At 33.8% G+C, this 45,102-nt stretch carries 31 protein-coding genes and 1 pseudogene; 23 read left to right on the forward strand and 9 right to left on the reverse strand.

Annotated elements, in window-relative coordinates; translation table 11 throughout:
• Positions 1 to 87 precede the first annotated feature (87 nt).
• Together GMC_RS0100100 and gldJ are read right to left on the reverse strand one after the other, a co-directional pair.
• A complete protein-coding gene (locus GMC_RS0100100) occupies positions 88 to 1,371 on the reverse strand; it encodes a UDP-N-acetylmuramoyl-tripeptide--D-alanyl-D-alanine ligase (protein WP_010520217.1) in 1,284 nt (427 codons plus the stop codon).
• A 68-nt stretch (positions 1,372 to 1,439) separates the two neighbouring features.
• Positions 1,440 to 3,224 (reverse strand): gliding motility lipoprotein GldJ, encoded by a 1,785-nt coding sequence (gene gldJ / locus GMC_RS0100105; RefSeq protein WP_010520218.1) that lies wholly within the window; start codon positions 3,222 to 3,224, stop codon positions 1,440 to 1,442.
• Between the two features lie 180 nt (positions 3,225 to 3,404).
• Between gldJ and porU the strand changes: the two genes are divergently transcribed.
• The 4 genes from porU (at position 3,405) to GMC_RS0100125 (ending at position 11,379) form a co-directional block, all read left to right on the forward strand.
• Positions 3,405 to 7,238: a type IX secretion system sortase PorU gene (gene porU, locus GMC_RS0100110; RefSeq protein WP_010520219.1), complete on the forward strand. Its 3,834-nt coding sequence runs from the start codon at positions 3,405 to 3,407 to the stop codon at positions 7,236 to 7,238.
• A gap of 44 nt (positions 7,239 to 7,282) precedes the next feature.
• On the forward strand, positions 7,283 to 8,458 hold the full coding sequence (gene porV, locus GMC_RS0100115) for a type IX secretion system outer membrane channel protein PorV (protein WP_010520220.1): 1,176 nt from the start codon (positions 7,283 to 7,285) through the stop codon (positions 8,456 to 8,458).
• Between the two features lie 296 nt (positions 8,459 to 8,754).
• The gene (pdhA, locus tag GMC_RS0100120; protein WP_010520221.1) at positions 8,755 to 9,753 is read left to right on the forward strand and encodes a pyruvate dehydrogenase (acetyl-transferring) E1 component subunit alpha; all 999 of its coding nucleotides are present in this window, start codon (positions 8,755 to 8,757) and stop codon (positions 9,751 to 9,753) included.
• Positions 9,754 to 9,762: 9 nt separating this feature from the next.
• Positions 9,763 to 11,379, forward strand: a complete 1,617-nt coding sequence (locus GMC_RS0100125) for a dihydrolipoyl dehydrogenase family protein (protein ID WP_010520222.1) — start codon at positions 9,763 to 9,765, stop codon at positions 11,377 to 11,379.
• Positions 11,380 to 11,649: 270 nt separating this feature from the next.
• Here the strand turns inward: GMC_RS0100125 and GMC_RS0100130 are convergent, their stop codons facing one another.
• The gene (locus tag GMC_RS0100130; protein ID WP_138940520.1) at positions 11,650 to 12,816 is read right to left on the reverse strand and encodes a lytic transglycosylase domain-containing protein; all 1,167 of its coding nucleotides are present in this window, start codon (positions 12,814 to 12,816) and stop codon (positions 11,650 to 11,652) included.
• A 579-nt stretch (positions 12,817 to 13,395) separates the two neighbouring features.
• On the opposite strand from GMC_RS0100130, the gene GMC_RS0100135 reads away from it, so the two are divergent.
• The 3 genes from GMC_RS0100135 (at position 13,396) to GMC_RS0100145 (ending at position 16,304) form a co-directional block, all read left to right on the forward strand.
• Positions 13,396 to 14,079: an SDR family NAD(P)-dependent oxidoreductase gene (locus tag GMC_RS0100135; protein WP_010520224.1), complete on the forward strand. Its 684-nt coding sequence runs from the start codon at positions 13,396 to 13,398 to the stop codon at positions 14,077 to 14,079.
• Positions 14,080 to 14,082: 3 nt separating this feature from the next.
• Positions 14,083 to 14,676, forward strand: a complete 594-nt coding sequence (locus tag GMC_RS0100140) for a SprT-like domain-containing protein (RefSeq protein ID WP_010520225.1) — start codon at positions 14,083 to 14,085, stop codon at positions 14,674 to 14,676.
• 173 nt (positions 14,677 to 14,849) lie between these two features.
• Positions 14,850 to 16,304 carry a TIGR00341 family protein gene (locus tag GMC_RS0100145; RefSeq protein ID WP_010520226.1) on the forward strand — a complete coding sequence of 485 codons (1,455 nt, stop codon included), beginning with the start codon at positions 14,850 to 14,852 and terminating at the stop codon, positions 16,302 to 16,304.
• A gap of 11 nt (positions 16,305 to 16,315) precedes the next feature.
• On the opposite strand, the gene GMC_RS0100150 is transcribed toward GMC_RS0100145, so the two are convergent.
• Together GMC_RS0100150 and GMC_RS0100155 are read right to left on the reverse strand one after the other, a co-directional pair.
• On the reverse strand, positions 16,316 to 17,080 hold the full coding sequence (locus GMC_RS0100150) for an ABC transporter ATP-binding protein (RefSeq protein WP_010520227.1): 765 nt from the start codon (positions 17,078 to 17,080) through the stop codon (positions 16,316 to 16,318).
• Positions 17,080 to 17,817: an MlaE family ABC transporter permease gene (locus tag GMC_RS0100155; protein WP_010520228.1), complete on the reverse strand. Its 738-nt coding sequence runs from the start codon at positions 17,815 to 17,817 to the stop codon at positions 17,080 to 17,082. The genes GMC_RS0100150 and GMC_RS0100155 overlap by 1 nt, the downstream gene beginning before the upstream one ends.
• A gap of 89 nt (positions 17,818 to 17,906) precedes the next feature.
• On the opposite strand from GMC_RS0100155, the gene pafA reads away from it, so the two are divergent.
• The 3 genes from pafA to GMC_RS0100170 all read left to right on the forward strand — a co-directional run bounded on the left by pafA (position 17,907) and on the right by GMC_RS0100170 (position 23,773).
• Entirely contained in the window at positions 17,907 to 19,421 is a 1,515-nt protein-coding gene (pafA, locus tag GMC_RS18420) for an alkaline phosphatase PafA (RefSeq protein WP_010520229.1), read from the forward strand.
• 156 nt (positions 19,422 to 19,577) lie between these two features.
• The gene (locus GMC_RS0100165) at positions 19,578 to 20,054 is read left to right on the forward strand and encodes a hypothetical protein (RefSeq protein ID WP_010520230.1); all 477 of its coding nucleotides are present in this window, start codon (positions 19,578 to 19,580) and stop codon (positions 20,052 to 20,054) included.
• Positions 20,055 to 20,641: 587 nt separating this feature from the next.
• Positions 20,642 to 23,773 (forward strand): carbohydrate-binding protein, encoded by a 3,132-nt coding sequence (locus tag GMC_RS0100170; protein ID WP_010520231.1) that lies wholly within the window; start codon positions 20,642 to 20,644, stop codon positions 23,771 to 23,773.
• Between the two features lie 190 nt (positions 23,774 to 23,963).
• Here GMC_RS0100170 and GMC_RS0100175 read toward each other — a convergent pair whose 3' ends face one another.
• Together GMC_RS0100175 and GMC_RS0100185 are read right to left on the reverse strand one after the other, a co-directional pair.
• Entirely contained in the window at positions 23,964 to 26,129 is a 2,166-nt protein-coding gene (locus GMC_RS0100175) for a S9 family peptidase (RefSeq protein WP_010520232.1), read from the reverse strand.
• Between the two features lie 953 nt (positions 26,130 to 27,082).
• Entirely contained in the window at positions 27,083 to 27,520 is a 438-nt protein-coding gene (locus GMC_RS0100185) for a DUF1569 domain-containing protein (protein ID WP_010520234.1), read from the reverse strand.
• Positions 27,521 to 27,618: 98 nt separating this feature from the next.
• Here GMC_RS0100185 and radC point away from each other — a divergent pair, with 98 nt between their 5' ends.
• The 4 genes from radC (at position 27,619) to GMC_RS20345 (ending at position 31,422) form a co-directional block, all read left to right on the forward strand.
• The gene (gene radC / locus GMC_RS0100190) at positions 27,619 to 28,311 is read left to right on the forward strand and encodes a RadC family protein (RefSeq protein ID WP_010520235.1); all 693 of its coding nucleotides are present in this window, start codon (positions 27,619 to 27,621) and stop codon (positions 28,309 to 28,311) included.
• A gap of 315 nt (positions 28,312 to 28,626) precedes the next feature.
• Entirely contained in the window at positions 28,627 to 29,142 is a 516-nt protein-coding gene (locus GMC_RS0100195; RefSeq protein WP_010520236.1) for an arsinothricin resistance N-acetyltransferase ArsN1 family B, read from the forward strand.
• Positions 29,143 to 29,230: 88 nt separating this feature from the next.
• Positions 29,231 to 30,529, forward strand: a complete 1,299-nt coding sequence (locus GMC_RS0100200; RefSeq protein ID WP_010520237.1) for a polysaccharide deacetylase family protein — start codon at positions 29,231 to 29,233, stop codon at positions 30,527 to 30,529.
• Between the two features lie 59 nt (positions 30,530 to 30,588).
• Positions 30,589 to 31,422: a hypothetical protein gene (locus tag GMC_RS20345; RefSeq protein ID WP_010520238.1), complete on the forward strand. Its 834-nt coding sequence runs from the start codon at positions 30,589 to 30,591 to the stop codon at positions 31,420 to 31,422.
• Here GMC_RS20345 and GMC_RS0100210 read toward each other — a convergent pair.
• Positions 31,419 to 32,693 carry a replication-associated recombination protein A gene (locus GMC_RS0100210; RefSeq protein ID WP_010520239.1) on the reverse strand — a complete coding sequence of 425 codons (1,275 nt, stop codon included), beginning with the start codon at positions 32,691 to 32,693 and terminating at the stop codon, positions 31,419 to 31,421. The two genes, GMC_RS20345 and GMC_RS0100210, sit on opposite strands and share 4 nt — an antisense overlap.
• Positions 32,694 to 33,050: 357 nt before the next feature.
• On the opposite strand from GMC_RS0100210, the gene GMC_RS0100215 reads away from it, so the two are divergent.
• The 8 genes and pseudogenes from GMC_RS0100215 to GMC_RS21940 all read left to right on the forward strand — a co-directional run.
• Positions 33,051 to 33,863: a rhomboid family intramembrane serine protease gene (locus tag GMC_RS0100215; protein WP_010520240.1), complete on the forward strand. Its 813-nt coding sequence runs from the start codon at positions 33,051 to 33,053 to the stop codon at positions 33,861 to 33,863.
• Between the two features lie 643 nt (positions 33,864 to 34,506).
• Positions 34,507 to 37,686 carry a SusC/RagA family TonB-linked outer membrane protein gene (locus GMC_RS0100220; RefSeq protein WP_010520241.1) on the forward strand — a complete coding sequence of 1,060 codons (3,180 nt, stop codon included), beginning with the start codon at positions 34,507 to 34,509 and terminating at the stop codon, positions 37,684 to 37,686.
• Positions 37,686 to 39,347, forward strand: coding sequence for a SusD/RagB family nutrient-binding outer membrane lipoprotein (locus GMC_RS0100225; RefSeq protein WP_010520242.1), 1,662 nt, complete (start codon positions 37,686 to 37,688; stop codon positions 39,345 to 39,347). Before GMC_RS0100220 ends, GMC_RS0100225 begins: the two co-directional genes overlap by 1 nt.
• A gap of 9 nt (positions 39,348 to 39,356) precedes the next feature.
• Entirely contained in the window at positions 39,357 to 40,277 is a 921-nt protein-coding gene (locus tag GMC_RS0100230; protein WP_010520243.1) for a hypothetical protein, read from the forward strand.
• Between the two features lie 616 nt (positions 40,278 to 40,893).
• Entirely contained in the window at positions 40,894 to 41,262 is a 369-nt protein-coding gene (locus GMC_RS0100235; protein ID WP_010520244.1) for a hypothetical protein, read from the forward strand.
• A gap of 112 nt (positions 41,263 to 41,374) precedes the next feature.
• Positions 41,375 to 41,950: a hypothetical protein gene (locus tag GMC_RS20350; RefSeq protein WP_010520245.1), complete on the forward strand. Its 576-nt coding sequence runs from the start codon at positions 41,375 to 41,377 to the stop codon at positions 41,948 to 41,950.
• Positions 41,951 to 42,030: 80 nt separating this feature from the next.
• Positions 42,031 to 43,551: a prolyl oligopeptidase family protein gene (locus GMC_RS18435; protein ID WP_238527887.1), complete on the forward strand. Its 1,521-nt coding sequence runs from the start codon at positions 42,031 to 42,033 to the stop codon at positions 43,549 to 43,551.
• A gap of 12 nt (positions 43,552 to 43,563) precedes the next feature.
• A pseudogene (locus GMC_RS21940) lies at positions 43,564 to 44,115 on the forward strand (prolyl oligopeptidase family serine peptidase); the annotation flags it as partial.
• Between the two features lie 41 nt (positions 44,116 to 44,156).
• On the opposite strand, the gene GMC_RS21590 reads toward GMC_RS21940, so the two are convergent.
• Positions 44,157 to 44,297, reverse strand: a complete 141-nt coding sequence (locus tag GMC_RS21590; protein ID WP_157998121.1) for a hypothetical protein — start codon at positions 44,295 to 44,297, stop codon at positions 44,157 to 44,159.
• A 611-nt stretch (positions 44,298 to 44,908) separates the two neighbouring features.
• Between GMC_RS21590 and GMC_RS20995 the strand changes: the two genes are divergently transcribed.
• Positions 44,909 to 45,102 (forward strand): transposase (locus GMC_RS20995; protein WP_138940522.1); only part of this gene is annotated, 194 nt, incomplete at its 3' end.

A 45,102-nucleotide genomic window follows, 5' to 3' on the forward strand; every position in this document is an offset into this window, starting at 1 on the left:
GTTGATAGTTTAGTTAGTTTTGCTCCCACTTGGTTTAAGTTAGTTGTACAAGTGGGAGTTTTTTATGTTTAAGTTTAAGAAATCTTATTACAAATATGCAGTGGTTTGTTCTAATTTCATACCTCGTGACCCTTTTATAAGTATGGAGGCATTCAGAATAGGTTTTGATTTAATGTGAAATATTAAATCTGCCGTATTTTCGAAAAAGCTAATTTTACTGGACGTTGTTTTGCATTCAAAAAAATGACTACCAGCAAGCAATACTTTATCAATTTTTGAATTTTCAAGATAGGTTATAATTTTTTGATGCTCTTTTTTAGCATATGGACCAAGTTCAAACATATCACCTAAAATAGCGATGTTTTTAGTTTTTTTAGTGTTCGTTTTTTCAAAATTTTGGATTGCTGCGAGCATGCTTGATGGATTAGCATTGTAAGCATCCAACACAAGTTTGTTCGTTTTTGTAGTAACTAATTGCGACCTGTTATTAGTAGGTGTATAGTGTTGAATAGCATGTTTAATTGCTTTTAAGTCAACGCCAAAATGCAAGCCTATTGCTATACTTGCAGCAATGTTTGTATAATTATAATCTCCAATTAAATTTGAGGCAATTTCAATATTAGCCGTAGTAACTTTTACAAAAGGATTGGCTTCAATAAATTCAATCTTATAATCGCTATTCTGAGTGTTTGAAAAATAAATAGCTTTACTGTTTTTTGACTTTTCTGAGAGTACAGGATCTTCAATATTTCCAAAAATTGTTCCTTCGGTTTTGTCTAAAAAACGATAGAGCTCTGTTTTGCCAATCAAAATATTTTCTTCGCTTCCAAATCCTTCTAAGTGAGCTTTTCCAATATTAGTAATGTAGCCAAAATTAGGTTGCGCAATTTCTGATAATAGGGCAATCTCATGTAAATGGTTGGCTCCCATTTCCACAACACCAATTTCAGTTTCTGCATTCATAGAAAGTAGCGTAATGGGAACGCCTATGTGATTGTTAAAGTTGCCGCTAGTAGCTTTGCAGTTGTATTTTGCGCTTAATACTAAATGAATAAGTTCTTTTGTGGTTGTTTTTCCGTTACTTCCCGTTAAGGAAATAATAGGAATATTCAGGTAATTTCGGTGAAAAGTTGCCAGTTTTTGAAGTGTTTCAAGGACATCATTAACTAAAATAGTTTGGTTGTGGCTTATACTTGGATCATCAATTACAGCATAGTTTGCGCCATTTTTTATGGCGTTTAGCGCATATTTATTACCGTCAAATGAATCACCTTTAAGTGCAAAAAATAGCTGTTTTTTTTTTAAATGCCTGGTGTCAGTGCAAACCCCATTGCTATTTAAAAAAACCCGATGTAATTCTTTTATATCCATTTCAAATTATTTGGAAAATAAAAAAGCCCTAACTAAAAGTTAGGGCAGTAAATTTATATGATTTCTTATTAGTTAGTAGGTCTTCTAGGTCCGCTAGATTTGCTACCAACACGAGATACTGCGTTACGGAAACCAATGTAATCTGTAGCCATATCCTGAGGGAAATATCTACGTTGCGCTGGATCTAACCAATATGCTCTATCTTTCCATGATCCGCCTTTGTATACTCTTGCCTTATCATCAACTTGAGTTCTTCTTTTAGTAGATGTATCATATTGTCTTTTAAGTTCGCCGTCTTCAGTAGTTACACTATGTGTTGGAGAATTATACATATCTTTAGTTGGATCACCTACAATTTCTTCAAAAGCTTCATAGTAACGAGATGATTGTTTATCACCATCTCTGTAATTACGGTTGTCACTTTCATCAAAGTTTGTTCTTAAGTAAGTTTCTTCTTCATCAATAGGAACTTGCTTAATTTGACCAGGTAATGTTCTTGCAATTACTTTACCGTTACTTAGTGTATCGTAAACCATTTCGCTCGCTCCCAGTACTACAACAGTACCATCACTTGAAATAGCATTTTTAGTATACACATTACCTCTGTAGTAATTAAAGTCATTAAATTCATCATCAACAATAGGTCTGTAAACATCTGCAACCCATTCAGCAACATTTCCAGCCATATCGTATAAACCGTAATCGTTGGGCGTAAAACTCATTACTTCAGCAGTAATATCTGCTTTGTCATCACTCCAACCAGCAATACCGCCATAATCACCTGAACCTTGTTTAAAGTTAGCTAATTGATCACCTAATTTGTTTTTTGTTCCTGATCTAGTGTATTGTCCTTTCCAAGGGTATTTTTTTCTACCACGGTAGATATTGTAGCTTCTTAATTCTCTTAGTCCAAGTGCTGCATATTCCCATTCTACTTCTGTTGGAAGTCTGAATTTAGGAGGAATAATACCTGAGTCTAATTGAGTAAATCTTCTTCCTGAATTAGAAGCTTCACCACCACCTTCACCTTCGGCAGCTACATCAGCAGCACCTTCGCCACCTTCTCCTCCGTCAGCGTCACCTTCGCTCGCTTTACTGCTTCTTGAAGCTCTTTTTCCAGCCTCATTATTCATTTGTTCAATACGTCTTTGTGATTCTTTACCGCCTAAACTTACTTCTTCATTACCACCGTAAACTTGACTTGGTGCTGTTAAATAGGTATCACGGTCAAAGTTGTTACCTGGTCCTGATTGTAAATCAGCATCTTCAGAAATTCTACCTTGCTCTCTTAAAATACGCTCAGCTACCATGTTAGTTCTCCATTCGCTAAACTCAACTGCTTGAATCCAACTCACACCTACTACAGGATAATTTCTGTAAGCAGGGTGACGTAAATAATTGTTAGTCATTACCTCATTAAACCCTAAACGATTTCTCCAAACTAACGTATCAGGAAGAATTCCTTTGTAGATATCTTCATAATTTTTGTCTTTTGGATCATACATACGTTTAGTCCATTCAAGGTATTCTAGGTACATAAGGTTGGTTACCTCAGTTTCATCCATGTAGAATGATTGTACATGCTGTTGCGTAGGGGAGTTGTTCCAGTCGTGCATAACATCATCCTGTACTCGCCCCATGGTAAATGTACCACCTTCAATAAATACGGTGCCTACAGGAGGTTCTTGTTCTTTGTAGTTCGTGTTAACTTTTTGTCCTCTACCGTCTCTGTCATTAAATTCAATACCAGTTCCACGAGATTTATTCGCAAAGTCATTTTTTGAATTACAGCTAATGACAAATAAGGCCAGTGTAGCCCAAAGAGTTACATTAAAAAGATTTTTTTTGTTCATAATAACAATCCTTTGATAGAAATAGGGTTTGCAATATAACAATTAACGTTCTAAATTCAATTTTATTTTAGATTTAATTGCAGTTGCGTAAATTTGTTCACTATTGTAAATTAAGATTATTCTAACGACATAATCAGTGGCTTAGTATACTTTTTGAATTTTTAATCCGTTTTTAGTTTTATGAAATATGCATTGTTTTATACGTTAATAATACTTTCAGTGTTTAATTGTTTTTCTCAAATTAAACAATTTGAAGTATTATGGAATGTGGATAGTCTATCATCTAATCAATTAGATGTTGATTATCCAACTGCTACAAATATGAATGCAGAATTACTTAACGGTGTTTTGCTGTTTAATTATACTTGGAAGTCAGCAGCTACCGTAGATGTTGCTCAAGTTTTAAACCCAGTATATAAAACGATATCAGAAAGCGAATTGGGGGATATTGACAAGTCAAAAATCAAAAGCACTTTAAAAATCACTAGTGTGAGCTCATTTGCAAGAGGCGTGTCTCTTCAAACAATAACTTTTAATCCTATTGTAAAATTTAACGGACAGTTTAAAAAAGTGACTTCGTTTTCTTTAAATTCTGTATTTAAACAATCCTCCGTAGCGGCAAAAATTAGTAGTCAATTTAATATTTCAAAAAACTCAGTGCTGTCACAAGGGGATTGGTTTAGGTTTGTGGTTGATACTACTGGAGTTTACAAAATAACACCTCAGTTTTTAAATAGTATTGGGGTTGATTTAAATGGGGTAGATGCAAATACGATAAAAATATATGGTAACGGAGGGTTGTCTTTGCCATTGTTAAATAGTGAGAATGAAATTTTTGATGTCCCAGAAAATCCAATAAAAATAGTAGGAGCTGAAGATGGTGTTTTTTCTGGGAATGATTATATCTTATTTTACGGGAGAGGGACTAGGGGGTTTGTGCAGGAAAATTTGTCGCACATCAATCCGTATGATGATAACGCATATTATTATGTAACTACGGGTGGCGCTGCTAGTAAAAAAATAACACCTTTAGTTGAGCCTACGGGAAATGTTGATCAGGTTTTTGATACCTATGACTATGAAACCTTTCATGAGGTAGATTTGGAAAACATCGGAGGATTGGGTAGGATTTGGCATGGTGAAAGTTTTGATGTAGAAACAGCGCGGTCCTTTTCATTTGTAATTCCTAATGTGGTAGCTTCAGTTCCAGTGAGTGCAAGGGTGAAATTTTCCGCAGTATATTTAGCAAATCCTTCCATCGATTTAAAATTTTTAAATGGTTCGCAAGAGTTAAATTCGCGATCGGCAAGTTTTAGTTCTTCTTTAGGAGATAGTTTGGCGTTTAGAAGTTTGGATATTACGACCAATGTAGAAGGATTTAATTCTGATGTTTTTAACGTGCAAATCAATTTCAATAAAGAAGGGGATCCAAGCAGCGAAGGTTTTCTGGATTTTATAAGTGTACAAGCTAAATCTAGATTACTGAATGACGAAAAGCAGTTTGGTTTTTTTAACAACAATACGCAATCATTAAATGGAATTGGGGCATATAATATTGGAAATGCGCAAACAGTTTCGGCAGTGTGGGATGTTACCAATCCTTACGCAATAGCAGAGAAAGTAAATGATGGTTCAAGTGAGTTGAGTTTCAAATTTAATTTAGGAGATTTAAAAAAATATGTTGCGGTAAATGAGTCTGATTTATATACGCCTAGCCAAGTAGCTAATTCAAAAATTGAAAATCAAGATTTAAAAGGGGGCTTTTGGACAGGAGAATCTTTGAACACTTTTAATGATATTGATTATTTAATTGTAACTAAGGAGTCGTATTTGCCCGCAGCTATTAAGTTGGCCAGATTTCGAACTAGTAACGATAATTTTAAAGTAAAGGTGGTTACAACAAAAAGTATTTATAATGAATTTAGTACTGGTAAGCAAGATGTTGCTGCCATCCGTAATTTTGTAAAATACATTTATGATAATGCAACCAGTCCTGAAAATAGGTTGCGTTTTTTATGTGTAATTGGTGATGGTTCTTATGATTATAAAGATGTAATCAGGAACAATACTAATGATGTGCCGCTTTTTCATTCAATTCGCAGTAATTCATTTATAAATAGTTTTTCAACAGATGATTTTTATGGATTTATGGATGAAAATGAAGGAGTGTTTCCAAGCAGAGATTTTTTAGATATTGCAGTGGGTAGAATGATTGCGCCAAATTTAGATACGGCAAATGACGTAGTGGATAAGGTAATTAAATTTTATGATAAAGAAGCTTTTGGCGATTGGAGAACCAGGCAGTTATATATTTCGGATGATATTGACGAAGAAATTGATTCCAAATTGCAGGACACCTTGAATAATATTGCTGATCGTTTAAAAAATAATGTGCCTAATATTAATGTAGAAAAACTATTTGCAGATGCATCTGTACAACAGGTTAGCTCAGGAGGAGAGCGTTATCCACAGGTAAGAAGGAGTATTTTAGATGCTTTTGAATCAGGTGTATCCTATGTGAATTATTTTGGTCATGGAGGAGAAGATGGAATATCGAGTGAAACAATTTTTACAGCACAAGATGCGAGAGAATTATTGAACGAAAGTCAATTGCCTATTTTTACAACATTTACTTGTGAACTGACCCGTTTTGACAACCCGAATAGATTAACTGCTGGTGAATTTATGTACTGGAATGAGAATGGGGGTGCTGCAGCGCTTTTGACAACAACAAGACAGTTGACATTTCCTACAGCTATCGACTTGAATATAAGTTTAGAAAATGTTTTTTCAACTCCTCAAGGGGTTGCTTTGACTGTTGGCGAAGCTATTAGGTTGGCTAAAGTAGATGCGGGAACTGGACAAAATAAACGCGCGGTTTTTTGCGTGGGTGATCCTGCTTTAGGGGTTCCTTTTCCTAAGCCAGGAGTTGAGTTGACCAAAATAAATGATATAGACATAGCTGATTTTAATGGAGAATTAAAAGCTTTGGATAGAGTGAAGTTAACGGGAAGAGTCTCCTCAGAAGGAGCGGTGGAAAAATTTAATGGAGCGATAAGTGTGATTCTTTTTGATAAAGAATTCGAGAGCGAAACCTTAGCTAATGATAATGTTAGGATTAATGGTCAATTAGTTAAAATTAAGTTTGATCAGTTGGGGGCTCGGGTTTTTCGAGGCCTTGCAACTGTAGCTGATGGAATGTTTGAAATAGAATTTATTCTTCCTAAAAGTGTCCAGTTGGAAGTTGGCGAGGGTAGAATGAGTTTTTATGCTCAAAATAATGTAAAGTTGGAAGATCGGTCTGGTTCTCAAAAAATGCGTATCGGAGGCTTAAATACGGATGCGCCAAACGATGTGCAAGCACCAACAGTGGAGTTGTTTTTAAATGATGAAAGCTTTGTTTCGGGTCAAAATGTAAACGATTCCCCTGTCCTAATTGCCAAATTTTTTGACGAAAATGGGATTAATACTGCTGGAGGTGTTGGGCATGATATTATTGTGATATTAGATGATGATGAAAAAAATCCAATTGTTTTAAATGATTATTACTCGACAGATTTGGATGATTTTACAAGGGGGAACTTAAGTTTTAGATTAAGGAATTTGTCCCCAGGGGATCATACACTTAAGGTAAGGGCGTCGGATGTTTATAATAATTCCGTTTTTGAAGAAATTAATTTTATAGTGAGTCAATCGGGAGATTTTAAAATAAATAGAGTGCTTAATTATCCGAATCCATTTGTGAGTTATACAGAATTTTGGTTCACTCACAACAGTGCAATAAACGATAATTTACAAGTTAGTTTGCAAATTTTAACGGTAACAGGTAAAATTGTTAGGACAATTAACAAAGATTTGACTGGTAGCGCCAGTTATACCGATCAAATAACTTGGGATGGAAAAGATGATTTTGGTGATAAAATAGGAAAAGGTGTATATGTATACAAGATTTCTGTTAAATCAGCGTTAACTAACAAGACTTCATCTAAATTTGAAAAACTTGTCATCTTGTAGGAAAAGTCAGAATAAAAATTATATTTGTCAAAATTTGAAATTTTATGAAAAATAAGTTTGTATGGCTAGCGCTTGTATTATCTGTGGCTTCCAATATTTTAAATGCACAGGAAGCGGATAGAAAAATAACAACTGCTTTGCCGTTTTTGCAAGTTGCAGCAGATGCTAGAGCAGGAGGGTTAGGAGATCAAGGGGTAGCAACTTCACCAGACGCTTTCTCGCAACAATGGAATTCGTCAAAATATGCTTTTGCAACAAAGGAAATTGGTGTAGCATTAAATGTAACACCATACTTAACAAGGTTGGTTAATGATATTATTTTAGCAAACTTAGTGGGTTATAAAAGATTGGATGAGCGTAGTGCAGTTTCAGCCAGTTTTAGATATTTTAGTTTAGGAGAAATCGAATTTAGAGATGGACCTAATCAAGAGGCAAACATTCAAAAGCCAAATGAATTGAGTTTTGATGTAGCCTACTCATTAAAATTGAATGATCGATTTTCAATGTCGGTAGCTGGTAGGTATTTGCGTTCGGATTTGCGTTTGCAAACCTCGGTACTTGCAGGTGATTCAAATGCAGGTAATGGTTTTGGTGTGGATATTACGGGGTACTACCAATCAGAAGAAATTCCATACAGTAACTTTGATGGGCGCTGGAGAGGTGGATTTGCAATTACTAATATTGGTCCAAAATTAAAATATAGCGAAGATCAAGAAAGCTTTATTCCAACAAATTTGCGTTTAGGTGGTGGTTTTGATTTCGGAATTGATCAGTATAATAAAGTAAGTGTAACAGCTGAAGTTTCAAAATTATTAGTGCCAACACCTCCAAATTTTGATACTAATGATGATGGGACTATTGATGATAATGAATTTGAAACCTTTGACGAGTTTGTCAATAGTAAAAGCGCTTTCGGTTCTATTTTTTCATCATTCAATGATGCGCCAGGTGGTTTTTCTGAAGAATTACAAGAATTTACGTATTCATTGAGTGCGGAGTATAATTACAATGATGTTTTTGCTTTGCGTGCTGGTTATTTTAACGAACATGAAAGTAAGGGGGCACGTAAGTTTTTTACTCTTGGAGCTGGGTTTAAGTATACTTCAATAGGTATTGATATGTCTTATTTATTTTCAACTTCCAATACGCCAAGTCCTTTGGATGGAACATTGCGTTTTGGACTTACATTCTCATTCGGTCAGGATTATAGAGAATTTTAATAAGTAAAAAAGTAGAATTAAAATGCTATTCTTTTTAAAGAATGGCATTTTTTTTTGCTTATTAATTCAGTATATATGGAGTTTTTCTTTGAATTTAGCAAATTCATTAACATTTATTTCATTCTGCTGCATTTTGTTAAATGGCGCTAAAATTTTAAAAGAATAAGAATGCTTATTTTTATAAACTAGTACTTCGTGTTTAATGTCGAATGTATTATTTTTGTCTATTGCTAAGAAAAAGGCGAAAGGTTATTTTTTAAATAATCTCAATTTATAATTGAAACTATTCAATTCCAATGAAAAAAATTACCAAAGGAGTGTACCTAAAATGGTACGAGGACATGCTTTTCTGGAGAAAGTTTGAAGACAAACTTGCTCAAGTATATATTCAACAAAAAGTAAGAGGGTTTTTGCATTTGTATAATGGGCAAGAGGCTGTTTTAGCTGGGGCGTTACATGCAATGGATCTTACTAAGGATAAAATGATTACGGCATATCGTAATCATGTACAGCCAATCGGTATGGGGGTAGACCCTAAAAAAGTAATGGCGGAATTGTACGGAAAGGAAACAGGTACTTCAAAAGGTATGGGAGGTTCCATGCATATTTTTTCAAAAGAGCATCGTTTTTACGGAGGTCATGGAATTGTAGGTGGACAGATTCCTTTAGGTGCTGGTTTGGCTTTTGCAGATAAATATTTTGACAGGGATGCTGTTACACTTACTTTTTTTGGTGATGGTGCAGCACGTCAAGGATCTTTGCATGAAGCATTTAATTTAGCCATGCTTTGGAATCTACCAGTGGTTTTTTGTGTTGAAAATAACGGATACGCAATGGGTACTTCGGTAGAGCGTACTGCAAATCATACCGATATTTGGAAGTTAGGTTTAGGATATGAAATGCCATGTAAGCCAGTAGATGCAATGAATCCAGTTTCTGTTGCAGAGGCTATGGATGAAGCTATAACCAGAGCACGTACAGGTGGAGGCCCAACATTTTTAGAGTTAAAAACGTACCGTTACCGCGGGCACTCCATGAGTGATGCTCAAAAATACCGTACCAAAGATGAAGTAGCTGAATATCAAAAAATAGATCCAATTACTCAGGTGTTGGATATTATTAAGGAGAAAAAATATGCTTCGGCAAAACAAATTGAGGAAATTGATCAGCGAGTGAAAGATAAAGTAGCTGAATGCCAAAAATTTGCTGAAGAATCGCCATTTCCAAAACCACAACAGATGTACGATATGGTGTATGAACAGAAAGATTATCCTTTTTTACCACATAAATTATAATAAAAAAATATGGCAACAGTAATTAACATGCCTCGTTTAAGTGATACTATGGAAGAAGGTACCGTAGCATCATGGTTAAAAAAAGTAGGAGATAAAGTAGCAGAAGGCGATATCCTTGCAGAAATTGAAACTGACAAAGCTACAATGGAGTTTGAATCTTTTTATGAAGGTACACTTTTACATGTAGGCGTATCCGAAGGCGAAACAGCTCCAGTGGATCAATTACTTTGTGTTATTGGTAATGAAGGTGAAGATATTAGTGGAATTTTGGCTGGCGGTGGTGATACTGCTGCGGAAGCAACCGAAGAAGCTACAGATTCAGGTGATGATGAAGGAAGTGCTGATGCTGCTGAAGTTCCTGAGGGAGTGGAAGTTATTACCATGCCTCGTTTAAGTGATACTATGGAGGAAGGTACCGTAGCATCATGGTTAAAAAAGGTGGGTGACAAGGTGGCTGAAGGTGATATCCTTGCTGAAATTGAAACTGATAAGGCTACCATGGAATTCGAATCCTTTTACGAAGGAACGTTATTGCATGTTGGTGTGCAGGAGGGTGAAACAGCGCCAGTAGAAAGTTTATTAGCAATTATAGGGCCTGAAGGAACTGATGTTTCAGCTTTAAAAGGTGGCGCTCCAACAAAAGCGAGTAAATCTCCAGAAGAACCTAAAGCAAAACAAGAAGAAAGTAAGGAAACAGCACCAAAAGAAACTAGCACTGCTAGTTCTGCTAATGACGGACGTATTTTTGCATCGCCGTTAGCAAAAAAAATAGCCTCTGATAAAGGAATTGATCTTGGATCAGTGACGGGAACAGGGGAAAATGGTAGAATTATCAAAAAGGACGTTGAAAACTTTAAATCAACTCCTAAGGTGGAAGCTTCTGCTCCAGCTGCAGCAACTAAAGCAAATGTTCCTGCCCCACAATTATACACTCCTGTTGGAGAAGAGGTATTTGAGGAAACTAAAAATTCTCAAATGCGTAAAGCTATCGCTAAAAGTTTAGGGAAGTCTAAATTTACAGCGCCACACTATTACCTTTCTATAGAAGTGGATATGGATAATGCAATTGCTTCGCGTAAGCAAATTAATGCTATACCAGATACTAAAGTTTCTTTTAATGATTTAGTGGTAAAGGCCTCTGCAATGGCATTGCGAAAGCATCCACAAATCAATACTCAATGGCAGGATGATGTAACACGTTTTGCAAAACACATCTCTATAGGTGTAGCTGTTGCTGTTGATGATGGTTTAGTAGTTCCTGTATTGCCTTTTACGGATCAAATGACTTTAACTCAAATAGGAGCCAATGTGCGTAATTTGGCAGGTAAGGCAAAAAGTAAAAAATTAACACCAGGCGAAATGAGCGGAAGCACGTTTACAGTGTCTAATTTGGGTATGTTTGGTATTACATCATTTACAAGTATCATTAATCAGCCAAACTCAGCAATTTTGTCAGTAGGTGCTATTGTGCAAAAACCAGTAGTTAAAAACGGAGAGATTGTTGTTGGAAATACTATGACACTAAATCTAGCTTGTGATCATAGAACTGTTGATGGCGCCACTGGAGCGGCATTTTTACAAACACTTAAAACATATTTAGAAAATCCAGTGACTATGTTAGCTTAGTCATTAAGTAGATTTTTAATATTACTAAAACCCTTGTTAATTAATGATTAACAAGGGTTTTTGGCTTTATAAATGGTAAATTTGGGTGTTTTTGTTAAAATTTAAAAAAAATTGCTCGCTCAATATTGTTTGTTATGTTAAACTTTGTTTAAAATAGGTTTTTTTGTTTGTTGCGTGGTTTTGTTTGTTTCTCTTTTTTTATGTTCAAACCAAAAAATATCTATGTTTGATCAAAAATTCTTCTCACACAACTTGAATATAGTATGTATTTCAATTTGCTCGACTCAAAAGGTTTGGTTTTGGATAAATGGTTATTGCTTGTCCTACTCTAAGTTTTGAACTTCGTAATTGATTCCAGGTTTTAATATCGGATACACTGACATCAAATTTTTGTCCAATTTTACTTAGGTAATCTCCCCTGCGAACGTGATAGGTGAATTTTTTACTTGTATCATAATTGTGATACATTGATTTTTCCCGTTGATCTTCCCTTATAGCGGCAATTTTATACAACTTTTGTTCGTATTCAATAAAGTTTTTCATTTTTTCAACAGGAAGTCTCAAACTGTAGCGGTTGCTTCTTGATTTAGGGATGATGTTAAGTTTGTAAGCAGGATTCAAAAATTGAAGTTCTTTATAGTCAATTTGAATTGCTTTGGCTATTTCCTTAAAAGTTACCTTAGTTTTAATTTTAACAGTATCCGTTTCAATACTTAAATATTCGGGTTTGTGTGGCGTTAAATTGTGTGCTTTCGCATTTTCAAAAATATACATATACGCTAAAAAGGCAGGTACATATCCAGCAGTTTCTCTTGGTAAATACCTTCTTATATTCCAGTAGTTTTTCTTGCCTCTAGCTCTTTTTAAAGCTTTTAAAACATTCCCGGGGCCTGAATTATAAGCTGCCAGCGCCAAATCCCAGTCTTCAAAAGTTTTGTATAAGCTTGATAAATATTCGCAAGCTGCTTTGGTGGATTTCATAGGATCCATACGTTCATCAACATAGGAGTTTATAACTAAACCCTGCATTTTTCCTGTTTGGTACATGAATTGCCACAAGCCAGTAGCTCCCATTGAGGACTTTATTTTGGGTCTTAATCCAGATTCAACAACGGCTAAGTATTTTAATTCTAGTGGTAAATCATACTGATCCAGTTCCTTTTCAAAAATAGGAAAGTAGTAATAACTTAATGAGATCATTTTTTCGAGTAATCCCCTTCGTTGCTTTAAGTTTTTTTTAATTAAATTTTCGAGTATTGGGTTGTATTCTACATTAAACGGAGTTTTGTTATCCAAAATCTCCAATCTATTTCTTAATGTTTCTGTAGGAAGTTCCTTGTAGGAAACGGGCGTGTCGGATTCCGTATTTTGAATAATATTCCGTATATCGTCATACAAATCTGACTTATATAGTTCCTGACGCCATATGGAATCCATTTTGTCAACATCCACTTTATTTTCGCTTACCTGAATTTGTTCTTGCTGTTGTTTACGTCTCTTTTTTTAAATTTTTTCTGGCTAAAGCCATAAAATACACATCCGAGGAGAAAAATAAGGGAGCAAAATTTAATTTTCATTGAAACAAGAATAAGTTTAGTATTGTAATCAACGTGTTTTTTGCAAAAAGATTATTTAAGTAAATTCCTACAAAATAATAGCTATTTTATTGTGTTTGCGGTTGATCAAATCACTTTTTTCCTTAAACAGAAAAATGAAGCATAGTTAATGGAGTGTAAAGAATTGTTAAACGACAAAATTTGTTGTTAAGTGTTGTTTGTCACTCAAATTCCTCTTAGGATTTACGGTCACTTTCTTTCTGAAATCAACAAAAAAATTAAGGGGTATTACATTATTTTCAGAAAAACAAGAGCAGAACTAAATGGTATGAAAGGTGAATTCAGCTGCAAATAATAGGAAAGATTTTGATAAGTTTTTATTTTGTGAAAAAGGGATGCATCGGTTTTCAAAATAACTTTTGACTTTCATCAGCATTTGAAATATCCGTATCTTTATTTCATGACAAAAAATGTTGTAATTACAGGGACTAGCAGGGGTATTGGATTTGAACTGGCAAAACAATTTATAGCTGCTGGGCATAGCGTGCTTGCACTTTCGAGAAATATGAAATCTATTGAAGCCTTGGCAACCAAAAAAATTCATGGATTTTCGTTTGATATAACAAAACAACGTGATATTGATAAAGTGGCGGCATACGTAAAAGCCGAATTTAAGCAAGTGGATATTTTGATTCATAATGCCGGAACCTTAGTGGCTAAACCTTTAGCGATGTTAGATGTTACTGATTTTGAATCGGTTTATAAAGTAAATGTTTTTGGAGTAGCAATGCTGACCAAAGCTTTAGTGAGTTATATGCCTAAAAAATCGCATGTGGTAACAATAAGTAGTGTTGGAGGAATACAGGGTAGTGTAAAATTCCCAGGATTAGCGGCTTACAGTTCTAGTAAAGGCGCTGTAATTACATTGAGTGAATTATTGGCTGAGGAGTATAAAGAAAAAGAAATAGCATTTAACGTTATGGCGCTTGGTGCAGTTCAAACTGAAATGTTGGCGGAAGCTTTTCCAGATTTTAAGGCAAACGTACAGCCTGATGAAATGGCTAGTCATATCATGCATTTTGCTTTAACAGGCCAACAGTTTTATAATGGAAAAGTCATTGAAGTTTCAAATTCTACCCCCTAACTGTTGAAATCAATTTTAAAAAAATACTTGCCGGAGCGTGCTGTTGATCCCGTTTTTGAATTGATCAAAGTAAATAATGTGTATTTAAAGATTGTAAATCAAAGGCAAACCAAGCACGGTGATTATCGGAAATTACCATCGGGAGAACATGTAATTACTATAAATAATACCTTAAATAAGTATCGTTTTTTAGTAACCTTGGTGCATGAAATAGCGCATTTGGTAGCTTTTACAAAATATGGACGTTTAATTAAACCACACGGAAAAGAATGGAAATACACATTTCAACAGTTGATGCTTCCTTTTATAAGGCCTGAAGTTTTTCCGACGGCTATACTACCGGTAGTGGCTAATCATTTTCGAAACCCAAAAGCAAGTTCGGATACCGATGCGCAATTTTCAATTGCTTTAAAACAATTTGATGAAAATGATGATTCCAAATGTTATGTCTATCAATTGTTGCCAGGTGCAGTATTCCGTTTTAGGGGAAGAACATTTAAAGTATTGTCAAAAAAAATTAAACGCTATGTATGCGCTGAAGTTGGTACGGGAAGAGAGTTTTTGTTTCAGCCCAATGCAGAAGTTGAAAAGCTTTAGTTTTTTTCAAACTCATTTCTAATACTATTTCTTATAATTTTAGTAGTTTCCCTTTTGAAAACAAAGGTAAGTTGCTTTTAATATTTTATAACTGGCTTTGATCGAGGTATTTATGTATATTGTTATAAGTGTTTGTTTAGTGAAAGTAACATTTTTATTTTTAAGTAACTATTATGGAAAAAAATGAAACCCCAAAAGGTATGAATGGTCAAAATGATCCTGCGGATGTAGCCTCACAAGAAAATATTAAAAATATTTGGGAGCAATTTAAGGAGTTTGTTCTAGGACTTTTGGATATAAGAAATGGAGCAGAACCCAAAATTACTATTGAGGGAATCAAAAAAGACATCCCATTTAAGGGACATACAGCTTGGATTTTGGTATTTTCAATTTTTATTGCATCTATTGGTTTAAATACTAATTCTACTGCGGTGGTCATTGGGGCCATGTTAATTTCTCCCCTAATGGGACCTATTTTAGGGATAGGACTTTCGGTAGGAATTAATGATATTGAAACCTTACGCCGCTCCTTCGTCAATTTTTTGGTAATGGTTTTTTTAAGTATCCTAACGGCATTTATTTATTTTAAATTTTCGCCGTTTCAAACAGCCTCTAATGAAATTTTAGGTCGGGTAGAGCCTACTTTTTTGGATGTTTTAATAGCATTTTCTGGTGGATTAGCAGGTATAGTTGCTGGTAGCCGAAAGGAAAAATCCAACGCAATACCAGGTGTAGCTATCGCCACGGCTTTAATGCCGCCTTTGTGTACTGCAGGTTTTGGTTTGGCTACGGGTAATTTAAGTTACTTTTTTGGGGCCATGTATTTGTTTATTATAAATACAATTTTTATTGCATTATCCACATTTTTGATTGTCAAATACCTGCGCTTTCCTATGGCGCGTTATGCAAATGCTGCTCGCAGAAAAAAGGTAAATCGAATTGTAATATCAGTAGCTTTATTGGTTATTATTCCTAGTGTATTTTCATTTATAAGTATCATGGAGCGCACATTTTATGAGCGTGATGCCTCATTATTTTTGAAAGAAACGGTTATTTTTCCTGGTTCCGAACAAATAAAGCATAACATTGACTTCGAAAAAAAAGAATTAGAAGTGTATATGATTGGAAATAATGTTCCGGTAACTGCTATTGAGGCTTGGCAAGCTAAAATAGGAGATTCAAAAAGGTTGACAGGGACAAAATTAAAGATTAGACAAGGTCATGACAAAACGGATGAGCTAACAAATACCTTATCAAATAAAGTTAAGGAAGGGGTTTTGCAGGATTTATATGCACAAAATAGTAAGGAGTTGAGTAACAAAGATGCTAAAATATTATTGTTAGAAAATGAATTACAACGGGTAACAGAAATGTATAAAAAAGACAAAGTGCCTTTGTTGGATTTAGCAAAAGAGGCCAAAATAAATTACGATGGACTGGAGGGTTTGTCCTTTGCAAAAGTGGTAAAAACCAACCTTAAAAAGGTGGAAGAAATCCCAGTAGCTTCGGCAATTTGGAGTAAAAAATTAAAAAAGAGTGTAGTTAATGAACAGTCAAAAAAACTTAGAAAATGGCTTCAATTTAAATTGGAATTGGATACGCTATTGATAAAACAGGACTACTATTAACAAATAGTTTTTTAAAGTCCTTTGAGTTGTGCTTCTCTAACTTTTTTAAATAAGTTGGAGGAGTATACAAAATCGGTCACGGCCTTATTTTCGGTTTTAAAAATTTGAGTTTTGTCACCTTCCCATTCCAAATAGCCTTGTTTCAGGAACACAATTTTTTCACCAATTTCCATCACGGAATTCATGTCATGGGTATTAATTATGGTGGTCATGTTAAACTCTTCCGTAATTTCTTTAATTAAATTATCAATAACGATGGAAGTTTTTGGATCAAGTCCAGAATTGGGTTCGTCACAAAACAAATATTTGGGATTGGTTACAATAGCACGTGCAATTGCTACTCGTTTTTGCATACCTCCACTAATTTCTGAAGGTAATTTTCCATCAGCATTTTCTAGGTTAACGCGCTCCAGCACCTCGCTTACGCGCAGGTTCATTTCCTTTTTCGATTTTTTTGTAAACATTTCTAGCGGAAAGCGTACATTTTCAGCAACAGTCATAGAGTCAAAAAGAGCACTACCTTGAAAAACCATTCCCATTTGTTCCTTTAAATCGCGCTTTTCTGATTCGTCCAAATCATCATAATCTGTATCGCCGTATATAATTTCACCTTCTTCAGGAGAAAAAAGCCCCAGCAAGCATTTTAAAAAAACAGTTTTACCACTCCCACTAGTACCAATGATTAAGTTTGTTTTTCCTTTTTCAAAAGTGGTGCTAATCCCTTTTAAAATTTCGGTGCCCCCAAATCCTTTATGTAAATTTTCAACACGTATCATTAGCTTAAAAGAATTTGAGTGATTAGATAATTAACAATAATGATGGCTACTGTTGTCCATACAAATGAAGTAGTACTTGCTTTTCCAACCTCAAGCGCGCCACCTTTCATATAAAAACCATGGAATGAAGGAATAGTGGCCAATAAAAAAGCAAAAATAAACGTTTTAAGGAAGGAGTAAATTAAATGAAACGGAATAAAATCCTCTCTAAGTCCCGTCATAAATTCTTCGGAGCTAACAAATCCTCCGTATACGCCTGCAATATAACCTCCTAAAATACCAAGAAACATAGCTATAGCAATTAAAAAAGGATATAAAAGCATCGCAATAATTTTAGGGAAAACTAAATAATTTAAGGCATTTATTCCCATAACCTCCAATGCATCAATTTGTTCAGTAACTCGCATAGTACCAATGCTGGAAGTAATAAATGAACCAACTTTACCAGCCATAATTACTGAAATAAATGTAGGAGCAAATTCTAAAATTACTGATTGCCGGGATGCAAAACCAATAAGTTCCCTGGGAATTATAGGGCTGGTTAAGTTTAGTGCGGTTTGAATAGCTACCACGGCACCAATAAAAAAGGAGATAAAGGCAACAATTCCCAATGAGTTTATAACTAAGTCATCAATTTCTTTAATTATTAATTTGCGTAATACCGATGACTTTGTCATGCGATTAAAAATTTCCTTTATCATCAGGAAATAAGCACCAATCTGTTGTAAATAAAACATACATATTTTCTATGTAGCTAAAATATAAAAATTACAATGTTTTAACGTTCGGTAAGCATTGAAAGTTTAATTTTATAAAAAAATTAAATATGCGTCTTTTTATTTTCATTTGTTTTTTGGGAGGTTCAATATTAGCTCAAAAACCAAAGTTAGTTGTAGGTATTGTTGTGGATCAAATGCGTTTTGACTATTTAACACGATTTGAAAAAAGATTTGGGAATGGAGGTTTTAAACGTTTAATAGCCAGTGGATATGAATGTAAAAATCATCACTATAATTACATGCCAACTTACACGGGGCCGGGTCATGCATCAATTTTTACGGGGACATCTCCCAATAATCATGGAATTATAGCTAACAATTGGTACGACAAGTTTAAAAAAACTACGGTGTATTGTGCGCAGGACAACAATGTAAAAGCTTTAGGGACAAGTAGTGTTAGTGAACAAATGTCGCCCAATAGAATGTTGAGTACTACTTTTGCAGACCAAAACAGATTACATACCCAGTTTAAGGGAAAAACTATTGGAGTGAGTATTAAGGATAGAGGCGCAATTTTACCTGCTGGGCATACTGCTAATCGTGCCTATTGGTTTCGCGGGAAAGAAGAAGGACAATGGGTTTCTTCCACATATTATGGGCCAAAATTGCCCAAATGGGTGGTTAATTATAATAAATCAGATCAAGTCAAAAAATATTTAACAACTTGGGAAACATTATATCCATTGGGAACCTACATTGCAAGTGGGCCTGACGACACAAATTTTGAAAATGGTTTTAAAGGAAAAGATCGACCAACATTTCCTTACGATTTAAAAAAATTGGCCACTTCCAATAATGGGTTCGATATTCTTAAAGTAACTCCCTATGGAAACACTTTGGTAACTGATTTTGCTTTAGCAGCTGTAGAAAATGAAGCCTTAGGTAAGGATGCATATACGGATGTACTAACGGTTAGTTATTCCAGTCCAGATTATATTGGCCATAATTTTGGAGCAAATTCTGTTGAAATAGAAGATACCTATTTAAAAATGGATCAGGAACTAAGCAGACTTTTAAAAGGGTTGGATCAAAAGGTAGGAAAAGATGCTTACACCGTTTTTTTAACAGCAGATCATGGAGCGGTGCACGTTCCATCTTATTTGAAAGCGCATAAAATTGCAGCAGGGTATTTTGATAAAATAGCTTTTACAGAAAAAGTGAATGTTTTTTTGGAAGCTAAGTTTGGAGCTGAAGGGATGGTGCAAAAAATCATGAATAATCAAATCTTTTTAAATTATGCGCTTATCGCAGAAGAAAAGTTGTCACTAAGTACGGTAACTTCAGAATTAGCACATTTTGTAAGGCAGCAAAAAAATGTACAATATGTGTTTACACGAGCACAATTAGAATCCGAAAGTATGACCTCACATATCGGAAGATTAATACAAAACGGCTTTCATCAGCGTTTAAGTGGTGATGTAGTTTTTGTTTTGGCGCCGTCAGTTATCGTTTATGGGCCTAAAGGTTCAACACACGGAAGCCCACAGAGTTATGATACCCATGTACCATTGCTGTTTTATGGTTATGGAATAAAAAAAGGAAAACATACAAAAAAACTTTAGTTACAGATATTGCACCAACAATTTCTGCGTTATTAGGCATAGCTATGCCTAACGCAACCACAGGAAAAGTGTTGGATTTTGTGTTTGAATAGCAAGTGGATTTAAGTAGTGTTGTAAGCTGCTTAATTAGTGGTTAACGAATAGAAAAATTGCGTTTTGAAAAATAATTTAATTTTAAAAGTGTCATTTTTTTTGATGCTTGCTGTTGCTAAAGGATATTCTCAAACAAACCAAGAAAAAAAACCAGCTGTTGGTGGATTGGGTAACCCTTGTCCAGTTGGCGTGGATTGCGAAGGGGATTTTATTAACCCCACACGCGTTAAAAAATCTAAACCTACAAAAGCAAAAGAGCAAGAAGTTGTAAAGACGAAGCCTGTTCAGGTGAAAAAGAAAAGAGTACGTCCTAAAAAAGAGAACGAAATTTTTGTAGACGTAATGCTTACAGCAGTTGAAATTAAAGCGATTCCTAAAAACACATATGGGCAATCAGCATCAGGCTCAGGCAATGCGCTTACTCCTGAAGAGGAACAGCTTAAAAACTTACCAGCAGGCTGGGATAAGCCACCAGTAGATCCAGGTTTTGTAGCGCCACGCGGAGGATATAATGTATCAACAACAAGGGTGGTAAATTAAGGGTATTTATTAGGGATTTTTTATTCCAAATTAAAAAAATATTCGAGTCCATTTGCAATACTTACCTGGTCTAAAGATTAGAAGAATCTTCTGTAGGAGGAGGCAACGCAGTGTTTGCTTTTCAAGTAATTTTATGTTGGAATAAATTTTCTAATCCATAATTCAAGTACCAAGAGCCTTTGTCTCTCTAATATAAAATTTTAAACAAACTGGATAATAGTATTAAGGCATCAATAACTTTAACCAAGCCTTGATTGTACTAGCTATTAATTAATAGTTGCTAAATGCTACTTTTGATACAGTTAAGCTTCAATTTTTTGCAATTTATCGAAAAAAAACAGTGAAAATCTTAACGGCTGCATTTTCTATTTAGTTTTGATTTACAGGTAATAATCATATTTCAAAATAATAATCCATCTTTTGGTATAGTGTGTTTATGTAAAAATGAACATAGAATTTAAAAAATTGATGGCATGTGAATGCATATTAGTTCAACATGTTATTCAACAATCAATATTATTTTTTTGATATAGTACGAATGTCACAACAATTAGCTTTTACTAAAAAAAATTAATCATTTGCTAAAGATGAAAATAAAACAAATTATTTATAGTACAGTATTTGTTTCGATGATACTTCCGGTAAGTATTCAAGCTCAGGAAACCAAAAAAGTAACTATTGATCTGGAAAATAAACGATTTATTGGGAATGTTTCCAATTTAAGTAGAGCCAGGTATTTTAATATGCATGAATCTTATTTGAGTGATGAGTTCAATTCAAATAATATTAGTGAAGAAATTTTAGACAAATTAAATGTAGAAAGAGCAAGAGCAGCAAGTGGTCCAGGTCGAAAAACTATACGTAAAAATGGAAAAGTCATCGCGTATCCTGAAGCATCAATTGGTACTAGTGGTGGTGTAAGTATCCGTAATGCCTGGAGGAATAGGGTTGGTATTGCTGATTTTAATAAAAGAAAAACTTCAGATGTAATTTTAGTTGATGCGCCAAATGATATTTTCCTTCCTAATGGGAATTATAAAAAAGCAGCAAAATTTGCTGAAAATTATATAAAATCAGCCTTTGATGGGGTAATTCCTAAATATTACGAAATAATGAATGAGCCTTTTGTGCATACAAAAGACTTTGGAAATAATACGGATAAAATCATAACGCAAATGTCTGAGTTGCATAAGGGGATGGCGGACCATTTGCACAAAACTATTCCTGAAATGTTAGTGGGTGGATACTCATCAGCATTCCCTCAAATGGAAGCAGGTAACCCTATGTTTAATCACTGGAATAAAAATCAGAAAAAGTTTATGGATATTACTAATAATACCATGGATTTTTATGCTACACACATTTATGATGGAGCCAACGTCGTTGGAAGTGATCAGCGTCGACAAGGAAGTAATATGGAAGCAATCCTTGATTTAATTGAAGCTTATAGTCAAGATAAATTTGGAGAGGTTAAACCGCATTTAATTTCTGAATTTGGTAGAACAGAAAGACCTTGGATTAGAAATAGTCAAGGACGTGTTTCGGCATATACCGAAGCTAGGGATGGTGAAATTATTCGGTCTATTAATGCCATGTTAATGCAGTTATTTGAAAAGCCTGACCGTTTGTTAAAGGCAGTGCCTTTTATTGTTGCAAAATCTAATTGGTTTTATAATTTGAGCCATAATCCAGATAATAATCCCTATCCTTGGGCTTTATTGAGAAGGTTAAATAATGGTAAATATACGTACACACATCTTCGTAAGTTTTATGAATTATGGAAAGATGTATCGGGTCACAGAGTGGTTGCTGAAACTAATGATCCTGACATTTTAGCTCAAGTTTTTGTGAATAACTCAAAGGCATATGTTGCTATCCATAATATGGATGGTGCAACAAGAAAAATCGAGTTGGACTTTGTTAAAAATTTAAATGTAAATTCAGTTACTACGCGTTCGTTTTTTACAACTAATAATGGCGTTCCTAAACTGAATATAAGTAATGGAGGGAGTTTGCCAAAAAGTATTTCAGTTCAAAAAGATGGAACAACTCTTCTAGTATTGAATTTGAAAAGCACACCTAAAACTAAAAATACAACACGTGAAAACGTATATTATCCTGCCAGAAAAGCAAATCAGTCTAATGTTTTAAAAGCTATTAATGCCAACCAAGAATATACCTATCGTTTCAACAATGTACAAAAAGACAACGGGGGGGGAACCTCTAAACTGAGGGTTAGTTTTGGAAGAGCAAAAAATGCTTCTAAAAATCCAAAAGTAACCATTAATGGGAAACTAATAGTAACTCCTAAAGATTGGATTGGAGATGATCAAAAACAAAGAGATCGTTGGTTTGGTATGGTTGAAATTCCTTTTGAAACAGCATTACTTAAAACAACGGATAATGTGGTAAAAGTTTCTTTCCCTGATAAAGGAGGAAAAATCAGTTCAGTAGTTTTAATCGGTCAAAGAACTACTAAAAATGCTACTTTTCCAGAAACTAAACCAATACCAAAACCGATACTTCCAGTAAAAAATCCATTACCAACTGAAAGCAATGGTAATTTAATTATTGAAGCTGAAGATTTTGTGAGTACAACAGGGGTGTTTGATAATACTATTGCAGGTGGAGCAGGACTAGGTGTACAAAGAGCAGGAAATGGAATTAATTATGTCAATGCAGGGGACTCAGCAGATTATAATTTATCTGTTAAAAGTTCTGGTGTTTATGAAATAACTTATAGAATAACGACTCCCTCTAACAACGCTCAAGTCCAATTGCTTTTAAATAATAATTTAATAGCAACGGATAATGTTTCAAATAACGGGAATTGGAATAACTATGTAAGTTTAAAATCAAAAAGTAACATCAATTTAAATGCAGGGAATCATAAAGTTAAACTTATAGCCTCGGGTTCAAATTCATGGCAATGGAATTTAGATAAAGTTATTTTGACTAAAATTGAAGACCTTTCTGATGTAACAAAAACTGTTAGTTTGTCACCTGTTCAAGATGCTTATTTACAAGGGGAAAGCACAAGGTTTAATGATCAAATTATTCGTATAGAGCCTAATAAAAGGGTAGGCTATCTAAAATTTAATTTATCATCAATTAAAGGTGTTATTGAAAAAGCTGAATTAAAGTTTACAGTTAATACAGATGCTGGTAATGGAAATTTAAATATCCATAAGGGAAGTACAAACTCTTGGACTGAAAGAAATCTTTCTTCAAACAACAAGCCTAAAGCGGCTCAATTGTTGGGGACAAGTAAAGGTAATTTTGGTATAGGAAATGTAAAAACAATTAAATTAAATGCTAATTTATTGTCAGGTAATAATGTTAGTTTATTGATTAGCTTAACTTCTGGTAATGATTTTGCTTTTGCTTCTAAAGAAAATAATTTAGCCAAAGGGGCAGAATTAGTGATTACCTACGAGTCATCAAATACAGGAAACAAGAGCATTTTAGAAAGTGAAGCTTCAAGTAGCGCATTAGTAGTTTATCCAAATCCAGTGCAAGATAGTTTATTCTTATTAGGGAATCATTTAGGAAAAGAAATCAAGGTATTTGATTTGCAAGGGAGGCAAGTATTGAAAATCGATGCTTATACTAACAATTTTATTGATGTTCGTGCTTTAAGTGCTGGGTGTTATATTATTTGTGTAACCAATTTGAATAACAATAACATATTTAAAAGTGCTTATTTCGTTAAGAAATAAAATAGCGTTTGTTTAAAATTGATTATAAATCTTCTAAGGGAACTGTATAATAGTTAGTTGCCTTAGAAGATTTTTTGATAACTAATAACCCGTAGAGATAATTGTATTATGAATTTCTAAGTGTAATAAATTTTTGATAGGAAATAAATTAAGCTGCCTTTCTTAAATTTAAGTTAGTGTAACCTAAGCATTACAAGCGTTCCAATAAAAAATCAGTCATTTTAGTATATAAATGTAATCTTGTATTTCCACCGTAAATACCATGATTTTTATCAGGGTATATGGCCATATCAAATTTTTTGTTGGCATTAGTAAATTCACTAGCCATTTGTAAGGTATTTTGCAAATGAACATTATCATCAGCTGAGCCATGTACAATCAATAAGTTTCCTTTTAGCTTTGCAGCGTGACTGAGAGGCGAGTTGTCATTATAACCAGAAGTGTTTTCCTGAGGAGTGGTTAAAAAACGTTCCGTATAAATGGTGTCGTAATATTTCCAATGGGTAACTGGGGCAACCGAAATAGCAGTTTTAAAAACATCGTTTCCTTTTAACACTGCGTTTAACGAGATGAAACCACCAAAGCTCCAACCCCAAATACCAATCCGAGATGCATCAACATAGGTTTGTTTGGCTAAGTATCTTCCAAATTCAATTTGATCCTCTGCTTCTAGCTTACCTAATTGTAATTGTGTTTGTTTTTTAAACTTTGCTCCTTTAAAACCAGTTCCTCGCCCGTCAATACAGGCAATGATATATCCTTTTTGGGCAAGTAATTGATGCCACAAATCATTGTAGCTTAGCCAAGAATTTTTAACCATTTGCGAACCCGGTCCTGAGTATTGAAACAGTAATACCGGGTATTTTTTGGTGGCATCAAAATAGGTAGGTTTGATAATGTAGGCATTCAAATTTTCGCCATTAATAGGGATAGTCTTAAATTCTTTTGCTGCAAATTTATAAGGATCAATAATTGATGCTAATTTTTTATTATCCCTAAGTAATTTGCTTTCTTTTGGCTTTGTTGTTTTTACTACGGAATAACGGTATGGGGTAGTTGTGTTAGAAAAAGTGTCAATAAAAAGACTGTAATCCGCACTAAAATTTGCATCATGATTCCCTTTAGTAGTGGTAAGTTGTTTTTTGTTTTTACCGTTTATTTGTACCGAAAATAGTTGTCGTTCAATAGTACTTCCTTCTGTACACTGGTAATACACCGTTTTTTCAGCAGCATCAATGCCGTAAAATTCGGTAACGTCCCAGTTTCCGTTGGTAATTTGCTTTATCAGTTTTCCTTTGCTGTCATAATGAAATAGGTGATTAAAGCCTTCTTTTTCGCTAGTCAATAAAAAGCTATTATCCTTTAAAAAACACAAATTGTTTGTAATTTCAATATAGGCAGCATCTGTTTCGGTATACAATTTTTTCACCTTTTTGTTTTTAGTATTTATGCTTAAAATACTAAGGTTGTTCTGGTGTCTGTTTAAGGTTTGAATGCATAATTGGTCTGGATTGTTGGTCCATTGCAGGCGTGGTATATAATAAGTTTCAAAATTAGAAAGATCAATTTGAGTGTTTTTTGCTGCAGAAATTGAGTATAAATGAACGCTCAATTTACTGTTGGCTTCACCAGCTTTGGGGTACTTAAAAGTTTCTGGTTCAGGATATTTGCCATTTTTGTATAGCATCATACTATATTCAGGAACGTTGGATTCGTCAAATTTAAAGTATGCCAGTTGATTGCTAGTGGCGTTCCAGGCAAAAGCTGTAACAATTTCAAACTCTTCTTCGTACACCCAATCCGACAAGCCATTAATAATTTTATTCTTTTCACCATCTGTGGATATTTGCGTTATTTTTTCTGTAATCAGGTCTTTGTAAAATAAATTATTATTTGAAACATAGGCTATTTTGGTTCCGTCCGGAGAAAAAACTGGCGAGATAATAGCACTATCGGAAATAACGGTGGCTTTTTTAGTGTTAAAATCATACACGTAGTAAATTCCTGAGCTTGAACGTCGGTATCTTTTTTTAATCTTAGTACCTAATAACACTTTACTTTCGTCTTTATTAAATTGATAAGTGTCAAAAGCAGGAATATTAATGGAGGTATTGGATATCAATGTGGTGCTTTTTGAAGCATTCAAATAGTCATGAACTTCAATTGAAGTTGCTTTAGTGCTTCGATTGTAGGATAGCGTACTATATTCTTTTCCGTTGTTTAAATGGTGAATTTCTTCCAAATATGTTGCTCTAAATTTACCACCCCAAATTTCTTCTAGCGTAAGCTGCTTTTGAGAAAAAGAGATAAATGAAACAAAAAAGAAAGTAATGAGTGTGAATAAATATTTAGGCATTTTGATCAATTAAATTTTAATAACAAATTAAAATAAGAATTTTTAAATCAAGTTGAGTCCTGCTAATATATTTAACATTTATTTTTGTTTCCTTGTTTGTTAAAATAAAGGTAGGGTTGATCTGTAATGCCGTTTCAACGTTAAATCACCCATTTAAAATGATTCCTTCCTGCTTGACATTTATAATAAAAAATGCCGTAGCCAGTGCTGTGCATCTGTTTTTTTAACGTCCAAACAAAAAAAATTAAATTTCATTTAAGCAATTCTAAATCAGGATGTAAAACCAAGCGATAAAACCATCAATTGCACAATGTTTAAGCAGTTGGTGGTTATTAATAAATTGCGAAATTTATTCACAATACGCTAGAGCCTACACATAAAGCATTCGTTTTGCCGATAGGCTATAGATGAATGCGATGTTGACTGACCCGGTGGTGGATTTATGGGGAAAGTGATGTGTGGTAATCTTCAATTCTAGAAAGTACAACCTCGTTTTTCACAAATTTCAAGGTTTGAAAATACGCTTTGACTATTGAAAAACGAATCTATTGGCATCGATTATAAGTTTTATATGGGGTTTAATCCAATTTTGAGCTATTACCTTTAAATTTGGACAATACTTGTCCCATCCCTATTATGGGATTTTTTTAAAATCTATGTAGTCTTTAGTTTTTCTATCCAGCGCTTTGGTGGACCTCGTAACCTATTTTTCAATACAAGAAAATCGAAGCTTTAAGGATAATGGTTATTCCTTAGGAGTTCGACCTGAATTAACATATGGTTTAAACAATTTTTTTTCAATAGTGCTAACAACCAGTCTTATTCGGGATTTTTTAAGAATCAATGCCCCCAAATCACAGGAGGATTTTTTTAAGGGGAATACATTTTTGTCGTTAGGTGTTGGAATTCGGGTTACATTATTTAAAGCAAAAAAATAATTAGAGTGTTAAAAATTAAACGCCAAATTGAGTTAAATGATGGTCAAGGTGTTTGTATTCTAAAATGCCCCATTGTTCTTGGGTAAACGTGCCAAAAAGCGGATGCGGGTTCCATTCAATTCTATTTTTAAGCTGATGCGTTTGCTCAATTAAGTCAAGTAATTCAGTTTTTTCAGAAGTAAAGTTTTTTTGTTCCAAAGCAATGAGTCGTTTATCAGTAGGGAGTTTTTTTTTGAATGGTTGATCGCTATAAAGTGTTTTTTTAAACAGCTTCATAAAAAATTTACCGTTACCTAGGTTTTCATTTTTTATTGCTATTTTTAAAGGAAATTGACAATGCCATAACATTTGTCCAGCATTCATTTTTCCCCATTGAGCATGAGAGTTTTCGGAAAGTTTATGAATACGATCTATAATTTCTTCCTTTGCTTTTGGATCAAAGATTGATTTCATTTTTGATGATTTTTGATTAGTATGCTAAAAGTACACTAAAAGAATAGGAAGTTAAAATTTAGCCTTCTGATTTAATAAAATTAATTAACTTGTTTGTCATGAGTGATTTTAATTTTCCAATTACGCAATGGAGTGAAGCTGATAAACCTAGGGAAAAGCTAGCCGAGCGTGGCAAAAAGGCATTGACGGACGCCGAGCTGTTAGGGATTCTTATAGGTTCAGGCAGCAGAAATGAATCAGCGGTAAATTTGTGTAAGCGTATTTTAGCAAGTGTTGATAACAATTTAAATGAACTTTCGCGATTATCGGTGGCGCAACTCACAAAATTTAAGGGAATTGGACAGGCCAAGGCAATAACTATAGTAGCTGGTTTAGAAATTGGTAGGAGGCAGCAATTGCAGGATGTTCCTTTGCAACCTGTAATTACTTGCAGCAATGATGTTTTTGTATTTATGCAACCTTTAATTGGCGATTTGCATCATGAAGAGTTTTGGGTTTTATTTTTAAACAATGCAAATAAAGTTATACATCGGAAAATGTTGAGTAGTGGTGGACAAACAGGCACATTAATTGATGTTCGCATGGTGTATAAATTAGCATTAGAAGTTTCAGCAGTGGCACTTATTTTAACACACAATCATCCCAGTGGTAAGCTAACACCAAGTCAAGCTGATTTAAAGCTCACGGATCAAATTAAAAATGCTGGTGTTACCTTAAATATTAAAGTATTGGATCATTTAATTGTTACTGAAAAGGCTTATTATAGTTTTGCTGATGAGGGAAGTTTGTAATACTAGTTCAAAGTTTAAAGGATTTTTATTAAGACTAGGTTTTTATGTTTGGAATAGAAAGAAAATATATGCCTAGCATCAACTACAGCGAGTTTTTTTATTTTGAAATACTAAGCGAGAACTAAACGTATTAGATGTGTGATTTTTGTTTAGAAATATTTCGTTATTAATTCCAATGCTCATTTAATAAAAAAGAGCTGCATTCCAGCAACCGTATAGGAAAAATTTTAATATAATTTTGGCTAAATTGTAGTTAAATAACTTAATTTAACAAACTATTATCTGAAAAATGATGAAGAATCAAAAAGATATTATATGGTTAGAAAAGCAAGTGTATCGCATGATGCTGCTGCAGTAGCAGAAATTTACAATTATTACATTTTAAATTCCGTAGTTACATTTGAGGAAACACCTATAGATGCAAACGAAATGAAACAGCGGATGGAATCTGTTGTTTCAGCATCCTATCCATGGCTGGTGTATGAAATTTCAGGGGAAGTTGTTGGCTATGCATATGCTACACGCTGGAAAGGACGTTGTGCTTATAAACATTCGGTGGAAAGTACTGTTTATTTGAAAAATGGTAAAAGTGCTCAAGGTATAGGAACGGCCTTGTATACCGAATTACTCAAACTATTAATGCAAAAAAATATTCATGCAATTATTGGTGGAGTAGCACTACCTAATGCTGCAAGCGTGTGTTTGCATGAAAAATTTGATTTTCAAAAAGTGGCGCATTTTAAAGAGGTAGGGTTTAAGTTTCAAAAGTGGATCGATGTTGCTTACTGGCAACTGACGCTGGATAACCGCAAAATATTAGAAAGTTTGTAAGTGTGTAATTGAAAGTATAAATTTGAATACAATCTAATACAATACTTTAAAATAACTGTGTTGGAACAAACTAAGTGGATAAAAATGTATGCTTTTAATTTATACTCAAAAAAGGAGTCCTCGGTTACGCTATATTGCCAAACAGTTATTTGAGCGTATTTTAGGCGTTTCAGTGGATTTTACCACAAAAATTGAAAACTTTGTTGCGCATAATGGTCCCAAATTTTCGTACGGAAAACAACCCTTAGGGAAAGAGCTTTTTTTTCAAAGCGTTTCTTTATTGTTTGAAAAAGGAATTTCAGAAGAAATAGTTACCGTAAAAAAATGGGATAATTTTGTATGTTTTTATACAGTTTCACATGCTGAAAGCGCATTGCCTTTTGATGTTTTTGCAGCCAGTTTTTATTTGTTAAGCAGGTATGAAGAATACTTACCGCAGGTAAAAGACAGCTTGGTCAGGTTTATGGCTAGTTCTAGCATAGCCTACGAACATCAATTTTTGCAACAGCCAATTGTGGATATTTGGGCTTATAAAGTAAAAGAAATCCTAATGACACGTTTTGAAGGCATTCAATTTTTTCCCACTAAATTTTCCACAGCAATAGTATGTGAGGTGAGTGAGGCATTGGCTTACAGGAAAAAAGGTTGGTTCAGGAGCTTTCAAAGCTTTAGCAAAAGCTTATTTGAGTTAAAGTTTAAACAAATTTATATTCAGGGTAAAGTAATTTTAGGATTGCAAAAAGATCCATATCATACTTATAATTACATTATTAACAAGGCGAAATCAGGGAATGCTCAGTTGTGTTTCTTTTTTGGATTAGGTAATTATTCCAACTATGAAAAAAGCAATAACCACCACAGTCAGACTTATCAAAAGCTTATAAAATCAATTGCCGATTACTGTACTATTGGAATGCGATTATCTTTTGATGCTCAAAAAGATTTAGTAGCACTCAAAAATGAAAAAAAGCGATTTGAAAAAATTACACACCGGAGCTTAAATCAAACCTTTTGTCAATACTCTAAGATTAATTTACCAACAACTTATCGTGATTTGATAGAGCAGGAAGTTGCTTGCGATTATTCAATGGGGTATCAGGATAATTCGGGTTTTAGAGCGGGTACGTGTACTCCGTTTTTATTTTATGATTTAGAATATGAAATTCAAACTCCTTTAATATTAATGCCCTATTGTTTGTCGGAAAACGCATTTGAAAAAATTACGGAGTCGGAAAATGCAATAAAACAAGCAAGCGTAATTGTGGATGCTGTAAAAAAAGTAAATGGAAATTTGATAATTCATATAAATAATCAATTATTTGATACTTCCAATCAGCGTTCGCGCTTTTGGAAGCTGGTATTTAATTATTTTGTGTCTATTTCTTAGTCATATTTCATTATTAATACTAAAACGAGTATTTTAGGAAATCAAAATAAGCATCTCTTATGATCAAAAAGCAATTATTTACAGCTATTCTATTGGTAATGTTCGGGTTTTTAGCTTCTGCGCAAGCATTAAATAGCTACAAATATGTAATGGTACCCACCCAGTTTCCTTTTCAGAAAGAAGATCATCAGTATAATTTTAATAGATTGACCAAATTTTTATTGGAAAAATACGACTTTGAAGCATTTATACAGGGAGAGGATTTGCCTGAAAATGTTAATGGTTGTGAGGCATTGGTAGCCAACGTAGTCAAAGGGAAAGGTTTTTTAAAAACGATACTTGCTTTGGAGCTAAAGGATTGTAAAGGTCAAGTGGTGTTTACTTCTGTAGAAGGGGTAAGTAGGGAAAAAGATTTTAAAAAGTCGTATCATGAGGCTATTCGAAATGCATTTAAAGATCCTAGATTGGTGCGACACCATTATACTAAGCCTTTAACAGCGGCAAAGGTTTCAAGTACGGGTGGGGTTATCGTTGGTAATAAATTACCTACTGCCAAGCCAAGAGTTATTGCCGAGCCCACTGTAGCAGTGCCTATTTCAAAACCGACACACGCGGATGCAAAGGCAAAAATTGCGTTGGCTTCAAAAGATTTACAATTGGAACTGTTGGGTAAGGAGTATGTGTTTAAAGCAACTCGAGCTGGTTATGGCATATATCAGAACGGTATAAAGCTTGGAGATGCTACTGTTAGCGAAAATCCTCAAAAATATATAGTAACAGCAGGCTCATTGAGTGGTACTGGATATTTTGATGATTTTGGAAATTTTGTATTACAACGTGTTAATCCAGCCAATAAAAAAACAATTACGGATACTTTGGCTCGTGTAAATTAGTAGCCGTATTTATTCCAAATTGTCTTTAAAAAGGTTCTAATACTACTTTCTTTATTATTATTACCTGGATCGTAAAGTACAGTGCCTGTAATTTCATTAGGTAAAAATTCCTGATCAACAAAATTGCCTTGGTAATTATGTGCGTACTTATAATCTTCACCATAACCGAGTTGTTTCATTAGTTTTGTTGGTGCGTTACGAAGGTGTAAGGGAATGGGTAAATCGCCAGTTTGCTTTACGAGCTGTTGGGCTTTGTTAATTGCCATGTAGGAGGCGTTACTTTTTGGAGATGTGGCAAGGTAAATAGTGCACTGACTTAATATTATACGAGCTTCGGGATAACCCACAGCTGTTGCTGAAGTAAAGCAGTTGTTAGCCATGACTAAAGCTGTCGGATTTGCTAAACCAATATCTTCTGAGGCCAGAATTATAAGTCTACGGGCTATAAATTTTAGATCCTCACCACCTTCGATCATGCGGGCAAGCCAATACACTGCCGCATTTGGGTCTGAACCTCTAACCGATTTAATAAAGGCGGAAATAATATCATAATGTTGTTCTCCAGTTTTATCGTAGCGTGCTGGATTTTGCTGTACCAATTGTGTTACAGTGGCATTTGTAATTACAATTGATTTTGTATTAAAACTAGCTACGACTAATTCAAAAATATTAAGCAATTTTCGGGCATCACCTCCGCTTAAGCGAATTAAGGCATCGGTTTCTTCAAGTTTTATCGTTTTTTTTGAAAGGAATTCGTCTTTTTCAGTAGCCCGTTTTAACAATTCTTCTAGCTCCTTTTTGTTAAAAGCATTAAGCGAGTACACTTGGCAGCGAGAAAGTAATGCGGGAATCACCTCAAAACTTGGGTTTTCGGTAGTAGCACCAATTAGGGTTACCCAACCTTTTTCAACAGCACCAAGTAATGAATCTTGTTGCGATTTACTAAAGCGGTGGATTTCATCAATAAATAGTATAGGGTTTTTACTCGTAAAAAGTCCATGATCTTTTTTGGCACGGTCAATAACTTCCCGTACATCCTTAACGCCACTATTGATGGCACTTAATGAGTAAAATGGGCGGTCAGATGTTTCAGCAATAATGTTAGCTAGTGTGGTTTTGCCTACGCCCGGAGGTCCCCATAGTATCAACGAAGGGATAATGCCTTTTGTAAGTTGAAAAGTTAATGCTCCTTTAGGGCCAACTAAATGTTGTTGGCTTAAATAGTCTTGCAGTGATTTTGGTCGTATGCGCTCAGCTAATGGAATTGTCATAAAGCAAAAATAGATTTATTTTTTAAAGTTGAAGTTTTGAGGTTGTTGGAGGGAAAGAAAAAAGAATATAAAGTATAGAAAAATGGACATAGATGCTTAAGATATAAAACAAAGAGTTTATTTTAAGGTATAAATATAGGGTTTGAAACAATAGAATATGGAGTATAGATTTCTTTAATTACTGAAAACGATCAATGCTATTTAGAGAACTTCAGGAATTTTTTTCAGAGAATCTGAAAAAAATTCCACAACCCACAACCCACAACCCACAACCCACAACCCACAACCCTTGAACCTGACAATATTTCATTAAAATACATTTTGGACAACTTGTTGACTATCTGATTAAAAAATTACATGAAGCAGCATCAAAATATATTGCCTTTTAAGCTAACCATGCTTTTGTATCCATTACTAATGGTTTTAGCCATATGGGTAGTTTTTTGGTTGGAAGTAAAATGGGATATTAGTTTCAATAAATTGGGTATTAGACCAAGACATTGGGAAGGGTTGAAAGGTATTTTCTTTTCGCCGTTTATACATGGCGATGCTTCTCATTTGTGGCATAATACGTTGCCCTTGTTTATATTAAGTGCAGCTTTGTGTTATTTTTATGAAAACGTATCAGTAAAAGTATTGCTGTTAGGTACTTTTTTTACGGGACTTGCAACGTGGATGATAGGGCGAGACTCTTATCATATTGGAGTAAGTGGAGTAATATATATGCTATTTGGATTTTTATTTTTAAAGGGGTTATTAACAAAGCAGTTCAGATTATTAGCGGTATCATTTTTTGTAGTATTTGTGTACGGAGGTATGATATGGTACGTAACACCAATAGATTTTAAAATTTCATGGGAAGGTCATTTAAGTGGACTTTTAGTGGGTTTTTTTTTAGCTACTTTTTTTAAAAGCAACATACATCAGGATACTACTAAGTTTCTTTGGGAAACAGAAAACTACGATCCTGAATTGGATGCTTTTATGCAATGTTTTGATGCGGATGGCAACTTTATACCGACACCTAAAATTGAAGAAGAAATGAAGCCAGACGAAGTTCAAATAGTTGGCGACAACACCACGGAATTTTTATCAGATAAAGGAATGCGACTTATTTATCATACTATAAAGAAAGGTAAAGGTAAAAAGCGAGTTTTTAGGTTGAGGTAGAAAATACGATGTCAGTCTTAAACTTATATATTCATAATTGTTAATTCGAATCAGATTATGGAGTTAATAGCTCAATAATGAAAAGCGTATTTAAAGTAAAAGTGGTAGCTGTGTAAATGATTATATCAAAGTGAAGCTGTTTTCCCTTCGAAAAAAGCTCCACTTCATTTAATTTAAAATTAAATTGGCGTTATATTTTAAGATTGTAATGTTAATTTAATTGCTTTTTTTGGTCATTAAGATCAATTTTTGACTTTTTCAACGCGAAAAAAGATATTTCTAACTTCTAAAACAGATGAATGTTGCATTAATTTGTAAGTTTTTTTGTTAAAAAAAGTGTTAAATTAATTGTGCACGCATAATAGTTAGAGATGTTAATATTTTAATAAAAAATAAGCTTTTGAAAATTTGAGCCACTTTGAGAGGTCTAAAGTCAACAATTTGAAGAAGTTTATAACTTATTTATGTCAATGTGAGTAATTGTTAATGATTTCTTATATATAACGATATAGTGTTAAAATTGTAGGAATTGGATGATTTTTTTTTGGGAGTATCGGAATAATTGAGTCTCTTTATATGGTCTAATTTTTATTCTTATATCATCATGCACAAAAAAACTACGAAGCTATTTTTTGGCTTATTCATGTTAGTTATCCAAGTTGCTTTAGCACAAAACCGAACAATAGCAGGGACAGTTACTGATGATGCAGGCTTACCGCTTCCAGGTGCAAATGTTTTAATTGAAAACAAACCAGGAGGTACAGTTACCGATTTTGACGGTAAATTTGTTATTGAAGTATCAAATGATGATACTATTGTTGTGAGTTACATTGGGTACGAAACACAAAGCATTTTAGTTGGCGACAAGTCAGCATTAACTTTTAAATTAATTGAAGACACTGAGTCTTTACAAGAGGTTGTAATTACCGCACAAGGTATCAAGCGGGAGAAGAAAGCAATCGGGTATGCAATTACAACTCTTGATCCGGAAGAAGTAGAGGATCGGCCTGAAGCAGACGTTGCCAGAGTGTTAAATGGAAAGGTTTCAGGTGTAAATGTTGTTGGAGTTGGAGGTGTTGCTGGTAGTGGTACCAATATCATTATTAGAGGACAATCATCAATTACTCAGAACAATCAAGCGTTGTTTGTTGTCAATGGAATACCATTTAATACGGCGACAAACAGTCAAGATACCGATGGTGCTTTTACCGATGGTACAGCAAATACATCCAGTAGATCTTTGGATATTGATCCAAATAATATAGCCAGTGTTAGTGTTTTGAAAGGATTGGCAGCTACAGTATTGTATGGAGAGCAAGGGAGGAATGGAGTTGTCTTAATAACGACAAAAGATGCCTCAGGAAGTGAAGTAGGAAAAAAAATGGAAATAACGCTTTCGCAATCAATATTTGCGAGTGAAATTTCTGGTTTACCTGATTACCAAAACACCTACGGTCAAGGGGGAGGAGGCGTTGCTAACGTTGGCTTTGTTGGAAACTGGGGACAACGTTTTGATGAAAATATAACGGTTAGAAATCATTTAAGACAATCTCAATTTGCAGATATATTTCCTGAATTGCAGGTAAATGTTCCTTATCAAGCTTTTGAGGATAATGTAAAAGATTTTTTTAGAACTGGTTTGGCAACAACAACATCTATAAGTGCCCGTAAATCTTCAGAAACAAATAGTTTTAGTGCCAGCTTTTCTCACACAGATGAAGATGGTTTTGTTCCAAATAATAGTTTAAGAAGAACTAATTTTAGTGTGGGTGGTAGCGCTAATCTAACTAATAATTTTACGATATCAGGAGCCTTTAATTTTGCAAGAACTGATTTTAGAACACCTCCAATTTCAGCAAATAACGCAGTTGATGGGGTGTCAATTTTTCAACGAACATTATTTATACCACGTAATCTTGATTTAACTGGATTGCCTTTTCAAAATCCTACGGATGGGTCTAATATTTATTATAGAACAGATCAAGAAAACCCACTCTGGTTGTTAGAAAACTCAGGATTTTCTCAAATTTCAGACCGTTTTTTTAATTCTCTTTCTACCAATTATAGTTTTACGGATAAATTATCTTTAACCTACAGAGTTGGTTTTGATACGTATACTGAAAGACAAGATTACTTTTTTAACAAAGGGGGAGTTTCGAGTCAACAATCAAGAGAAGGGTATTTAAGAACCACATCAGGAACCAATACAACTTGGGATCATAGTTTAATATTTAATGCTGCTAACATCAATTTAACAGATAATTTTCATTTAACAGCGGTTGCGGGATTAAATACAAGATCTGAAGTTTACGAACAGTTTGGTACAGTAAGTTCAAATCAAATATCATTTGGCTTTTTAAACCACTCTAATTTTGAAACGCAAAGTAGTAATGATCCACTTAGAGCAAATGGAAGTGTCGATTTTAAGGAACGCACAAATATAATTGGTCTATATGGACAAACAGAATTTGATTATAATAATTATTTATTTTTAACATTAGCGGCTCGTAATGATTGGGGATCTACAGTAGAAGAAGAAAATCAGTCATTATTTTATCCTAGTGTATCGTTAGCAGCGTTGCCAACTAGTTTTATACCAGGCTTAAAATCAGAAGGACTTAATTTTTTAAAGTTTAGATTTGGTTACGGAACATCAGCAGGTTTTCCTGATCCGTATTTAACAAGGCCTAACTTGGTTCAAACACCAGCAGCATTTGGTTCAAATGTTACCAATTCAATATCAAATAGATTACCTAATCCAGATTTAAAACCTGAAAGACATGAGGAAATAGAATTAGGGATGGATGCTAAACTTTGGAAAAATAGAATTGGTTTAGATGTAAGTGTGTATCGTCGAAATTCTACAGATCAAATAGTAGATAGGCCAACAGATGCTTCAACTGGAGGTACTGTGATTGCAACTAATATTGGTAAAATTGTTAATGATGGTATCGAGGTTGGATTAAATTTTTCTCCTTTTAAAGGTACTAAAGGGGTTCAGTGGGATATGCGAAACATTTTTACTGCTTATGAAACTACTACTGAAGAGCTAGCAGACGGTTTGGATGAAATACTAATTGATGGGTTTGCGGGATTAGGAAACGTAGCTAGAGTAGATGCACCATTGGGAGCTATTATTGGATCTTTTGCATTAAGAGATGAAGCAGGGAACTTAGTGGTAGATTCGTCAGATGGTACAATAATTGACAGTGCTGATCTTGGATTGAGAGCAAGAATAATAGGAGATCCAAATCCAGACTGGAAGTTGTCAACAATTCATACCATTTCGTATAAAGGCTTTAGTTTATCTGCTCAGTTAGAATATACTCATGGTGGAGATATTTTATCTAATACAATTGGAAATTTATTAAGAAGAGGTGTTACCAAGGATACCGAAGATAGAGAACGTACTTTTGTACTGCCTGGGGTTTCGGGATCAGTAGTTAATGGAGAATTAAATATTGCCAGAGATGCTGCAGGAAATGCACTGCCTAATACTTTTCAATTAGGTTCAAATGAAGTTTATTTTCTGAATTTTGCTGATGCAAATGATCAATTAATCTTTGATGCATCCGTATTGCGTTTACGTGAAGTTTCTTTAGGCTATTCCGTTCCTAAAAAATTCTTAGAGGGAACACCTTTTGGATCAATGTCTTTTACAGCAGTTGGTCAAAACTTATTCTTTTGGGCACCTAACGTACCTAAATATACTAATTTTGATCCTGAAACAATTAGTACGGGAGTTGGAAATGGTAGAGGTTTGGATTTTCAAACAGCGCCAAATGCAAGAAAGTTTGGGTTTAATTTTAAAACTACATTTTAATGAAAAATATATTTAATTATAAAATAAATACCGTAGTACGGTTACTTGCCCTTTCATTTTTATTAGCAGTGGGAGGTTGTGAAACACTAGACAGGGACGAAAGTTTACAAATTGATCCTAGTTTACTAGATCCATCAAGGGCTGATATTAACTTGATACTTAACAATGTACAAAATGAATTTGTAAAGGCTTTAGCCGAAAACAATGCTGGAGCTACGGGGGTGCATGTTCGTGCTGCTGAATTTGTGCGTATGCAACACTTATTTGGAACATATACTGGACCTTTTTCTTTGACACCTGCAAATATTAATGCACTTTGGACTGATTTTTATACTGAAACGTTGAACGACGCTAGGACATTAATAGCTATTGGAGAAGCACAGGGTAATAGAGGGCATGTTGGTATTGCAAAGTTGATAGAAGCTTACTCTTTTGTAGTTTTAGTAGATACTTTTGCTCGAGTACCTTTTAGCGAAGCACTAAAGGGGAGTGAAGGTAATTTTAATCCAGTAGCAGAGGATGGTAGTGTAATTTACGAAGCTATGTTTGCTTTAATTGAAGAAGCAAAAGCAGACATACTAGCTAGTAAAGCAGCAGGTAATTTCCCTGAAGATTTAATGTATGCTGGGGATGCTGATAAATGGGTGAAGTTGGCTAATACGCTAACTTTTAAAATGCTTATTCAAACTAGGTTGGTTGATACTAATGCTCAGGAAAAGATTAATGCTATACTTACCCAACCTATGATTGATACTAATGTAGATGATTTTCAGTTTCAGTATTTGTCAGTGAACAGTCCAGTTGATAACAGACATCCGTCTTATATCTTTAATTACGGAAGTGGAGGAGCTAATGATTATATGAATAGTTTTTATGTAAAATTATTGTTAGATGACAAAGGTTTTTCTGATCCTAGATTGCGTTATTATTTTTACAGACAAGTTGAAGAAAATCCTTCAGGAGATGACTTGCCATGCGCGGATTCTTCATTACGTCAAAACTTTTGTTCTTTAGGTAGCTTTTATTGGACAAGAGATCACCAAAATAATGATGGTGTTTCACCAGATCAGTTACGTAGGACTACCTACGGATTGTATCCTGTTGGGGGTGCTTTTGATGCAGATGATTTTGAGTCTGTTGCTGTAAATGATGGAGCTGAAGGTGCTGGGATATTTCCAATCATGTTAGCTTCATATGTGAAATTTTTACGTGCAGAAGCAGCGATTACTTTAAATACTTCTGACAATGCTAGAGAAATGTTGGAAGCAGGTATTAAAGCCTCTATGGATAAAGTATTAAAGTTTAATGAGGGACAAGTGAGTTCCGACTTTGCTGCAACTGATGCAGATGTTGCTGCTTACATAACTTTTGTTTTAGATAAGTATGATGCCGCCGCTAATAATGATGAAAGATTGGATATTATAATGGAAGAGTATTACATAGCGCTTTGGGGTAATGGGTATGAAGCGTGGAATAATTATAGAAGAACAAGTTTGCCAAGTAGATTACTAACTGACGCAGCGCCAGTTCTTCCTTCTCCAGGAGCGTTTCCAAGATCATTTATTTATCCAGCTGCTGCCATAAATTTAAATAACTCTTTAGAGGAAAAAGGAGTTGATGTACGTGTATTTTGGGATACTAATGATAAACCTATTAACTAAAAATAAACTATGAAAGCAATAACTATTAAAAAAATAGCAGTACTAATTACAGGTTTATTTTTATTAAACGCCTGTGATGAAGAAGATAAAGATAAATTTGATGATTTTGGTGATACAGGAATTATCAATAATATTGAAATAGCCGATGGAGCACAAACCTTTATTGATGTTGTTGGTATAGGAAACGGAGAGTCAACTACCTTGCAATTTACGGCAAATACTTTTTTTGGTTCTCCAGTTGAAAGTGACGTAATAGCTATTTACAGAAAAGCAGCAATATTGGGTAAAGATGACGAAATTATTGAGCCGGCTGCAGTATATAGTGCTACAGTGTTAGAAAACGTAACTTTGCCAAACACGTTTACTATTACTACAGATGATATTGTAAATGCGTTTAACGAATTAACAATATTGACTGATATAAAATTTAGAGATGAGTTGAGCCTTGCTGTAAGCTCAACACGTTCTGATGGTTTGGTATTCGATATATTCAATCCTGATGGATCATTAAATATTAAAGCAGATATTATCAATGATGATGATTTTAATACCTTTATATCTTTTCCTGTATCGTGTCCTTCTGGTTTAGCGGGTGATTATGTAGCTACTATTACAGAATCTAGTGACCCATTAGGAGATTTTGTTACGACAAAAGATGTAACTATTTCTGAAGTATCGTCAGGTAGATTTAATATAAGTGATGCTACAGGCGAGGTACTTGAATTAGAAGTTGTTATGCAGTTTACTGATCAGTGTGAAATAATTACAGTAGTAGAACCTTCAATAAGTTTCCCAACTCAAGTAATTTTCACAGATAGAGGATCTAGCATTAATGCAGATACAGGGGTACTAACTTTTAATTTAGCTTTTAAATCGGGTTCTTGTTGTAGAGTAGGAACTACATTTACATTAACACTTACGCCTAAATAAAATTAGACTTATAAAAATTTAGTTAAGTTAAAAAGGGTAACAATTAGTTTGTTATCCTTTTTTTAATTAGTGTTGCTAAATAAATGGATAAAGAACTTTTTAGATTTTAATGGAATCACATTTGAATAGTGGTTTTTTTGTTTAAAAGTATAGTAATTAGCCTACAATCTGTTAAAAGCAACTTTAGTACTAGTAGTTGAAAAAGAGAAGTCTGATAATTTTTTAAGCTCCTATTATTTAAATTTTAAAAAAGCGAAGGGAGTTACATATCATCTGGATACTATACTAAAAGCCAAGCACAGCTGATTTTTATGTTATAAATTGTGTAAAGATGGAAAATCAATCATTCCAGTATTAAGAATAATTCATGATGCATTTAGACATTCGAGAGGGGCGGCAGTAATAATTAGAGGTTTGAAATGTTTGTTTAATGGACCAAGATTGTAGATTGAATATAAGACAAAATGAAAAAGAGACTTGAATTATTAAAAGTGAGGAAAAAGAATTATACAATTGATTTTAATGCTTTGGAAAAAAAGCACAATATCAAAATTCCTTATCTGTATAAATTTTTTTAGAAAACTTTTATGTTGGAGAAAATAGTATCTTATGTCAAATGTTTTATCATCCAGAATTTAAAGATGAAAGATACATTAGTTATTTTACTTTTTCTAAGAAACCTGAAATTGATTTTTCAGGGTTCAATTCGTTAGAAAATTCTATAATATATTCAAAAGAAATTGAAGATACAGATGATATAAAATATTTAACAATTGGTTATTGTTCAGTTGGTGGTATCATGATGGATCTAAATGATGAAACTCAGGGGCAAATTTATTATTACGAACCAGACGCACAGAATAATGCTTATCAGAAAATAGCTGATAATATTTTTGATTTTGTTAGAAATTTGAAGGAGGTTTTTGAATCTGAGGAACATTTGGAGGGAATAAAGTATTCTCAACTTTATAAAAAAATGGGGTGAAGATTTTTGGAGAGTGAGAGAATAGTTTTAAAATACACTAATATTGATTAAGGGTGAAAAAGTTGTAAAGGGTATTATTTCCTTTTGCAGATTCTTTTTGTAAAAAATAAAAATGAAAAAAAGCGATATAATACTAGTGTTAATGCTGCTAGGAGTATTAATGAATGTTTCAGCACAAAGGACGTTACCCGTTGAAGAATATTACAAATATGTAACAAATCCAAATAAAAGATTGGCATCGGATAATATTACTAAAGTAAAAGATGTAAATGATGTTTTTAGGAAATTTTATGGATTTTGGAAAGGAACATATAGAGGTAAAACATATAGACTTGTTATGGATAATGATACTAAAAAGTCTGATTTTGGTGTGGAACGAGATTATGTAGTTATGCGTTACAGAGTGCAAGATGCCAATGGTAGAATGATTGAAAATTCCATAAGTACACCAGAGTATCCCGATGATCAAAAATATGAGGTAAGGAGTGAGTATCTAGATAAAAATGGTAATCTTCAAATGTTTTTTTCAGGAGGAAAGTCTGATTGTGGTATTGATGGGGTACTCATTGTTTATGTTGAAGGAGGAAAAATGAGTGTTACCTTAGTACCACAATACCAATACCCATGCGATAATCCTACAATTATTTTTCCGCCAAAGGAATCTGTCATATTTTTCAGAGGTTTTTAAGGTAACAACCAAAACAAATTAAGAATACGAGCAGTAAAGATAATTACATTCTTTACTGCTTCTTCACTTAATATGAGTGCATGAAGTTAAGAATTAGTATTGCAAGTACAGTAGTGTTGCTTAAAATTATAGCAGCTCAAGCCCAACAAGGAATTTTTGAGTATCTTAAAACTAAAAAAGAGGATAGTGTATACTATAAATATTACCGTACAGCAATTAAGGATCCTTATCAATGGCTCGAAAAAGATAAAACAAAAGCAGTGCAAGATTGGGTGAGTGATCAAAATGATTTTACACGTAGTTATATTGATAGTATTCCATTGAGAGAAACACTTAAAAACAAGTTACTCAATTTATGGGATTATGAAAAACAAACCATACCACTCAAACACGGGGCTTATACCTATTTTTTTAAAAATAAAGGCTTGGAAGATTATTATGTATGGTATCGATATAAAAACAATAAAGAAGATGCTGAGGTTTTTTTAGATCCTAATACCTTTAGTGCAGACAAAACAACGTCATTACAAAAAACTGCATTTTCTAAATCGGATAAGTATTTGGTTTATGCCATTTCTGAAAAAGGAAGCGATTGGCGTAAACTTATAATTATGGATGTGGCATCTAAAACTAATGTTAATGATACTATAGCAAACGTTAAGTTTTCAAGAATTGCATGGAAAGGAGATCATGGTTTTTACTATTCAAAATATGATCAAATTGATGAGAAGCCTTTCCAAAAAGTGTATTACCATAAAGTAGGAACAAAACAATTGCAAGATCAACTTGTTTTTGGGAAAAAATATAAAGAAAAATATGAGTATGTAAAAGCCGAGGTTACCAATAATGAAAAATACCTTATTCTTTATGCGGGTAACGAATTATTAATAAGAGATTTGACTAAGGAAAAGGCTAAATTTAAAACCTTAATTGAATGTAGGGGAGATACAGAGGTGGTGTATGATACGGGTAATATTTTATACTTAAAAACAAATATAGATAGTGATTATGGAAAACTGATTAAAATAGACATTAATAAGCCGCAGTATGAGTGTTGGGTGGATGTAATTCCAGATATAGGGGTTGAAATTGAACATATTAGCACTGTGGGAGGTTTCTTTTTTGTGAAGTATATTACAGAATCGTCGGCAACGGTAGTACAGTATGACTACAACGGACAAAGCATTAGAAAAGTAAAATTACCAGGCAAAGGGAGTGTAAACGGTTTTAGTTCTATGATTAATGATAAAGAGACCTATTACAGGTATCATGACTACATACATCCTCCGCGACTTGTGGGTTTAAATGTGAAAACAGGAGCATTAAGGACATATCAAAAAGCAGAGATTGATTTTAATCCAGATCATTTTATAACTAAATTGGTGTATTACAAATCGAAAGATAGTACATTAATTCCCATGCGCATTTCACATAAAAAAGACTTAAAACTTACAGGTAAAAATCCCACAATATTGCATGCTTATGGGGGTTTTGATATAAGTAAAACGCCTAAATTTTCAATTGGAATGGCTTTGTGGTTACAGTTAGGTGGAGTGTATGCTGTATCTAATATAAGAGGAGGTGGCGAATATGGGAGTTAATGGTATTTAAAAGGTAGGCGCTTGGAAAAACAAAACTCTTTTGATGATTTTATTGAAGCGGCAAATTATTTAACAGAAAAAAAATATACTTCATCAGATTATCTTGCTATTAAAGGGGGTTCAAATGGAGGCTTATTAATTGGAGCAGTAATGACACAGCGCCCCGATTTAGCTAAAGTAGCTTTGCCTTCAGTAGGCTTATTTGATATGCTGCGATATCATAAAATTAATTATAAACGTCAAGAATATGGTAACGCAGAAGAGAGCAGAAAGATGTTTAAATTTTTAAAAAGTTATTCACCAATTCACAATATTAAAGATAATGTAACTTATCCAGCAACACTTATTGTAACTGGAGATCATGATGATCGTGTACCGCCAGTACATTCTTATAAATTTGCAGCTACCTTACAAGGGATACAAAATAAAGCCAGCCCTATTTTGCTGCGTACAGAAAAAAATAGTGGTCATGGCTATGAATTATTATTGTTTAAAGTTATAGAAAAATATGCTGATGTATTCAGCTTTACGCTTTATCAAATGGGGATTGAAAGTTTGGAGTAACGCTCCATAACTATAATATTATGGAGCGTTAAGTGATTAGTTTAATGTTCTTCGAAACCTAAAGGACGACAAATGGGATTGTAATTTGGAGTTGTCAATGCTCTAGGTCTATTGGTAAAGAAACACCCTAGTTTTATATATTCTACATAAACAATCATGTCAAAATCTGTAGGTGATTCCACTCGCACTTCATTTTTATTGTTAGGAAGGATAATTCTTCCTCCATTAGAAGTCCATCTATAATTAGAGCTATTTATTAATCTCCCATTTTCTTTAACTCTAAATCGGAATACATTACCAGGACATGCGGTGCCTATTTGTTCAATAGTTAGTTTTGGAGGTAAACATACTGTTTGTTGAAAATTAGCAATCGTAAGTCGTTCCGAACAGCTCAGTCCATTTTCACTGAATCCGTCCGCAATAATCGTACCTCCACTAAAAGTGTTTGAGAAATTTAGTCTTACACGCTCGGTACCTTGTCCACTTGTTATTGAAAAATTACCTTGTTCTATTTTCCACTCTATACGATTTAAATTTGTTAAGTTAGACGTATATCTTAATGTGGTTGGTTTTCCTGATAAGTCATTTATAGTTTCAATATTACAAGAAGTCGTATTTATTCTTTTTTCATCAATATTCCTTATAATTAAATTAGTTTTGTTGATAGTAGTGTGGTCGTTATTTTGCTCCTCAGTATCTTTTTCGCAGGAATAAAAAGTTAAATGTATATCCGTAAAAGCTCCTAAATTGAAATAATTTTTGTATATTGTATTGAATTAAAGATGGTTAAATCATGAATATATTTTCTTTTGGGGCAGAATTCACAGATGAAAAAAGTTGTCGTCTTCATTTTAAGGAACAACGAGATAAGCAAGGTTTTATTTGCAAGCGTTGCCAAAGTACAGACCATTATTGGTTAATCAATAAGTGGAGTTACCAATGTAAATCGTGCAATTCTAGAACTTCATTACGTAGTGGTACTATCAA

The organism is Aquimarina agarivorans (genome assembly GCF_000218485.1).
Taxonomy (GTDB): Bacteria; Bacteroidota; Bacteroidia; order Flavobacteriales; family Flavobacteriaceae; genus Aquimarina; species Aquimarina agarivorans.

Bases quoted from the DNA above. Each gene is read 5' to 3' on its own strand.
- GMC_RS0100100 (WP_010520217.1), bottom strand. From the start codon at position 1,371: ATGGATATAAAAGAATTACATCGGGTTTTTTTAAATAGCAATGGGGTT.
- gldJ (WP_010520218.1), bottom strand. From the start codon at position 3,224: ATGAACAAAAAAAATCTTTTTAATGTAACTCTTTGGGCTACACTGGCC.
- porU (WP_010520219.1), top strand. From the start codon at position 3,405: ATGAAATATGCATTGTTTTATACGTTAATAATACTTTCAGTGTTTAAT.
- porV (WP_010520220.1), top strand. From the start codon at position 7,283: ATGAAAAATAAGTTTGTATGGCTAGCGCTTGTATTATCTGTGGCTTCC.
- pdhA (WP_010520221.1), top strand. From the start codon at position 8,755: ATGAAAAAAATTACCAAAGGAGTGTACCTAAAATGGTACGAGGACATG.
- GMC_RS0100125 (WP_010520222.1), top strand. From the start codon at position 9,763: ATGGCAACAGTAATTAACATGCCTCGTTTAAGTGATACTATGGAAGAA.
- GMC_RS0100130 (WP_138940520.1), bottom strand. From the start codon at position 12,816: ATGGATTCCATATGGCGTCAGGAACTATATAAGTCAGATTTGTATGAC.
- GMC_RS0100135 (WP_010520224.1), top strand. From the start codon at position 13,396: ATGACAAAAAATGTTGTAATTACAGGGACTAGCAGGGGTATTGGATTT.
- GMC_RS0100145 (WP_010520226.1), top strand. From the start codon at position 14,850: ATGGAAAAAAATGAAACCCCAAAAGGTATGAATGGTCAAAATGATCCT.
- GMC_RS0100150 (WP_010520227.1), bottom strand. From the start codon at position 17,080: ATGATACGTGTTGAAAATTTACATAAAGGATTTGGGGGCACCGAAATT.
- GMC_RS0100155 (WP_010520228.1), bottom strand. From the start codon at position 17,817: ATGTTTTATTTACAACAGATTGGTGCTTATTTCCTGATGATAAAGGAA.
- pafA (WP_010520229.1), top strand. From the start codon at position 17,907: ATGCGTCTTTTTATTTTCATTTGTTTTTTGGGAGGTTCAATATTAGCT.
- GMC_RS0100170 (WP_010520231.1), top strand. From the start codon at position 20,642: ATGAAAATAAAACAAATTATTTATAGTACAGTATTTGTTTCGATGATA.
- GMC_RS0100175 (WP_010520232.1), bottom strand. From the start codon at position 26,129: ATGCCTAAATATTTATTCACACTCATTACTTTCTTTTTTGTTTCATTT.
- GMC_RS0100185 (WP_010520234.1), bottom strand. From the start codon at position 27,520: ATGAAATCAATCTTTGATCCAAAAGCAAAGGAAGAAATTATAGATCGT.
- radC (WP_010520235.1), top strand. From the start codon at position 27,619: ATGAGTGATTTTAATTTTCCAATTACGCAATGGAGTGAAGCTGATAAA.
- GMC_RS0100195 (WP_010520236.1), top strand. From the start codon at position 28,627: ATGGTTAGAAAAGCAAGTGTATCGCATGATGCTGCTGCAGTAGCAGAA.
- GMC_RS0100200 (WP_010520237.1), top strand. From the start codon at position 29,231: ATGCTTTTAATTTATACTCAAAAAAGGAGTCCTCGGTTACGCTATATT.
- GMC_RS20345 (WP_010520238.1), top strand. From the start codon at position 30,589: ATGATCAAAAAGCAATTATTTACAGCTATTCTATTGGTAATGTTCGGG.
- GMC_RS0100210 (WP_010520239.1), bottom strand. From the start codon at position 32,693: ATGACAATTCCATTAGCTGAGCGCATACGACCAAAATCACTGCAAGAC.
- GMC_RS0100215 (WP_010520240.1), top strand. From the start codon at position 33,051: ATGAAGCAGCATCAAAATATATTGCCTTTTAAGCTAACCATGCTTTTG.
- GMC_RS0100220 (WP_010520241.1), top strand. From the start codon at position 34,507: ATGTTAGTTATCCAAGTTGCTTTAGCACAAAACCGAACAATAGCAGGG.
- GMC_RS0100225 (WP_010520242.1), top strand. From the start codon at position 37,686: ATGAAAAATATATTTAATTATAAAATAAATACCGTAGTACGGTTACTT.
- GMC_RS0100230 (WP_010520243.1), top strand. From the start codon at position 39,357: ATGAAAGCAATAACTATTAAAAAAATAGCAGTACTAATTACAGGTTTA.
- GMC_RS0100235 (WP_010520244.1), top strand. From the start codon at position 40,894: ATGTTTTATCATCCAGAATTTAAAGATGAAAGATACATTAGTTATTTT.
- GMC_RS20350 (WP_010520245.1), top strand. From the start codon at position 41,375: ATGAAAAAAAGCGATATAATACTAGTGTTAATGCTGCTAGGAGTATTA.
- GMC_RS18435 (WP_238527887.1), top strand. From the start codon at position 42,031: ATGAAGTTAAGAATTAGTATTGCAAGTACAGTAGTGTTGCTTAAAATT.